Source organism: Ruegeria sp. CDSA077, from assembly GCF_059612265.1.
The window spans coordinates 168,913-226,583 of sequence record NZ_JBXWQG010000003.1; the positions used below are offsets into that span (position 1 = coordinate 168,913).

Here is a 57,671-nt window from a genome sequence, read left to right on the forward strand (position 1 = left end):
ATCCAGGGAAATCCTGTCCCGGGAATTGGCGCGAATATGAAGCTAACGAATGGCCCAGTGATATCAGCAAAAGCCTGATTGATCTTTTCGTCCAACCCGGGCGCCTCTTGCGCGGCGACGGGGCTGGCCATCAGGGTGGCGGCTGCCAATCCCAGTTGAGATAGTGTTTTCATTCCTGTGCCTCCCTCAATTCACGACCGTGACCGGTACATCGGCATGCATCACAAGGTTTTGCGTAGAGCTGCCGAAGATACGCTTTTTGAGGCCATCAGCGGACGAGCGTCCAACGACAATCTGTACGGCCTTGCTGTCTACCGTGATGGCATTCAGCGTTTCAGCCACATCTCCGTGGCGCACCACTCCGGTCGCGGTGAAACCCGCGGCCTTCAGGGCGTCGACGGCGGGTGCCACCACCCGTGTCGTTGCTAGTTCAATCTCCTCCTCACGCCGCATGTGCCGCTTTGCGTTTTCTTCAGGTGTCTGAAAAGTGTAGGGCGACCATTCAATGACATATGCAACCAGAAGCTCGCATGAACCAATTCTTTCAGCCAAATCTTTGGCGAAGGCGATGGCACGTTCTCCGGATTCTGTCCCGTCCAGTCCTATGACAATTTTTGTTGTCATCTCGTTCCTCCATTTATTGTTCATTTGACCGGGGCCCGTGCCCCCGGCAGGGCAGCCGGAACTTGGAGCATTTATTGTAGACTGCCCTCAAGTCAGTATCAGGAAAAATCACTAGGAAATGGTATTATTTTTGGTCTATTCTCAGTAAATTATCCCATTATGCGCCAAAATTACAGGGAATTTTCCTAATGGACAGAGAATTGGACAAGATCGATCAACGCATCCTGCGGGAATTGGAAGCCAATGGCCGCCTGCCGATCGTCGAGCTTGCCATGCGGGTAAACCTGACCAACACTCCGTGCTCAGAGCGTGTAAAACGACTGGAAAGAACCGGCTATATCACCGGATACAGCGCCGTTCTGGACAAGGAGCGGTTGGGTCTCGGGCATATGACGGTTGTGCAGGTTTCCCTGGCTGCAACGTCTGAGAACTCATTGGATAAATTCAACGATGCCGTGCGCGATGTCACCGAAATCGAAAGCTGCCTGATGGTGGCGGGGTCGTTTGACTATCTGTTAACCGTTCGCACACGCGACATCGCCCATTTCCGCCAGACCCTGGGGGAAAAGATCAATAAGCTTCCGGGCATTCACCAGACCAGTTCCTTTACCGTGATGGAGATCGTCAAGGAACCGGTCGGGCAGAATGTCATACCCGCCTGATCAGCCAGGATCCGTGTTATAGATCAGCCTTTCGTCGCAAGGCGCGATCCGCAGGATATTGGTCGTGCCGGGCACGTTGAACGGAACACCGGCGGTGACAACGATCTGATCCGTGTCAGTTGCAAATCCACCAGAACGAGCAGCACGGGCGGCGCTGACGACCGCCCCTTTGAAACGCTCAAGCTCGGGCGTCATTACGCAATGGCAGCCCCAGCTCAGGCATAACCGACGGGCTGTTCCCTTTGCAGGGGTCATTGCAATGATCGGAACTCCGGGGCGTTCGCGCGCGGTCAACAGCGCAGTTGTGCCGCTTTGAGTGAAACAACAGATTGCCTTGATATCCGTTTTCTCGGCAATTTCGCGAGCGGCGGCGACGATACCATCGGCCACGGTTGTTCCCTTTGCCGTGCGCGATGCCGCGATGATCTGATCATAGGTGGGGTCGGCTTCGACCTCGATGGCGACCTTGTTCATGGTCTGCACGGCCTCGATCGGATAGGAACCTGCGGCGGATTCCGCGCTTAGCATGATGGCGTCTGTGCCCTCATAGATAGCGGTTGCCACATCTGAAACCTCGGCCCGCGTGGGCATCGGGCTTTCGATCATGCTTTCCAGCATCTGTGTGGCCACAATCACCGGCTTGGCGGCGCTACGGCACCGGCGGACCAGACGTTTCTGGATCGGGGGCACCGCGGAAACCGGTAGCTCCACGCCCAGATCTCCGCGCGCAACCATAATGCCGTCAGAGGCATCGAGGATGTCGTCAAACGCCTCAACCGCGGCAGGCTTTTCAATCTTGGACAGGATCGAGGCGCGCCCATCGGCCAGTGCCCGAGCCTCAAAAACATCCTTGGCCCGCTGAACGAAACTCAGCGCCAACCAATCCACACCCAGCTGGCAGACGAATTCCAGATCACCACGATCCTTGGCGGACAACGCGGCCAAGGGCAGCACGACATCCGGCACGTTCACGCCTTTTCGGTTCGAAATTGTCCCGCCGACCTCGACGGTACAATTCGCATGATCCTGGCCGCAATCCTGTACGATCAGGCGAATTTTGCCATCATTGACCAAGAGGCGCGCACCGGGTTCCAGCGCAGCAAAAATCTCGGGATGGGGCAGGCATACGCGGCCTGCGTCGCCCGGGGCCGGATCCAGATCCAACCGAAACACGGCACCCTCGATCAGCTCTTCCGCATCATTGGCAAATACGCCGACACGCAGCTTTGGCCCCTGCAGATCTGCAAGAATGGCGATAGGGCTGTCCAGATCCTTTTCGACCTGACGGATGATCCGGTGCCGCTCGCGGATTTCGTCATGGCTGCCATGGCTCATGTTCAGGCGAAATACGTCGGCTCCGGCTTCGTGCAACGCGCGAATGGTGTCATAGTCATTGGACGCCGGCCCCAGCGTCGCCACGATCTTCACATTTCTCAGGCGTCGCATTGACCTTGTTCTCCTCAAACCATGTCCTGAATTTGCGCGAATGTTACCGCAAACATCGACTCTGCCCGCTTATTGCGCAATTCCCTTTCCGAAGCAACTGTCCTAAACCTGCCGGAAACAACATGACAGGCTTATGACGTATTCTCCGTTTTTTATCCATGGCGCGGATCGCCCTTCCCGCTGGCTGATCACATGTGACCACGCGACCAATACTGTTCCACCGGGAATCAATGGTGGGGATCTTGGCTTGCCGCGTGAGGATATGGAGCGCCACATCGCCTATGACGTGGGCGCCTATGAAGTATCGAAACATCTGGGTGAAATTCTGAACGCGCCTGTGATTGCGGCGAATTTCTCGCGCCTTGTGATCGATCCGAACCGAGGCGAGGACGACCCGACTCTTGTGATGAAATTGTATGACGGGTCAATCATTCCCGGCAACCGTCACGCCGATGCGGATGAGCGCGAGCGGCGTTTGAACATGTGTTACCGCCCTTACCATAGGGCATTGGCTGAGCTGGCCGCACTGCCCCATGCGGTGATCGTGTCGATGCATTCTTTCACCCGGCAGTTGCGTGGACGCGAACCGCGTCCCTGGCATGTCGGTGTGCTGCACACTCCGGATGAGCGTTTTTCGCGCCCACTGATCCACCGGTTGCAGGCTGAAAAGGACCTATGTGTTGGCGTCAATGAACCCTATACTGGCGTTCTGCCGGGCGATGCGATCGACAAGCATTGCACTGCCTTTGGCCGCCCTAATGCGTTAATCGAACTGCGCAATGACCTGATCGCCGACCACGCGGGGCAGCGCGCTTGGGCCGAGCGTCTGGGAATTGTCCTGGAAGACGCCCTTTCGCATAGCGAATTTTGACTTTCGGCAGCTGAGAACCTGCGCACCATTGAGCGACCGCGCCCGAAACCCCATATATCAGGCGAAAGGAGGCGATCATGACGCAAGAGCTTTTGACATCTGTTTTCGGCTGGATGGTGGTGATCAACCTTGCTGTGTTACTGTTTTCGACCCTGATGGTCGTGCTGATGCAGGATTGGGCGGCTGGCATCCATAGTCGGATGTTCCAAATGGACCGCGCGGATGTGAAACGTGCGTATTTCAGGTATCTGGCCAATTACAAAATTCTGGTGCTTATCTTTTCCATCGTGCCTTGGCTGGCGTTGAAACTGGCCTAGCGCACTGAGGTGTTGCTGATGATTGAAACGGCCCGCTTGGGTTGTTAGGTCATCTTGAACATATTGGGCAAGCATCCGGAGCGAGAACATGGACCAGAAAACCGAAACCGAACTTCAGGCCGCCGCATTCCGCAGGTTGCAGCAGCACCTGATGGAAGACCGGACCGATGTTCAGAACATCGACATGATGAACCTGGCCGGATTTTGCCGCAACTGCCTGTCGCGCTGGTATCAGGAAGCGGCCAATGAACAGGGCATTGAGATGGACAAGGACGAAGCCCGTCAGATCTTTTACGGGATGACCATGAGCGAATGGAAAGCCAAGTATCAGACCGAAGCCAGTCCTGAAAAGCAGGAGGCTTTTGAAGTCTCATTCGAAGAAAATGTCGGCAAAAAGAGCTGAACGTGAAAAATAGAAAGGCCCACCATTCCGGCGGGCCTTTTCTCAGTGAGGCGGCTGTCAACAAAGGTTTCACTGCCTCCGCTACATTCGCTTCTTACGGTTGTTCCGATCCGAAAGCGACGGGCGCGGCGAATTGCGCAAATGCCCGACTTTACCTCAGCGCTCCTAAGATTTTGCCTTTAAGGCCTGCGCCCGACATTTACGCTTTCTCCGAATTAAGGGATGGTTCTTCTGCTGACTTTCAGTGCAAGAAAGGATGTCTTTGCTCTTACTGACGGGTATGAAACGTGTTGAAACTGATCAAGAATGCGCGGCTCTATACGCCTGAGCCTGTTGGTTTAGGCCATATTCTCACCGCGGGTGAACGCATTATTTACCTCGGTAGCACTCAACCCGAACTGTCGGATCCGCTTCAGGCTGAAGTCGTTGACGTCGAAGGTGCATCGGTTGTTCCGGGTTTAATCGACGGACATGCGCATATCACGGGTGGTGGCGGTGAAACCGGGCCAGCCAGCCGGGTGCCGCCGATGGTCCTGTCCTCGTTCACCCGTGCCGGGGTCACGTCGGTTGTGGGGGTATTGGGGACGGACGATCTGACCCGCAACACGCAGACGTTGGTGCAGCAGGCCTATGGGCTGCGGGAGGAGGGGCTTTCGGCTTGGTGTCACACTGGTGGCTATCACGTCCCTCTGACCACCCTGACCGGTTCCGCCCGGGGTGATATCGTATTCCTTGATCCGGTTATCGGCGTTGGGGAACTGGCGATCAGTGATCACCGGTCAAGCCAACCGACACTGGACGAGTTTCTGCGGATCGCAAGTGAGGCGCATGTCGCGGGCCTGATGACCGGCAAGGCAGGGGTCGTGCATTGCCATATGGGCGACGGCGACAGGGGTCTGTCGATGTTGGAGCAGGCTATTGCGACCTGCGAAATTCCCGCACGCGTCTTCAACCCGACCCATGTCAATCGCAACAAACCCCTGTTTGAACAGGCCGTCGCGTTGGCGCGGCACGGATGTTACATCGACGCCACCGCGTTCCCCTGCGAACACATCGAGCCGGGCATTTCAGCCGCCGAGGCCTATATCCAATTCCGCGATCAAGGTGGCCGCGCGGACCGGTTCACCATCAGCTCTGACGGGGGTGGCTGCCTGCCGGCCTTTGACCGTGAGGGCAATCTGACACGGTTTGGTGTGGGGTTGTCCGACACTCTGCCTGAAACACTGCGCGACCTGACCGATAAAGGAATGCCTCTGTCTGATGCGCTTGCTCCGATGACCTCTAATGTCGCCGATCTGCTCAGGCTACATCGAAAGGGCCGTTTGAAAGTGGGTATGGACGCCGATCTGGTGGTTCTTGACGAAAACACCGCTGTGCGGCATGTGATGGCCCGGGGGGAATGGCATGTCCGCGATGGCCAGATAGCCCGGCGCGGCATGTATGAACAGATTTGAACGTCCGCGCGGTCCCCGGTGGCTGCCCGCTATAGCTCCGGAAGGTAGTTAAGATATGTGCCCTGCACCCATTGATGCAGAGACCCCGCGCGGGTTCATCATCCCGATCGGTGGTGGCGAAGACCGCGTCAAGGAAATGCAGATTCACCGCAAATTCGTGGAGCTGTCCGGCGGCGGCGATGCCGATATTGTCGTGATCCCGACAGCCTCGATGCTGGAAGAAACAGGGCCGGATTATAACCGCATATTCTCTGAGCTTGGAGCGGGTCAGGTTGAGTTCCTGCCCATCTCGCGTCGCGCCGATTGCGACAATCCCGACTATGCCGAGATGTTGGACCGCGCCACCGGGATATTCATGACCGGCGGGAACCAGCTGCGCTTGTCGGCGATTCTGGGTGGCACGCTTGTTGCTCAAAAAATCCGGCGCCGGAATGCGGCGGGGATACCGATTGCGGGAACCTCAGCCGGGGCGTCGGTCATGTCCGAGCATATGGTTGCAGGCGGCAGCAGCAATTCGGCCCCAGCCGAAGGCAATATCACTCTGGCCCCGGGCATGGGTTTGACCAATGCGGTCATCATTGACCAGCATTTCACGCAACGTAACCGCCTGGGGCGCCTGTTAACCGCCTCATCTTTCAACCCTTTCCTGATCGGGTTGGGCGTTGACGAAGACACGGCGGCCTTCATTGGGCCCGATAACGTCCTTGAGGTAGTGGGTAGCGGAACGGTCACTGTGGTGGATGCCAGCCATCTGACGCATTCATCGATGTGGGATGCCCGCCGCGGAGAGGCGTTGAGCCTTCTGGGACTTCGGCTTGACGTTCTGGGCGAAGGGTGCCGTTATGATCTGACGGCTCGCCAGGCGTTTCCGCCGGATGAGCATATGGCGTTCTGTACATTGCCGGACCTGTCCGGGGACGAGGGCGCCGGCGGGGGAAAATAAAAACTAACCAACAGGGTGCCTCATGAAAATAATTTCGACCAACGTCTTTGTCGGCCCGAATGTTTGGGCAAGTTTTCCGGTTATTCGCCACGTTATCGATCTGGGTATTCTGGAAGAATGGCCTTCGGCAAAAATTGGTTCGGAATTTATCGACGCTCTGGTCGCGGCACTTCCCGGTTTAGCAGAACATGGCTGTTCCTATCGCGAACCCGGCGGGTTCATCCGCCGCCTGCGCGAAGATGAAGGCACCTGGCTGGGTCATGTGCTGGAACATTGCGCTATCGAGGTGCAGAACGTAGCTGGTACGGATGTGACTTTTGGCCGAACGCGCGGCACTGGCGAACCCGGCCAGTACAACATGGTCTATGAATACCGCCAGCGCGATGTCGGACTGGATGCGGGCAAGCTGGCGATGCGTCTGCTAATGCATCTGTTGCCACACTCCCTCAAGGACAAGGTGGATTACGACTTTGATCCAGATTTCAACTGGGATGATGAGTTACGCAGCTTTGTGCTGCGGGCGCAGTGCAAAGAATTTGGCCCCTCGACCGGCTCGTTGGTCAAGGCGGCACAAGAGCGGGACATTCCGTGGATCAGGCTGAACTCTGGCTCGCTGGTGCAGTTCGGACACGGGAAGTATCAGAAACGCATCCAGGCTACCATCACTTCTGAGACCAAACATATCTCGGTCGAGATTTCCTGCGACAAGGAAGATACCCACAATCTGCTGAACGATCTGGGCCTGCCGGTACCACAGCAGCGCATGGTCTATTCGGCGCGCGAGGCGGCAAAAGCAGCGGGACGTATTGGGTTTCCTGTCGTCGTCAAGCCGCTCGACGCCAATCATGGGCGCGGTGTTTCGATCAATCTGAATTCAGAGTCCGAGGTCGAGGCCGGTTTTGCCGAAGCCAAGGAACATTCTCGCAGCAGGGCCATTCTGGTGGAAAGCTTCATCACCGGTTTTGACCACCGAATGCTGGTTGTGAACAACAAACTGGTTGCGGTGGCCAAGCGTGTCCCCGGACATGTTGTTGGCGACGGCACACACACGATTGCCGAACTGGTTGACATCGTGAACCAGGATCCGCGCCGTGGCATCGGACACGAGAAAGTGCTGACCATGCTGGAAATCGACAATCAGGCCAAACGCCTGATGGAGAATGCGGGCGTGACCGAAGAAACCGTGCTGTCGGAAGGCGAGATCTTCTATCTCCGTTCAACGGCAAATCTGTCGACGGGGGGGACAGCGATTGATCTGACGGATGTGGTGCATCCTGACAATCGTGACATGGCCGAACGGGCCATAATGGCGGTTGGATTGGATGTGGGAGGTGTGGATTTTCTGATCGACGACATCACCAAATCCTACAAGGATATTGGCGGAGCTATAGTCGAGGTGAACGCCGCCCCGGGCTTTCGGATGCACGTGGCGCCGTCCGAAGGTCAGCCTCGCGACGTGGCGGGCAGAGTGATCGACATGTTGTTCCCAGCCACCGAAGAAACCCGCATCCCGATTGCGGCGATCACAGGCACCAACGGCAAGACGACGACCTCGCGGATGCTGGGGCATATTATGAAAACCAGCAGCAAGACCGTTGGCATGACCTCGACCGATGGCGTTTATGTGGACGGTAAACTAAGCGTTAAGGGCGACATGACGGGACCGAAATCCGCGCAGATCGTCCTGCGTGATCCGGCGGTCGATTTTGCAGTGATGGAAACCGCACGCGGCGGGCTTGTGCGGTCCGGTTTGGGCTATCAGCGGTCGAACGTGGCGGCGTGTCTGAATGTCTCGGCCGATCATCTGGGTCTCGGCGGCATAAACACGGTCGAGGAGCTGGCCGTTGTCAAGCGCGTGGTGGTTGAAAGCGCTGTGGATACTGCAGTGCTGAATGCCGATGACATCAACTGTCTGAAAATGGCCGACTACGCCCAAGCGGATCAGATTTTCTATGTCACGACCAATCCAGCGCACAGTCTGGTCAAGGAACATATCAAGGCAGGCGGCAAGGCCATTGTGCTTGAAAAAGGCATGAATGGTGACATGCTGACCATCTATGACAACGGGCTTCATATCCCGGTTCTGTGGTCGCATCTGATCCCGGCGACGTTGGAAGGCAAGGCAATTTTCAACGTCCAGAATGCGATGTTCGCCGCCGCGATGGCCTATAGTTTCGGCGTGGATCTGGATAATATCCGTCATGGGTTGCGCACCTTCGACACCAGCTATTTCCAGGCACCTGGACGGATGAATGTCTATGACGAACATCCCTTCAAGGTGATCCTCGATTATGGCCATAACCCCGCCGCGCTGAAAGCGATGGCGGCGCTGGCCGATCAGTTAGAGATCAAGGGCCGGAGGCTGTGCGTTGTAGCGATGCCTGGCGACCGGCGCGACGAAGATATTGTCGATGGGGCCGCCGCCCTGGCCGGACATTTTGATCATTTCATCTGCAAGGCAGATGACCGCCGTCGCGGACGCGGGCATGACGAGGTGCCGCAGATGATGCGTCAAGCCCTGATCGACAACGGCGTGGATGCCGCAGCCATCACGATCATCCCCGACGAAGTCGAAGCGGTCAGTGCCGCGTTGGAACAGGCCGGACAGGGCGATCTGTTGGTGATCTTTGGTGATGACACAACGCGCTGCTGGAAACAGATCATCTATTTCAATTCTGATGGTGAAGAAGCCGAGGTCGCACCTGTGGCAGCCCCCGCCGAAACCTCGTTCGAAGATATGTTCGAAGGCGACCAGAACCTGATCCGGGATGAGCGTGGCGTGCGTCTTGCCCGTGAAATCAGCGAAGACGCGGATTGAGCGGAGGCACCGGAATGGACCGGATCGAAGAGCTTGAGACCGCGCTGACAATAGAAAGCGCGACCGTTGACTATATTCAGGTGGATGACGCCCGGCGTCTGACCGGGCCGGGCCTGCTATGGAACCGACCCGGCGCTGTGATGGATGTTTTCTTCACTGATATCGACGCGACGCAGATCACCGACTTGTGGGAGAAGCATGCGCGCCGGGTTCTGGACGCGCTGGGCTGGCAGGGACAGGGTCTGATCCACCGTACCTTTACGGGCGGTGTCAATCTGGCGATCTCAGCACCGATGGATCAACTCTATTCCGGGATATTCGCAGCGCAAACCGCCTGGCATTTCTGTGCTGCGGAACTGCTGGCATCCGAGCCCGGAGATTTCGATCAGATGGTTGCGGATGTCAAAGGCGTCATGGAAATGGAAGCCAATCCCGCACTGATCGCCTTGATCGCCGCGGCTGAGGCGCATGGCGTGGATATCCTTTGCGATGATGACGAGGTGTCGATCGGGCATGGTACAGGCAGTCAGACTTGGCCTGTTGATGGGCTGCCCACCCCGGGTGAGGTGGACTGGTCTGCGCTGCATGATATCTCGATCGCGTTCATCACCGGAACCAACGGCAAGACCACTACGACCCGGCTGCTTGAGGCTATCGCGCGCGCTTCGGGCAAGGTCGCTGGGCTAACCTCGACCGAGTTTGTCCGCGTGGGCGATGATATTCTGGACCGTGGCGATTACTCGGGCCCAGGCGGCGGGCGGATGTTGCTGCGCGATAAAAGGCTGGAGGTTGCCTGTCTTGAAGTCGCCCGTGGGGGAATCCTGCGCCGGGGTCTGCCGACCCGCGCCGCGACGGCGGCGGCTGTCACCAATGTGGCCAACGACCATCTGGGCCAATACGGGGTCAACACGGTTCCGGAACTGGCCCAGGCCAAATTCGCCGTACATCGAACACTGGCCGAAGGGGGCGTGCTGGCCCTGAATGCCGATGACGACTTTGTCCGTGCCGAGGCGGAGAATACCTCGGCGAATATCTGGTGGTTTTCGCTGGACGCGCAGAACGACCTGATCCGCCAGGCGCGCGATTCAGACAGGTGCTGCGCCTATGTACAACAGGGAGATATCGTCTTTTTCGACGGCACAGCGGAACAGGTGGTGATCGCAGTTTCCGATGTTCCCCTGACCATGGGCGGCGCTGCGAAGTACAATATCCTGAACGCGCTGGCGGCCTTGTGCCTGGCTTTGGCGCTGGACTTGCCCGTTCAGGCGGCTCGGGATGGGTTGGCCGGGTTCAAACCAGACGCCAAGGATAATCCAGGCCGTTGCAACGAGTTCCGATACAACGGCGCACGGGTCTTTGTGGATTTTGCACATAACCCGCATTCGATTTCCGCCGTTTGCGATGCGCTGTTGAGCTTGCCAGCAAAACGGCGTTTCATCATGCTCAGCCATGCGGGGGACAGATCGGATCAGGATATCCGGGACGTAACCGCGACAGCGCTGAATTTCCAACCCGACGTGGTCGTCGCAACCGAGTTGGAAGGGTATCTAAGAGGCCGCGAGTCGGGGGAAGTTTCTGATCTGATCGAAAGGACAGCGTTGGAACATGGGTATGGTGCAGAACAAATACTCAGAGCCGCTTCGCCCACACAAGCCGCATCTATGATACTTGAAAAGCTACAACCGGATGATATCGCTTTGCTGCTGGTTCTGTCCGATCGTGACGCTGTTCTCGCTATGCTCGACGGGTGAGAACGGGCGTGTGTCGGGATCACAGAGAGGGCGTGTTAGGAAATGAGTTTTGGGCGGTCGGCAGTCCACATCCGACGCCCTCACCCAATGTCAATACGGCCCTGTCGGACCTTCGTCCCTATCGTATATCCGCCTCATCCTCGGATTTTTTGCTCTGCGCATTGCATCATACAGTCCCGCAATTCGAGGCCGAGTTAGCTGGTGCGACGCCGTTCAAAGGGCATTGAGCCCCTGATCATTGGCCGTTGGGGCAGGTATGATACCTGCCCTCAACTTGCTCGTGGCTGCCGAAACGGGCTCTAGCTGCCGGCTGAGACGTGCGACGAACCCTGCGGGATCACCTCGTATCCAGGCTCTTCTGGTTCGTCATCCGCCATTTCCGCAGGGAAGCCGGGGGCAAGGATGGAAAGACCGGTGGCGTCCTCTAACCGACGGATAATGTTGGGCGATAGCTCGCGATCGCCATAGCGTGCAATGCCGTCGTCAAAAATCTGGCAAATCAAGGGAGAGACTTCCAGCGGCACATTGTTTCGTTCGGCAATACTCTGGAACAGGCCCACATCTTTTTTCACCAGATCCATGGTGAATGAGATATCGCGCGAACCGTTCAGGATTACCTGGCTTTCGGTAACATGGGAAAAGCTGTTACCGGACGAAATTTTGATCGCCTCGTAGGCTGTGTTCAGGTCCATACCTGCAGCCTTCGCCGTCACCAACGCTTCGGCATTGGCGACCAGATGGACGGTGGCCAGATAATTGGTAAGTACCTTGAGCATCGAGGCGCTGCCAAGCTCACCAGTATGCAGGATACGTCGTCCCATGGTCTTCAGCAACGGCAGAACTCGCTCGAACGTTGAGCGGTCACAGCCCGCAAAGATCGAGATATTACCAGTGTCGGCGCGGTGGCAACCGCCAGATACCGGGCAATCGACTGCGGCACCACCGGCGGCGATGACGATACCGCCAAGGCGTTCGGCTTCAGCTTGGTCAGTGGTAGACATCTCCAGCCAGATCTTGCCTTCTTTCACCTCTGGCAGCATCTCCTGCATGACAGCGTCCGAGGCGGCAGGCGAGGGTAGGCAGGTGATGACGACATCGCAATCACGCATCAATGTTGCGGCATTTTCCGCCAACTTGGCACCCTTGGCCGCCGCCGCTTCCATCAGGTCGCGGTTTAGATCAAGAACCGTCAGATCGATTCCGTTCCGCAACAGGCTGCCTGAAAGCTTTCCGCCGACATTACCAAGTCCAATGAAACCTACTTTCATCTTCTATTCCTTCCGAGTGTACGAAAAATCCAAACAAACAGATCCGCTAGATGAGCAGCCGATAAGCGATTCCCGAGAACAAGGTGCCACCGATCCCTTTGTCAGATGAACGACGTTGGAATCTGCAATAACGCCAAGACCGGCCGCGTTTGCCACGAAGTCGAAGCCAAGCGCCGGATTGGCCACGAATGCGGCAATTCTGACTTTCGTCGATGAGACGTCTGGTTTGATCAAGTCCAGATTTCCTGTTCGGATTTGAGACAATTCAAAACTTGTATCGCGACCTGAGCCGCAAGTGAAAATGATAAAACAGGCTATCTACCACAAAAATTATTTGTCGCTAGATTAGATCAAACCCAATACCCATAGTTGGTTACGCAGCTTCGAGGCAGCGGCCCGACATTTGAACGTTTCGCATATCGATGTCGACCTGTTCAAAGCTTGGCTGCGTGGACAATTTGCCCCGGATTAGGGATATGCGAGAGATGGTCAGGACAAAACTTGCGGCAGCCTAGCTGTACATGGTCGGCTACGTAGGTCACCTTCGGCGAAGCCAGTGCGATATTGTCGAAACAAGACATATCTCAACGTCATTTGCCCGCCCGTTTCGGAGCTTCAAAGAAAACCAGAGGTGCAAAGATGAGATGGTGCTGCTGGAGAGAATTGAACTCTCGACCTCTCCCTTACCAAGGGAGTGCTCTACCTCTGAGCTACAGCAGCGCTGTGGGCGGGTGATTAGACTCAAACGAAACGCGGCGCAAGGGTGTCTGGACGGTTTTTTTCGCCTCCTGTAGAGAAAGGTTATGGCAGATAAAAATACACCTAAAAAACACGGCAGATCCGGCGATGTGCGCGAAGAGCGGCTGAAAGCGGCGCTCAAAGCGAATATGGCGCGGCGTAAGGCGCAGGCTAAGGCGCGGGCAACCCAGAACGGCAAAGCCGACAAAGACGAGGGATAAGAGCAGATGGATTCGATTCTGGTGACAGGCAACGGGCCGCTTAAAGGTCAGATACCGATTGCAGGGGCAAAAAACGCGTGTCTGACGCTGATGCCGGCGACCTTGCTCAGCGAAGAACCGCTGACGCTGACCAATGCGCCTCGGCTGAGCGACATCAAGACGATGACGGCTTTGCTGCAGTCCTTAGGGGCCGAGGTGTCGTCATTGCAGGATGGTCAGGTGATCGCAATGTCCAGCCACGACCTAACCAGTCAGACGGCGGACTATGACATCGTGCGAAAGATGCGCGCGTCAAACCTTGTGCTGGGTCCTTTGCTGGCGCGGTTTGGGCAGGCGGTCGTTTCGCTGCCCGGAGGCTGTGCAATCGGCGCGCGTCCGATGGATCTGCACGTCGAAGGGCTCGAGGCGCTGGGCGCTGAGATTGAGCTTAAGGACGGGTATCTGCATGCCAAAGCTGTGGGCGGGTTGAAAGGTGCCGTGCATGAGATGCGATTTGCATCCGTGGGCGCGACCGAGAACATTGTCATGGCGGCCACGCTGGCCAAAGGCACAACGGTTCTGAAGAACGCGGCGCGCGAACCTGAAATCGTCGATTTGGTCGAGTGTCTGCGGAAGATGGGTGCCCAGATTTCCGGTGAAGGCGCGTCGACCATCGAAATTCAAGGCGTAGACCGGTTGCATGGTGCCACTCATCAGGTGGTCACTGACCGGATCGAGCTGGGCACCTATATGCTGGCGCCGGCGATTTGTGGTGGAGAAGTCGAACTGTTGGGCGGGCGGATGTCTCTGGTGGAATCATTTGCCGGGAAACTGGATGCGGCGGGCGTGAATGTCTCGGAAACAGCAAACGGTCTTTTGGTCGCCCGCAAGAACGGGCGCGTCAAAGCCGTGGATGTCGTGACCGAGCCGTTCCCGGGTTTTCCGACCGACCTGCAGGCCCAGATGATGGCGCTGATGTGCACGGCCGAAGGTACCTCGGTGCTCGAAGAACGCATTTTCGAGAACCGTTTCATGCACGCCCCCGAATTGGTGCGGATGGGCGCGAATATCGAAGTGCACGGTGGCACGGCAACCGTGACTGGTGTCGAACGCCTGAAGGGCGCACCGGTTATGGCGACAGATCTGCGCGCTTCGGTCTCGCTGATACTGGCGGGGCTGGCTGCTGAAGGTGAAACAACTGTCAGCAGGGTCTATCATCTGGATCGTGGGTATGAGCATGTTGTGCGCAAGTTGGAAGGCGTGGGCGCCAAAATTGAACGGATCAAAGACCAATGACAGACGCAAGTTTCCACGATGGGCGTGAGGCTCCACTGAATCTGGGTGCAGAGGATGGGGATGACCTTCAGGTGATCTCGACTTTGACACAGGATGCGGTGTTCCCCGTATCCGAAATGACCTGGCATCCGTCGCAGCGCCGCTTTGGCCTGTTGCTGAACCGTTTCCGCTGGGAGGACAAGGATGCGGCCACGCGCCGGGGCCGTCCATTCGAAAGGGTGCAGTCTGTGCTGGTGTTCGCTTCCGTTCTAACCGTGGCCAGCCAGGGTATCGACCGTAGCGAGAAGGATTTGGTAATGTCCTTGCTTTCGGTCGATTATGAACCCGGCGAAGACGGCGCGGGTCAGATTTTGCTGACATTGGCCGGAGATGGCGCGATCCGTCTATCGGTCGAGGCAATAGACGTCACGCTCAAGGATGTAACCCGCCCCTATCAGGCGCCTTCGGGGCAAGCGCCGCATCATGCAGAATAAGCGCGGTATCGCGCAGGCCTTCTCAGAACCACCCGCTGGTCTGATGTTGCGCCGCGCGACCGTGTTTGATGTCTTTGATCTAAGCCGGGTTCTGATCCGTTCGATCACGCAGCTGTGCGAGGCGGATCATGGCGATGATCCGCAGGCCGTTGCGGAATGGACCGCCAATAAAGACCCGGAGACCATTCGGGGTTGGATCAAGGCCGGAGCGCAGATTTGGCTGGCCGAGCGCGCAGGTCAGGTTGCGGCTGTCGGCGGATTGCGTGAGGGCGGCGAGATCACGCTGCTCTATATCGACCCGGCTCATACCGGTCTTGGGGTGGGAAGCGCGTTGTTGGCCCGGCTGGAACAGGAACTGGCCGCTGCCGGTTGCACCGAGGCACAGCTTGAGGGGACACGGACGGCCCAGGCGTTTTATATCCGGCATGGCTGGAAACCGACTGGCGGCTGCGCTGCGCGCAAAAGCATATCCTGTTTTGAGATGCGCAAATCGCTGCACCCGGTGGACTGAGGGTTGAGGACAGCCCATCCCGGCGATATGACCCGGTGAAACGCTACGGAGTGCCAGATCATGCCCGTTTTCCTAAACACCAAGACGCCCGAGTTTGAAGCCGCTTTTCAAACCCTGCTGTCGGCCAAGCGCGAAGACAGCCCGGATGTTGATGCCATCGTAGCGCAGATCATTGACGATGTCCGTGCCCGCGGCGATGCGGCTGTGATCGAACTGACGGCCAAATTTGACCGGTTGGCGCTGACACCGGAAACGCTGACCTTTTCGGCAGAGGAAATCGACGCCGCCATTGCGCAGGTCTCGGACGCGGATCGTCAGGCGCTCGAACTGGCAGCCGAACGCATCCGGGCCTATCACGAGAAACAGATGCCCGCCGATCACCAATGGACGGATGAGGCCGGGGCAACCCTCGGCTGGCGTTGGTCGGCAGTGTCTGCGGCGGGGTTATATGTGCCAGGCGGGCTGGCCTCGTATCCGTCGTCGGTTCTGATGAACGCGATCCCGGCCAATGTCGCAGGGGTCGAGCGTCTGGCCATCGCCGTGCCCACCCCAGACGGTCAGGCGAACCCTCTGGTCCTTTTGGCCGCGCGCCTGTCAGGCGTGACTACGGTCTATCGCATTGGCGGGGCGCAGGCGATTGCGGCACTGGCCTATGGAACAGATACCATCGCAGCGGTGGACAAGATCACCGGCCCCGGGAACGCTTTTGTTGCTGCCGCCAAACGCCGTGTCTTTGGTAAGGTCGGCATAGACATGATTGCGGGACCGTCTGAGATTTTGGTTATTGCTGACAAAGACAACGACCCCGACTGGATTGCACTGGATCTACTCAGCCAGGCAGAACATGACGAAAGTGCTCAGTCGATCCTGATCACGGATAGTGCTGAATTTGGGCGGGCTGTGGCGCAAGCCGTAGACAAACGTCTTGAAACTCTGCAGCGCCGGGCGATTGCAGGTGCCAGCTGGCGCGATTTTGGTGCGGTGATCACTGTGGGCAGTCTGGATGAGGCAGCCTCTCTGTCGAACCGAATTGCCCCGGAACACCTTGAGCTATGCGTCGCAGATCCCGTCGCTCTGAGCGAAAAGACAATTCACGCAGGTGCAATCTTTCTTGGTCAATACACGCCCGAGGCAATCGGGGATTATGTTGGTGGGCCCAATCACGTCCTACCCACCGCCCGGTCGGCGCGTTTTTCTTCCGGTCTGAGTGTGATGGATTTCCTGAAACGCACGACGCTCAGCCAGATGACACCCGAAGCCCTGCGGGCAATCGGGCCAGCGGCAGAGCAACTTGCGCAGTCGGAAAGCCTCGAGGCGCACGGGCTGTCCGTGACCGCACGGTTGAAACGATTGAACGGTTGATCACCTATGGTCAGAGGGTCACACCTGCAATTACCTAATCCGATTTTCCCCGATAGGGCTTGAAATCAAGGGGCAAATTGCGGCGCTCTTTATGTGCGACCGGATCTAAAGGAGGTTGATTTGGAACGTGTGGCGACCCTCTGGATCGGTAAGCGCTTTAGCTTTTTGGAACATCTGTGCCTGAAGTCCTTCGCCGATGTCGACCAGAAGCCAATCGTCTATCACTATGGCGATCTTGAAGACATTCCGGATTATATCGAGCCGCGCGATGCCCGCGAAATTTATGATACTCCCGAGATCTACCGCGATCCGATAACCCGATCCGTGGCCGTTCATGCAGATCTTTTCCGTCTGCAGTTGATGCAAAAAACCGACTATATCTGGGCCGATGCGGATGCTTATGCGGTCCGGCCATTCGAGACAAAGAACGGGTATCTTTTTCCGAATGCGAACCGCAAGAAACAACGGATCATGAACGGTGTACTTGCGTTGCCCAGCGACAGTCCGGGGCTGCAGGCCATGTGCAAATATGCTTTTGACAGCGATCTGGTGCCGCCATGGTGGACACAAGAGCATAAGGAAACCTACCGCCAGATGTTCAACGGGTCGACCTATTGGAGCCTGCCAATTTTCAGCTTTGGTCCGCCCATGCTGTTTCACTTTCTTTATGGCACACCAGAGCATGAGATGGCTGTGCACAGGTCGGTCCTCTATCCTATCCCATTGCGATATCGCGGCCTTTGGAATGATCCCGACCTTTCCAAATTGGATTTTCTGAAGTGGGACCAACAGATGTCTGTCCATTTTTTTGGATCCTGGTTCCGAAAGATCTTTCTTGGCCGCCAAATCAACTCTGGTTCACTGGTCGATACGCTGTTGCGCAAACACGGAATAGATCCGTCCGAACACCCGCTTTGACGATTTTCGTCGGACGGCCCGTCACTGCGTTGCCCATTTATTTCCATTGGGATAAGTCTGTCCCGACCTGAACGGACCAAACGACCATGACCCGAATTTCGCACATCGAACTGGATGATAGAAACTTGCCCCCGCCGACTCCCGAGATCGAGCAGGAGCGCAAGGTGGCAATCTATGATCTGCTTGAGGATAACGCTTTCGCGCTGCCCAAACGCGATGATCGTGTGGTTCCGGAAGGGCCGTATCATGTGCAGCTCTCGATCCGTGACAAGCGATTGGTCTTCGACATTGCCACCGAAGCCGAAGAAAAAGCGGCCGAGTTCCATCTGTCCCTTGGACCATTCAGGCAGGTGGTCAAGGACTACTTCCAGATCTGTGAAAGCTATTTCGACGCCGTAAAGACTTTGCCGCCCAGCCAGATCGAAACCATCGACATGGCCCGGCGCGGTATCCACAACGAAGGCAGTCGGGTGTTGCAGGAACGTCTGGAAGGCAAGGCCGAAGTTGATTCAGACACAGCCCGTCGCCTGTTTACGTTGATCTGCGTATTGCATTTCGGGGGGTGACGGGTGACGTCTCTGCCGCAGTCCATCTTGTTCTGTTGCGACCACAATTCGGTCCGATCTCCGATGGCCGAAGGCATCATGAAGAAGTTTTATGGCACCGGCACCTATGTGCAATCCGCCGGGGTGCACAACGATCTTGAGATCGATGGCTTTTGCATTTCGGTCTGTCATGAAATCGACGTCGAGCTTTCACGTCACCGGTCCCGGTCGTTTGATGAAATGCAGGAATGGGGCGACGACCTCAGCTCGTTCGATCTGATTGTAGCGCTGTCGCCGGCCAGCCAGCGCCGTGCGCTGGATTTGACGCGGGTTTTTCATCTGGATGTCGATTATTGGCCAATAATGGACCCTACCGGGCTGGGCGAAAGCCGCGAGGAAAAGTTACATCACTACCGACAGACCCGCGATCAGATCATTCAGCATCTGAAGGACCGCTGGGGCGAACCAACGGAGTGACCATGAACGAAACCGTCAAAACCTATTTCGAAGCCTTCAACGCCGGGGACGTAACCGGCATGCTGGCCTGTTTGTCCGACGACGTGGCCCATCATGTGAACGAAGGGCAGATACGAGTGGGCAAAGAGAAATTCGCAGCTTTTTGTGACCACATGAACCGCTGCTATCGCGAGAACCTCACCGATATCGTTGTGTTCGCGGCCGATGGCGGTACCCGTGCCGCCGCTGAATTCATCGTGAACGGCACCTATCTTGAGACGGATGAAGGCCTGCCCAAAGCACACGGGCAGACCTACCGCCTACCAGCCGGGTCGTTCTTTGACCTGAAGGATGGCAAGATCACGCGGGTCACCACCTTTTACAACCTGGCCGACTGGACCAAGCAGGTCTCGAATGGCTGAGGTCACAGGCGTTCGCGCCTTGACCGGGGCGGCGCTTGAGGCAGCTCTGGATGATGTCGCTCGCTTGCGGATCGAGGTGTTTCGGGCATGGCCGTATCTTTATGACGGCGATCTGGAATACGAGCGGAAATACCTGCAATCCTACCGTGACAGCGACAGATCCATCGTTGTTGGTGCCTTTGACGGGGATCGTCTGATCGGCGCATCGACCGGCGCCCCGCTAGTCGACCATGCCGCCGATTTCGCGGCGGCCTTCGATGGCTCTGGGCTGGACTTGTCCCAGATCTTCTACTGCGCCGAATCCGTCTTGCTGCCCAACTATCGCGGGCAGAGCGTGGGGCATAGGTTCTTTGACCTGCGCGAAGCCCATGCGCGCAACTTTGGCTTCACCAAATGCGCCTTTTGCGGTGTGCAACGCACGACCGATCACCCGATGCGGCCTGATACCTACCGCCCGCTGGATGCTTTTTGGAGCGCGCGGAAGTATGAGCCGTTGCCTGGCGCTGTTGCGCAGTTTTCGTGGAGGGATATCGGCGAAGAAGGCGAGACGCTGAAGCCGTTGCAGTTTTGGATCAGGGATATCACGGCTTAGATTTTATGGCTGACGTTTGCGCCCAAGAAGGCCGTATTTTACGGCCCAAGCCCTGATTGACCGGCGTTTCCGCCTTTGCTGTCTCGGAGTTGATTTTGATAGCGCTCCACCCGTTCGGTTGAATTCGTACACGTCGATAATCCGTTCGGCGCAACCGCAGGCTTCTCCCATGCCAACCTTTGTGTAATAGAACTTTTCGAAACTTTCCCGGTTTTGCATCGCAACTCTCCTAATCTTATTTAGCCATTTCAGGCTTGAGATGCCAACTCACAATCCCTTGCAGGGCCGGTATATGCGCATATGTGCCTGTACTTTTCAGGGCGCCCTCAACTAGTGTTCGCCAAACCAGCGCAATGAAAGTTACTCCATGAAAGCTGCCACCGCCGCCTATAACCTCGACTGGCTCGAAAACTGGGCGCAGTATGAAGATAAGCTGGCCCGCTGGGTCTCGGATGCCGCAGGGCAGGGGGCAGATTTTCTCGTTTTCCCCGAGTATGGCGCGATGGAATTGTCGACTTTGGACGGGGCCGAAGTAGCGGGTGATCTGGAACGCTCGATCCGTGCTGTTTCAGATCGGATGGGGGACGTGCAGGCCCTGCATTCGCGTCTGGCTCGAGAACATGAGACCTACATCCTGGGCGCATCCGCTCCGGTGATTGACGGTTCAGGCCGTCCGGTAAACCGGGCTGTGCTCTACGCTCCGAACGGGACGTTTGACCATCAGGACAAACAGATTATGACCCGCTTTGAACGCGAAGACTGGGATATCGCGCCGGGCGGACCACTGAAATTGTTTGATACCCCACTTGGAAAAATCGGAATCCTGATCTGCTATGACAGTGAATTCCCCCTGCTGGGCAGAGCCCTAAGTGAGGCGGATTTAATCCTAGTTCCCTCATGCACCGAGGCGTTGGCAGGATACTGGCGTGTCCGCATCGGGGCTATGTCGCGTGCGCTGGAAAACCAATGTGTTACAGTCATGGCGTCTCTGGTGGGCAAAAACGAATGGTCCGATGCGGTGGATATGAATACAGGAACGGGCGGTATTTTTGGTCCACCTGACAAGGGTTTTCCCGCGACCGGAGTGTTAGCAGAGGGTGCGCTGAACCAACCTGGCTGGACCTATGCCGACGTCGACTTGACTACGATCGCCAATGTGCGCCGGGATGGCCATGTGTTGAACCGCGCCCATTGGGACGAGCAGTGCGGTCGAGTCGAAACAGTCACAATATCCTCTCTTTAGGTGAATACGCCCTTGAAATAAGCCCCAAATAGGCTCATTTAGGCGCACATCCCCGTAGATTCTGCGGGTGCAACGTAATTATGGAGACAACATGGCCAAGGAAGATACGCTCGAATTTCCCGGTGTCGTGAAGGAACTCCTGCCTAATGCGACGTTTCGGGTCGAGCTGGAAAACGGCCATGAGATCATCGCACATACGGCAGGCAAGATGCGCAAAAACCGCATCCGTGTTCTGGCTGGCGACAAAGTTCAAGTCGAGATGACCCCCTACGATCTGACCAAAGGTCGGATCAACTATCGCTTTAAGTAACGCCCGACACATGGCGTTTATTCTCGGATCGGGCAGTCCAAGGCGGCTGGACCTGCTGGCGCAGCTTGGTGTGCAGCCCGACGCCATCCGCGCCCCGGACATTGACGAAACGCCTTTGAAAGGTGAGCTGCCGGTGCCCTACTGCCACCGGATCACACGCGCCAAGGTGCAAGCTGTTCCCGCCGAAAGCGATGATGTCACACTTTGTGCGGACACCACGGTCGCGCTGGGTCGGCGCATCTTGGGAAAGCCTGAAGATGCAGGTCAGGCGGCCGAGTTTCTGCACGCTCTGTCTGGACGGCGGCACCGGGTGATTACCTCGGTTGCGGTTCGGCGCGGAGACCGCATATCGCAACGCGATGTGGTGTCTCAGGTCAAGGTCAAGCGCCTGTCGGATGTTGAGATCAATGCCTATCTGGCAACGGGTGACTGGCAAGGCAAAGCCGGTGCATATGCAATCCAGGGGCCTGCAGGGGCGTTCATCCCATGGATTTCCGGTTCATTTACCGGCATCGTGGGACTACCATTATCCGAGACTGCCGCTTTGCTGCAGGGCATCGGCTATCCTTTGTATCGCGAGGCACCATGAAGGGGCGTACCATCGTTTTAGACCACATCAACAACCGCGAGGCAGCGGCGTTGATGGTGGACGGAAAGCTTGACGATTTCCTGATTGCTTCCGAAGCCCCGGCACCCGGTACTATCTACCGGGCGCGGGCGGATCGCCCGATCAAGGGGCAGGGCGGGATGTTTCTGGTCACGCCAGACGGCCAGGCCTTTTTGCGGCAGGTCAAAGGATTAGCCCCCGGAGAGCTCAAGCTGGTCCAGGTGACCGGTTTTGTCGAACCCGGAAAGGCGCTGCCGGTGACGGATCGCGTGTTGTTTAAAAGCCGCTTTGCGATTGTCACACCGGACGCGCCCGGCCTGAATATCTCGCGCAGCATCCGGGATGACGATGAACGCGACCGCTTGCTGGAAATTGCACATGAGGCGATGGCGGGCAGCGAACACGGGTTGATCCTGCGGTCCTGCTGTCAGGGCGAGAACGCCGAAGAGATTGCTGAAGATATCGGCGTCATGCTGGCTCATGCCGATGCTGTGATGAACGATCCCGGTACCGAGCCTGAGGTTCTGCTCGCAGGTGATGGGCCGCATGTTTTGGCCTGGCGCGACTGGACCGACCCGGCCGAGGTCGTCACCGAGCCCGGCGCCTTTGAGGCGCATGGTGTCCTGGATGCATTGGATCAGGCGGGCGGAATATCAGAACCATTGGCCGGGGGCGGACACATCTATATCCAGCCCACCCGCGCCCTGGTGGCCGTAGATGTAAACACGGGTTCAGACATCTCGATGGCCGCCGGAACCAAGGCCAATTTCGCCTGCGCAAAAGCACTGCCACGTGCATTGCGTGTCCGTGGGTTGGGGGGGCAGATCACGCTCGACCTCGCTCCAATGCCCAAGAAAGACCGGCGCGGTTTCGAAGCCACTTTGCGATCTGCATTCAAGTCTGATCCGATCGAGACGATTCTGGCAGGATGGACCCCGTTGGGTCACTATGAGTTGCAACGCAAACGCGGCCGGATTTCCCTTGCGGAGGTGCTGAAATGAGCTGTCCGATCTGTCACGAACCAACGGTGTCTCAATTCCGTCCTTTTTGTTCGAAACGCTGTGCAGACATTGATTTGGCCAAGTGGCTGAACGGGTCTTACGCGGTTCCTTCGCAGCGTGAAGAAGACGTTGAACAGGATGTTTCTTCAACTGAAACTGAGATGCCGCGCCCACATTGAAAAAATGTAAAAAAGCCTCTGGACACTGCCAGTAGCAAGTCATAGAACGCCTCCACCCAACGGCAAAAGCCGTATCCGTGCCCGGGTAGCTCAGGGGTAGAGCAGTGGATTGAAAATCCTCGTGTCGGTGGTTCGATTCCGCCCCCGGGCACCATTTAGCTAAGATAAATGATTTAATATCAAGGCTTTGATCTGATATCTGCTTTGTGTATCTACCATTACATCCATCAGTGTGTTTTGCATTGCCCGAAGCTGTGTGCCGAGACAACCGCTTGGTGAAAAGTACGAATACAAAGAACTGATTTAGCAGCGCGGCGGCTTTCGGACAATTTGGCACGATTTCCCGGAAAAAATCAAAGTGACTTCTGAGCCCAATACATGGCGCGACGCGGCTATTTGTAGAAATATTCCCAGCCGCGATCTTCATGCAAACCGAAGCGGGCATTGAGCAGGTGGCCACTGAGCCGACATTCGCCGCGATTGCAGCAACTGTCATTGCTAAGGGCGGCTTTGCGCAGAAAGCTGACTTTGCAAAGTTGCCGTTCAATGTTTCGCTTGCCTAATTTGACCGGCCCAGATGGTCGGAGGCTCTTCGTGGAAGTGCGGCGCTTTAGATTGTTGGCCTATTTGAAGTAAATTTGGGTACGGAGCATTGTTGGGCTACATCAGCCAACGTAAGCGCCAGGGATTAAAGGCAATACGAAATCCAATTATCCAGATGACAATTGACGAACTATTGGTCGATTAATCTCATTACCCGAGCAAACCCTACCCAGCGAGCTTCAGCGCTGCTTTCGTTTGACCGAGATAATGCATCCGGAATGCTTCGGGTGCCGTGCTGGTACATCACGAGCCATCGCATCCACGTTCCCGAGATGCCGCAGTGCTCCGCTGTTCAGCAACACGCCTCGCCCAGCATCATACCGGCGCTGTCCAAATCCGCTGGCAACGCATTCCCAGTTTTCCTTGGCCGCCGCGCTGCGGAACCTCGGCAGGTCGTGCGGGTCATGCCGTCCAGGTGTTGCTGCGACGTGATCGTGTTTCTTTGAATTACTTTGGTGGGTTAAATGGTGGGTCACTTGTGTTGTGCCAGGTTGCTGAACAGTACCGGTTGTCGGCCTCGGCTTTGGGCGCATGATTGTCACGACGCCTTGTGGCTTCGGATGTCCTGGGACGGCCACGTGAGTTGCCGTAGGTTTTGGTGTCAACTGTGGAACCTGGCCAGGAACCGCCGTGGGAACTTGATTGGGGGTTGCGGTTGGGACAAGCGGTGGCGTCGCTGTAGTGCCGCTGGGTTGCGGAACACGGCCTGGCACTGCGACTGGTATTTGGTTGGGTGTCGCTGTTGGCACAAGGGGCGGCACAGCCGTCGGGCCAGTAACTTGAGGCGGAACCTGGCCAGGGATAGCTATCGGAACTTGATTGGGAGTTGCAGTCGGAACTTGCGGCGGCACCGCGGTAGGACCGGTAGCCAATGAGGGAACCTGATTTGGAACAGCTGTCGGAACCCGGTTTGGTGTCGCGTTTGGTGTCAAAGGCGGAACTAGGGTCGGCGCTAGGACCGGCGTGGGAACCTGACCTGGAACCGCTATTGGTGTCGCAATAGGAACCTGACCGGGAATTGCGTTCGGGACCGCGCCCGGCGCAAGGACTGGAACAGTAACTGATGTGGGCGTTTGCTGCGTTCCTTTAGGCGGCAACTGATTTGCCACCGGCTGCGTTGGGCCGGTAATTTGATTGCCTACCCCTTGCCCACCGGCCTGCCCACATCCTTGGCTCGACTGGTGCGGATTCCCTACGCCACGGCACCACCCAAAATGATTTCCCTGCGCGACGACCTGCGTAGCGGCCAGCTCTGCGACCAAACAAGCTGCGGTAAGTAAAACAATGCAGTTCCGTTTCATAACATCCTCACCAACTTGTTGTCAGAGCAAGATACGCGCCAGGATCTCCTGAGTCGGTCAAAGGGCCGTCTCTCAAAGGGACACCGACATATCCGGACAGGAATAGGTTTTGCTTAAACTCAATGTCCAAACCCAGACCTGTCGATGCCAGTGTAGCATTATCAACTTCAAAACTCGCTGGGTCATTGTTCGAGATGTAACCCACGTCGAAAAAGACAAAAGGCGTTAAGCGATGAATGCTTTGGGAACTTGGAAAGTAGGAGTGAGACACTTCGAAAATCGCGGAAATCCCGGAATCACCGTCTACTTCGTCGAACCGATACCCGCGCAATGCATAGCGATCACCAAGGAAGTACTCCTCGACCGAGGGCAACCGGTCGGTTGTGAACTGGCCCCAGATCTCGGTGCGCCAAGCTGTGTTGGGTGACAAGCTCGTAAGTGGGCTTTCGTATCCGATGCCGCCCCGCAGATGCCAGAACGAAGAGTCTCCGTCGTCAAAATTCGCGTCTGTCGTGTCGTTGTTATTGTCACCAAAAGATAAGGTTAGCCCCGCTTCCAGAGCTTGTCCTTTTGGATAGTTTTGCCCGTAAAGATACGTAAGACCAACAACGCTCGCGTCACTGGACAATGGAACGCCGCCACTGACTGAGTCCGCTTTTGAAAGGCGATAATCCAGCAGAAAATATCCATAACGGGCCACATCGCGGATCACGGGATAACCCATCGCGACGGTGAAGTTCTCGCCGTCAATATCCGTTCTTGCAAAATCCCCCGAGAGGTCACGTTTTGCGTTAATGTTTCCGTAGAAAATCTCACCGTAGAGACCATTGCTGTTCAGCGGCGTGCGATAGGTAACAGCGCCCCACAAAGAGTGTTCGTCGTCTTTGTCCCAATTGTAATTGCCTGATCCCTCAAAGCGCAGTAAATCCCCGACGGTCAGCGTCGAATAAAACTCTTGTACGACATAGAAGCTGAGCGCTTCTCCAAGCTCACGCGGAGGGTTGTCGAGTGTCGCACTCCCGGCTTGTTTGCGCAGAGGCTCTCCCAATACTCTCAGCCTAGCACCTGCCTGATCCGGATAATCAAGTTCGGTCGACAATTCCAAATCAGGTATGTCCTCGGCCAACATAACCGCCCGCTCAAATTGTTTGAGAGTTATTGGATATGCGGTGGTGAGGGGGCGAAAGATTTTTTCCAAGGTTTGGAACGTGCGCGTATCTACACCTTCAATTTCGATGGTTTGAATACGCCCTTCATCAACAACAATGCTCTGCCCATCGGGGCCAGGCCAGGCCTCAGCCAAAAAATAGCCGTCTTCTCGGTAGATCTGCGTGATCGTTGATGCGACCTCCACCGCTGTGATGCGCCCTGACCGATCAAAGGCCAACTGACCGGCAAAAGTTAACAGCTCATCTGAATCATACACCGTTACGCCGCTGACAGAGTGCTGTGATGCTATGTCCCAAGTTTGTGCAATGCTGTATTTTGGAACTGAAACAATGGCCACAAAAGTGCAAATGATCGCAATTACAACCGAGTTGGTTACGGGCATTTTCTACAACCTTAGCATGATTGAGCATGTTAAAACCCAATCCTATTACGAGGTTTGAATGTCTAAGCTTGCCGTTATTCAAATTTGATCACGACTGGTGCTTTCGAGATACACAGCGAACAGACTACAATGCGCCTTCGTCGCCAAGGAACTCGATACCAGCTGTCGCGCCATCACTGTAGGCAATGCAATTCCACGGAGCGCGATCCTCACCAACGCCTACAGTGACTTGTGTCCCCGCCTCGCTAAACGCGGATGAGAGCACCACGACTTGCGAATTGTTTGTCGTGTTGGCTACATCCCGTAAACATGCCTGCTGAGCGGGCGTGAGCTCGGCGGACGCGCTTGACGTACTCGTGTCGTCGCAGGCTGTAAGCAATGCGAAACATGTCGCGCCTGCAATCATCACCTTCTTGTTAGTCATTTTCTTCTCCCTCTGGTTCCTTTGAAATTTGTGAAATTGGATGCGCATGTTTGAAGCTTTTGCGTCTGTGCAGCCAACAGAACACACCTCGATCCTTTGACTACCTTTCCCAAAAACTTGCCGCGGGGGGCTTGTGGGACAGAACGACATTACGTTGACTACCGAGACCGCCAACAACGCGTGATGGCCGTATGACGTCACTGGCAAAAGCTAGAGCGAACTTGGGAGAGAGGGCGAGTACGTTAAGTCTGAGCATCGTGTTCTCCCAAGCCAGATTATTGTGAAGTGCCTTCCGACCGCCGGCACTCACTCCAGCAGTCGGAAGGGCCCGGTAGATCGGGCGACTGCGACAACAACGGAGGTAAAAAAGTTGTGCCGAATTCGTATGTTTGAATATATTTTTTTCATAAATCAACATTTTTTCCGCGCGTAAACTTCTTTACGCTCTCGAACGATAGGCTTCTGCTTTCAAACAAAAAGGTAAGTGGGAGTACCCAGAGGGGAGAGTGTATTCTCCTGAGCGGCGAAATGTTTTGAAGCCGCGCAGAAACTGAGAAAGGAATGAAAGATGGGGTTCGGTGAAGCAGTTAAAACGTGTTTCTCGAAATACTTCCAGTTCTCCGGGCGGGCTATACGCTCAGAATACTGGTGGTTCTTCTTGTTTGTGGTTCTCGTGAGTGCGGTTTTAGCCGGGTTGGATTCGATCCTGTTTGGGACAAACCCCGAAACAGGCCAAGGATCTCGGGTTCTGTCCTCTGTTTTTCAACTGGCCGTTCTCATACCTATGCTGGCCGCCGGTTGGCGGAGGCTGCATGATACAGGACGACCTGGTTGGTTCTTGCTGCTGCCGATGGCGCTCAGCATTACAACGCTTTTTGTTATGCTGGGTGGGGTGGCGTTCTTTTCGGTATTGGAGCAAGGGACCGAAAACCCCGATGCATTGCGAGGACCCGCCGCAGTCCTGGGTTTGACCGGTATTGTTGTTGTCTCAATTCTGCAATTCGTTCTGTCCATTCTGATGATCTGGTGGCTGACACGACCTTCCCAAGAAGGCGCAAACGGATACGGCGCACCTGTTTCCTGACCTTGTTGTCCGGGCAACAGGTCGGAATCTTTGCTGAATGAAAGTGCAAACCGCAACACCATGGAGAGAGAAAATGAGTTTCAGACCGATTTCCATTGGAACGCTAATGATGGCAATGGCGACCACAGCATCGGCGGAGTGGTCGTTCAGTTCCGGGCCTAATCCCAATGCATTTATTCAGACCGGAAACATGACGCTGGAGCTTCAGTGTACCCGTATCCGCTTTGCTCCAGCTGGATATGAGGACAGCCAGGACATTGCGGAGAAGCAAGGGCTTTCCATTCGTTTTTTGAAGAACGGCACCACCGAGGTTGGGGCATTTCAGGTTGGAGCTGAAAACGCTGCTTTGCAGATCGTTGACAATTATCCCGTCGAGATCAGTTTCAATAGTCAGCAGGACTATGGTTTTGTACTGGACCAGCTTGCGGCCAATGCATCGGTTAATTTGTCGAAGATTGATCAAGATGTCAGCTATGGAATCTTCGCCTTAAAAGGTTCCAGCGCGGCAATTCGGTCCCTTCGTTCTGAATGCGCTTCGGATGCCAGCCAGGGAGCCTCCTACGAAGCTCCCGAAGGCATCGTCTATTGTGGAGGCGGAGCGATAAAACGCGTGATCGAACCCATGATTTTGGAAAACCCGGAGGGGGAGTGGGACGCGCGAGTGGCAGTTAACGGCGAGTCGATCAGAGCCATGACGTCCTACAGTTACTTCGGAAACTCTGAGCCACCGGCCGGATTTGTCGTCGCCATGCTTGGGGAAGACAGGTCCGAATTTCTGATTTTTAGCGAAGGCTCGGCAAACTGGCTGGAGTACGGGGACTACAGGTATGATCAGTGCAATTGATGCCAGCCTCCAACCAGCTTCCCAAATAGTGCACCAGTTGAAAGGTTTGGTTTCCGCGATTGTGCTTGCTTCGGGCCTTGTTTGGACCTCACCAGCTGTCGCGGCTGATGTTTCGCAACTTCCGCCCGGTTTTGCGGGCCCGTGAGGCAGTATTGTCGAAGTCGATTATTATAAATGGGTAACCGTTGATGACCCGCGAAGGTATGGGGAGTCAGTGGCACTTCGACGATCTTGACGTCTACTACCAGAACTGTGTGACAGGCGGACCTGGTTCATTCGTAATCCCGGTGCTTGACTAGCAGGGCTTTGCGGAGGCCGTACGACGAAAACTGGTACTGGAAATTGGGTCAGCGCCAACAATAGGAGAGGTTATGAAGGCACAACTGACCTCACCCTCAGACTGCCTGATTGGCGAGAAGATCTGGGAACGGAACCAACATATCTGGAGCGAACCCTAGAATCGGCCTTTGCATCCATCACCCGCGGCTCGATACAAAAAAGCCAGCAGCAATATTCTAAGGGAAACTAGTATTCCGCGCTTCCAATGGAACCGCACAAATGATGGTGAATCTTCGACACGGTGTGAGCAGACAAACTTATTGACATCGATTTGCACGAACCGAGCGAAATTTGCACGCTTATGGTTAATTCGCAATAAGAGAATATCATGGCTGGGGTGGTAGGATTCGAACCTACGATACACAGTACCAAAAACTGCTGCCTTACCACTTGGCTACACCCCAACGGTGAGGCGCTATCTACGATTGTTGTTGGTAGGGTTCAAGAGCTTTCAGGCAAAAAATTAGGCCAGTTATAAAAAAAATTCAGAGCATCTTTCACGGGTCATGTTAGCAGCACCTCTTCCTGCCCGAAGGTGTTGAACATGGTTTGACGGCAACGGCTGTGAATTGGCTCTTCCGCCACTGAAGCATGACTCTGCGGATAGATGTTGAACGGCTGGGCCGGGCGAGGATTCGTCTGGCAGGCGGACAGGAAGCAGGTTTTCGATTGGTTTAACGAGGGCGAGTGGCAGTCGCGAATGTGGTCTTTCTGGCGCTGCACCCCTTTGTTGCACCTCCTGCTTACGTAGGGCGGCCCAATGCCGAAGCAGATAACAAGAATAAGCAAGTTCGAGAGTGGCGGATCGGGAACTTCATTGCCGGTTGCTCTGAGATCAGCGCTACTCGCGAATCTCTGAGGGGTCGACGCCCCAAAGGTTGGATTTTAGGGCCCAGCCACGATAGCCACCTGCAGAGATGCGACACCACTCGATCGTGCAGGTTCCAAGCCGCGCGACAACGCCGGTTTCAAACCGCGCACTGACCTGCGAGTTTGGGTCCGGGTTGGAATAGACCGGCAGCAAGTCGGATTCGATCAGTACTGTCCGCACGCCAGACAACAAGGCGTAATGGACCCAACCGCCTGCGCCATCGCGGTCCTGAACCTTTCTCCAGTTGCCATATTCCGCCGTCACCTGCAAAGGCATCCCACGCCGTTTGAACACCCAGTCGATTCGATGCGACAGGGATGGTCCTCTGCGCACGTTTCCCTCGGCCGCTTTCATGGAAACATACCGTGGCAAAGGCAGATTCGTGACCTGGCCGCGCTTATCCTGTGCGCTGGCCACCAAGGGACCAAGCACAAGCATAATTACTGAAAAAAGCGCCAGAATCCGGCGATTTACTGGTAGGAGAACACTCACTGACAGTCTGCTCTTATGCCTGTTAATTTTGCTTCGAAAAAAGGTTGGATCAATGCCCAGGGGTTCTTGTGCCCCGCCTTATCCTGCGCCACGATGCCATGACGCGCGAAAGTTTGCAAAGCAGTGGGAGTACACAGGTGCCTAGAGAACGTCTGAGTGTTGTCGTTACGCGACGGTTGCCCGAGGCTGTTGAAACCCGATTGAGCGAGCTGTTCGATGTCCGGTTGCGTGCGGACGACGCACCCATGACCCGAGAAGAGCTTGTAGCGGCCGTACAAGAAGCGGATGTTCTTGTACCAACGGTTACAGACTCGATTGATGGCGGGTTGCTGGGGCAGGCGGGTGAAAGGCTGCGACTGATCGCCAACTATGGGGCCGGGGTTGACAATATCGATGTCGCAACCGCCCGTCAGCGCGGCATCCTTGTGTCGAATACGCCCGGTGTGCTGACCGACGATACTGCGGATATGACCATGGCGCTGATATTGGCCGTGACCCGCCGCATCCCCGAGGGGCTGTCCGTCATGCAAAAGGGGGACTGGCAAGGATGGTCACCCAACGCGTTGCTGGGTGGGCGGATCGGTGGGCGGCGTCTTGGCATTTTGGGGATGGGCCGGATTGGTCAGGCGGTTGCCCGTCGTGCCAGTGCCTTCGGAATGCAGATACATTACCACAACCGTCGTAGGTTGAGGCCGGAGACAGAGCAAGAGCTTGAGGCGACCTATTGGGAAAGCCTTGATCAGATGGTCGCGCGGATGGATGTGATCTCGGTAAACTGCCCGTCTACGCCTTCGACTTTCCACCTGATGAATGCCCGGCGGCTAAAGCTGATGAAGCCCAGTGCAGTGCTCGTCAATACGTCACGTGGCGAAGTGGTCGATGAAAACGCGCTAACCCGCCAAATCCGGTCAGGCGATATCGCAGGTGCAGGTCTTGACGTTTACGAACACGGAACGAAGGTGAACCCTCGCCTACGGCAGTTGCCGAACGTGGTTCTGTTGCCGCATATGGGATCTGCCACGCTTGAGGGGCGGATCGAAATGGGCGAGAAAGTTATCATAAATATCAAGACATTCGAAGACGGCCACCGACCACCGGACCAGGTTGTTCCGTCCATGTTATAGTACGCGGCTTGGTGACCGGACGATACAAAGTCAATTTTTCAGGAGGATACTATGAAACGAAGTCTGATTTCGGGATTGCTTTTGGCAACCATGACCTTTGCCGGGCCGTTGGCCTCTCAGGAAGCTGCGGATGCGGTTGCACCTGAGGGTGGTACTGACGGGCAGGTTCAAGGCCTGACCGCAGAAGTCATAGCCTCACTCGAAGCGAAATTGGCCGGTGAACCCGTGACGTCGCAGAACTGGATGGTGGCCGCGGCCAACCCTCTAGCGGTTGAGGCTGGGGCCAAGGTGCTGCGGGCAGGCGGTTCGGCGGCTGATGCGATGGTTGCCGTGCAGGTTGTACTTGGTTTGGTCGAGCCGCAATCCTCAGGCCTTGGTGGTGGTGCATTTCTGGTCTGGTATGATGCGGCCTCTGGCAAGCTGACAACACTGGACGGGCGTGAATCCGCCCCGCTTGAGGCCACCCATCGTCTGTTTCAGGACGAGAATGGCGAACCGCTGAAATTCTTTGATGCGGTTGTCGGGGGACTTTCTGTCGGCACACCCGGCACCCCGGCTTTGTTGGAAGAGGCGCATCGCCGCTGGGGCCGCAGTCCGTGGCCCGGCCTGTTTTCTGACGGCATTACGTTGGCTGATGAGGGTTTTTTGGTTTCCCCTCGATTGGCCAGCCTTGTTGAGAGTGACGCGGAACGCCTGTCGCGATTTCCCGAGACAGCCGCGTATTTCCTGCCGGATGGACAGCCGCTTGCACAGGGGCAGCGGTTGACGAACCCGGCCTATGCGGAAACGCTGCGCATCATGGCTGCGGAAGGATCAGCTGGATTCTACGGAGGAGAGATTGCCGCCGGGATCGTCAGCGCGGTTCGCAACGCGCCTGGGAATCCGGGCGTGCTGTCTGGTACAGATCTGGCGCTTTATCAGGTCATCGAACGTGACCCCGTCTGCGCCACCTACCGCGTTTATGAAGTCTGCGGAATGGGCCCGCCATCCTCAGGGGCGCTGACGGTCGGGCAGATTCTGGGCATGTTGAACGGCTATGATCTGGCAGCGTCAGGCCCCGAAGATATCAGATCCTGGCGGCTGATCGGGGATGCTTCGCGTTTGGCTTTTGCCGACCGTGGGCGCTATATGGCTGACCATGATTTTGTCCCGATGCCGACACAGGGGCTGGTCGATCCTGCCTATTTGTCCGAACGGGGCGCGTTGCTGAGCGGTGAGGCCGCATTGATCGACGCCGGTCCGGGGAATCCCGAATTTGACCACGCCTCGAACTGGGCGGATGATATCTCGCTGGAACTTCCGTCGACCTCGCATATTTCGATCGTGGACCAGTATGGCAATGTGCTGTCCATGACCACGACGATCGAAAACGGCTTTGGATCGCGGCTGATGACCAACGGGTTCTTGCTGAACAATGAGCTGACCGATTTCTCGTTCAAAACCCACAGCGATGGCGTTCCGATTGCCAACCGTCTGGAACCGGGCAAACGCCCGCGCTCATCCATGAGCCCGACCATTGTGATGCAGGACGGTGCACCGGTTCTGGCCATCGGGTCGCCGGGCGGAAGCCGGATTATCGGCTATGTTGCCAAGTCGATCATCGCTTGGGCAGATTGGGATATGGATGTGCAACAGGCCTTGGCATTGCCGCATCTGGTCAATCGTTTCGGCACGTTCGACGTGGAACAGGGCACCGGGGCCGAAGGGCTTTCGGATGCGCTGACCGAACTTGGCTATGAGGTCAACGCGCGTGATCTGACATCAGGTCTTCATGCCATCGAGATCGGGGACATGCTGACAGGCGGTGCCGATCCGCGACGTGAGGGCATTGCGCTGGGCGAATAGTCTAGCGGCCAGTCAGAAAGGGAAAGCATGGTGCAGGCAAAGTCGCTTCGGCGAAACGAGGCGGGGATTGAAACGGTCGTCGGCATTCTGAAACAGCAATTCGGCGACCGTTTGCAAACGGGTCAGGCGATCCGCGAGCAGCACGGGCATACGACCACATGGATCGAAAACCAGCCCCCTGATGCGGTGGTGTTTCCGCATTCGACCCAGGAAGTCTCGGAAATCGTCAAGGCCTGCGCCACGCATAAGGTCCCTGTGATTGCCTTTGGCACCGGAACCTCACTGGAAGGGCATGTGAACGCGCCAGCCGGTGGCATTTCGGTCGATCTGTCTCAGATGAACAAGGTACTGGCCGTTCATTCCGATGATTTGGATTGTGTCGTGCAACCAGGTGTAACGCGAGAGGAGCTGAATACTCATCTGCGTGATCAGGGTCTGTTCTTTCCGATTGATCCCGGTGCGAACGCCTCGCTGGGCGGTATGGCGGCGACCCGTGCTTCGGGAACCAATGCGGTGCGCTATGGCACGATGAAGGACAATATCCTTAGCCTTGAGGCCGTGATGCCGGACGGTCAAATCATCCGAACCGGGCAGCGGGCCAGAAAGTCGTCGGCCGGGTATGACTTGACCCGCCTGATGGTGGGCGCAGAGGGCACGCTGGGCATCATCACAGAACTCACTCTGCGTCTGCAAGGCATCCCCGAAGCGATCACCTCGGCGCGTTGTGTTTTTCCTTCTGTCGACGCGGCATGTCAGGCTGTAATGATGACGATCCAGTACGGCGTTCCCGTGGCCCGGATCGAGTTGTTGGACGAGGTGTCGGTGAAGGCCGCAAACGCCTATTCGGGACTGGCCTTACCGGAAACCCCGCTTTTGCTGTTGGAGTTTCATGGATCAACTGGTGGTGCGGTCGAGCAGGCTGAGACATTTGGTCAGATCGCCGAAGAGTTCGGCGGCACAGATTTCGCGGCCACTTCGACAACCGAAGAACGCAACAAACTCTGGCAGGCACGCCATGATATGTATTGGGCCAGCTTGCAGTTGTGCCCCGGTGCGCGGGGCATATCAACCGATGTTTGCGTACCGATCTCGCGACTGGCAGAATGCGTGACTGCGACCCGGAACAAGGCCAAGGAACTTGGGCTTTTGGCGCCGATTGTCGGGCATGTAGGGGACGGTAATTTTCACACCTTGCTGTTGATCGACATGGAAAACGCCGACGAAGTGGCCAAAGCGGACGGGTTTGTTGGGTGGTTGAATGACCTTGCGATCGAGATGGAGGGAACCTGTACCGGGGAACATGGGATCGGGCAAGGAAAGCGGTCATATCTGGCCAAGGAGCTAGGGGCAGCGCTGACCTTTATGGAGGCGGTGAAAAAGGCGCTTGATCCCGACAATATCATGAACCCTGGAAAAATATTTCCGGCTCGGGACGGGTAAAAACCGCGCGGATTATTCCGTATCTAGGCCACAAGGATGCCTCAATTTTCAAAGATTCTGCGCGAAATAAGCAGTGAATGAATATTGAGGTAATTTGATGGACGCGTTGCGGCTGATCGGGTTTGCGCTGATTGTTGGATTGGTTGTCGCCGGGCTGGATTACTACCAGCAGGATAAGAAACACGAAGGTACGCTGTCGGCAAACGGCTATGTGGAAACGCTCAAAACGCGGTTCGCCCTTTATCATGAAGAACTGGATGCCGAAGCGGCAGAACGCGACCGCCAGAAGCGTTGGCGCGCAGGGGGCAAGCCCTATATGCCGGTCCCGGATTCAGAGCTTTCGCGTCGGGCAATAATGGACAGTGACTTCACGCTCGATGCGCGTGAAGGGGGGGGCTTGAAATCAGTCAGCGAGGCAGCGCGCCCGCTTGCCAGTAAGGTGGCCGTTCAAAAAGCTGAAATACAGGCCAAAAAACTGGATAAGGCAAGCTGGGTTTATGAAAAGGCTGGTCACACTTACTGGATTGAGATCAAACTGCGGCAGGAAGCTTCCGCGGATTCACTTGCAGGCAATATCGCAAGATCGATCGACTCGATGGATTTCGGTGCCAGCAACTATGCTCCGTTCGGTGTGATCGGGGGCGTTGCCTATTTTCAGTTCGTCGAAGCTGAGTACAGCCCGATCCATCTCGATGTCCGAAAAGTCTGGTCGATGATCACTGCCAAAGTGACGGACCTGACAGAGCCGGTTGGGTTCCAGATCTATACGGGCACCCTGGGTCTGGGTGAGGAAATACGTGTTGAGATGTACACGGATGCCCCGGAGCAGGATGTGCGCATATTCCTCAGCCAGCTTGACTATGATGGGATGAACGCGTTGCTTAGCCGGCCGGTGCCTGGTGTAGGAAACGAGGCGGTTACCGACCCGGATGGCGGCATTGAGCGCGCCTTGCAAATGGCCGAAGTCCGGGCCGAGTTCACCCGGCTGCGCAGCGAGATTGCTCAGTTGCGGATCGAAAACATCAACGGGTTGGCCTTGCTTGCCAATACAATGGCGGCACAACACGGGTTGCCATCTGATGCTTTCGATCTGACGGCAAACAATATCCAATCCCCGGATGATTTGATCCAGATCGGGTATCGCAAAGGGTTGGCTGGCCTGGAAATTGAAAACGCAGATGCGGATGGATCTGGCGGCATTGTTTTTGGGCGACTTTTCGGGAAGCTAACGGGTGGGTCGGAAGAAAAAGAGGTCGAACCGAAAAGCTCGAGCGGTTTGTTCGGCGGCCTGAAGTCGTTTTTTAAAGGTTCAGAAACTGCCGATGCTTCTGGGAAACGTGTGAACGAAGCATCCGAGATTCGTGTGAACAAGGGTGGCGCAGGGTCTTCGGGCAAATGCGCCTTCAAAGATGCGCGCAAGACCTGCTCGCTGTCTGGCGGCTGAGAAAGTTCAAAACTTTTAGGAAAAACGACCCCCAGATGTCTGAGGGTCGTTTTTTTTATATCACTGGTCGGATGAATGTCGCGCAGTGGGCGCTGATTGCGCCATATGGTGGCAACAGATTCCAAGGGGAGACACCCGGCTATGAAAACCCAAGTCAAAGCACTGGTCGTTGGCGGCGGCGCCGTCGGCACTTCGATTGCCTATCATCTGGCCAAGGCAGGCTGGGACGATGTCATGCTAATTGAGCGGGACGAACTGACATCAGGTTCGACCTGGCATGCGGCGGGTTTGCTGCCGCTGTTCAACATGTCCTATGCGACCACGCATATCCACAAATACTCGGTCGATTTCTACAAGCAGCTTGAAGATGAGACCGGCCTGAACGCGGGTTTCGCCGTGGTTGGCAACCTGCGCATGGCGCAGACCCAGGAGCGCATGGACGAATACATGCTGTACGCGTCCACCGCCGAAACCTGTGACGTTGCCTATGAATGGCTGACTCCGGACCAGATTAAGGAACGCTGGCCGCTGATCGAGACCTCGGACCTGAAGGGCGCGATCTATCACACCGAGGACGGCTATATTAACCCAGCAGACGTGACACAGGCGATGGCCAAGGGTGCGCGTCAACGCGGTGTTGAGATCGTTCGCAAGCTGCAGGCCGATGCCTTCCATTGGAATGGCACTCATTGGGAAGTCACCTGCACCAAAATGGTCGAGAAGGGCGGTAACCTCATTCCGTCGGATGAGCAGGTGGTTATCACCGCCGAGCATGTCGTGACCGCATCGGGCAACCACGCACAGCGGACCGCGAAAATGCTGGGCATCAAGATGCCCGCGATCCCGGTCGAACACACCTTCATCGTCATGGACAAAGACCCTGAGCTGGTCAAATGGCGTGAAGCGGGCAACCCCGAACACCCTGTTGTCCGCGATGCCGACAACGAATCCTACGCACGCGAGGAACGCGGCGGCTGGATTTTGGGGATCTATGAACATGGTGCGCCGGCGCAGTTCGAACACGGCGTGCCGGACAGCTTCCGTGCTGATCTGTTCCCGCTCGATCTCGACCGGATTGCAGATCAGTATATGGCAATGGCCGAGCGCGTGCCGTCCTGTGCCGAATCCGGCCTGAAAGACGATTTCAACGGCCCGATCTGCTACACACCCGACGGTAACCCGCTGGTTGGACCCGCGCCGGGTCTGCGCAATATGTGGCTGGCCGAGGGCTTCAGCTTTGGTATCACCGCTGCGGGTGGCACCGGTTATTATCTGGCCCAGATGATGGTCGATGGAGAAGCCGAGATCGACATGGCCTCGCTGGACCCCAAACGCTATAGCAGCAACTGGATGACCACCGAGTTCGCGGCGCGCAAGAACGAAGAGTGCTATGAGCACGTCTATATCCTGCACCACCCCGATGAAGAACGTGCTGCCTGCCGCCCGCTGCGGACTGTTCCGGCCTATGACCGTCAGAAAGCGCGTGGCGCACAGTTTGGCTGGGTTAACGGCTGGGAGCGCCCGAACTATTTCGGTCCGCTGGATGCACCCGAAAACTTCGACCATGATGCCCGCTCGTTCCGCCGCGGTGGCTGGTGGCAGCATGCCGTTGACGAAGCCAAGGCGATCCGCGAAGGCGTTGGCCTGATCGACGCATCGGCCTTCACAAAGCATGTCGTCAAAGGCCCCGGTGCGACCCAGTTCCTGGATTGGTTCACCTGCAACAAGCTGCCCAAGGTCGGTCGTATCAACCTGACCTACGCGCTGACCTCGCACGGTACCACCCGCACCGAATACACCATCGTCCGCAACGGCGAGAACAACTACTATATCGTCTCTGCCGGGGCATGGACCGAGTATGACGCCGACTTCCTGCGCAAGGCGGCCGAGGACAAGATGGAGGAGTTCGGCTATATCGAGATCCAGGACGTGACCACTCAGTGGGGTGTCTTCGCCATCGCCGGACCCAAGTCGCGGGACGTTCTGAAAGAGGTCATCAAAGACGCCGATCCGGAAACCGCGCTGTCCAACAAGCGTTTCCCATGGCTGTCGGCCCGTCAGATCGAACTGGGCATGTGCCCGGTCAACGCGATCCGCGTGGCCTATACCGGTGAGCTGGGTTGGGAACTTCACCACCCGATTGAGATGCAGAACTACCTGTTCGACCTGCTGGAAAAAGCGGGTGAGAAGCATGGCATGAAGCTGGTCGGTGCCCGCGCCCAGAACTGGCTGCGTCAGGAGAAATCCTATCGCGCCTTCGGCACTGAGCTGGGCCGCGACGCGACCCCGCTGGAAGCCGACCTGCCGCGCTTTGTCGACCTGTCCAAAGACTTCTATGGCAAGGCCAAGCTGGAAGAGACTGGCGTGCGCGTGAAATGCTGCACCCTGCTGATCGACGGACCGGAGGATGCCGATCCGTGGGGCCGTGAAGTGCTGTATACGCCGGACGGTGAACGCGTCGGTCGTCTGACTTCGGGTGGCTATTCAGTAGCCTTCGAAAAATCCATCGGCATGGGCTATGTGAAACCCGATCTGGCGGTCGAAGGCACCAAGCTGAAGGTCAAGCTTCAGGACAAATTGTGGGATGCGGTCGTCACTTGCGACAGCCCCTATGATCCGAAAAACGAGGTCATCCGCAAGGACGGCTGATCTGGATAAGAACGGCGGCACCTTTTTGGTGCCGCCTTCTAATGCCCGCAGCACGCGGGCTTTTTTCATGCACTCAGCTCGTCGAAACAGTCCAGCGCCTTAGAGGCGTACATCATCGACGGTCCGCCCCCCATCTGAACCGCCATGGACAGAACGTCCGAAACCTCGTCACGTGACGCGCCGGCTTTGATCAAAGCTTCGGTGTGCAGCATGATACAGGGTTCGCATCGGTCCGCTATGGATATGCCAAGAGCGATGAATTCTTTGGTCTTGTAGTCTAGCGTTCCGCCTTGCTTGACCGCCGCGCCAAGCGCACCGAAGGCGCGGGCGGTATCAGGGATTGCGCCGTTCAAATTGCGAAGACCTTTTCGCGTGTCGTTGATCTTTTCCTGCCAGGGCATGCTACATTCCATTTAACATCGTGTGTTTGGAATATGTTTAGTTGGCCTCGGTCGGGCTTTGATCTGGATCAGGTGTCAGATTTTTCCACGATGAAGGCCAGGTTATTTGCAGGCATCTCCGCGACTTCCAGGATTTTCAGGTCGTGATTGGCCAAAAGCTCAGAAACGTTTCCGTCGTTTTTATATCCGATTTCAGCATCCTGCTGGACCAGAGCTGTATGAAATCGTTGATCCCCCGCGCTGGTCAGGCGATTGTTGCGCATGAAGGGACCATAGAGGATCAACCGGCCATTCGCGTTCAGTGCTTGAGCTGCCTCGCCGACAAGCGTTTCCACTTCGGCCCAGCTGATCAGGTGCAAGAGATTGATCAGAACGATCAGATCCCTGCCGCCAAACGGATGATGCCAACCCTCGATGGTTGCATCCAGAGCGACTGCTTTAGACACATTCGGCAGGCCCGCGGTGTAGGCATTGATGCTGGCCTGCCGTTCGGATTCAACCTCACTAGGTTGCCAATGCATGCCGGGGCGGCATTCGGCAAAGGCTACGATGTGCTGACCGGTGCCACTTGCCAGTTCCAGCGCTTGTCCGCTCAAAGGGGCGAACCGGTCCAGAAGATCGCACAAAGCGCCGACGTTACGGCTGGCTGCCGGAGCGACCAACTGACCGTTCTCTCCTACAGTCGCGACGCTGGCGTTGGAGGGTAACGGGCGCTTGTTCATCTGTGCAACCTGTCTGGTCTCAGAGAGGCGATGGTAGCCGTGTCCAGACTTGATTGGTTGCCGACTGTCAGATCCGCTACCAGTTGGGATGCAGCAGGGGCCGTCTGAAACCCGTAACCACCCTGACCGGCAGACCAGATAAACGTAGGATCGGTCGGATCGGGCCCCAAAACCAGGCTGCCATCCGGTGCGAAACTGCGCAAGCCCGCCCAGTTGGTTTCGACCCGCGTCACAGGCTCGGAGACCATTGCCTCGTACCGGGCCAAGCCCTCGGCCAGAACCATGTCATCGGCAAATGCATCATGGGCGGCGGTCGGATCGGCATCGGCAGGTGAGACCAGCAATTTGCCCGCGTCGGGTTTAGCATACCAGCTTTCGCCCGCACCCAACATCATGGGCCAGGCGCGCAAGTCATGCCCGCCGGGGGCCGGGATACGGGCCATTGAGCGGCGGCGCGGCTGGATACCAATCGGCGCGATACCGGCCATCGCCGCGATTTCGTCAACCCAGGCGCCGGCTGCATTGACGATGTGTCGTGCCTCAAAGCTCTCGGTGGCCTCGACGATCCAGTGCCTATGTTTGCGAATTGCCGTGACGCTTTGCCGGGTCAGAACGGATCCACCATTCCCACGGATCGTCCGGGCGAAATCCTGCATCATGCGGTCGGTATCTATATCTTGTTCACTGTCGCTGTGCGCCGCGAACCCGACGGTTTCGGGGTTCAGGATCGGGATAAGGGATTGTGCCGCGTCAAAGGAAATCTGTCGGCCGCCAAGTTGATCGGCATCCCGGTGAAACACATCGTGTTGGTCTTTCCCGCCGATCAGAACCCAGCCGCGTGGCGACAGATAGTCATTCGTCTCAAAATGCGCTGCGCTGGCAAGGTTGAGGGCAATAACAGCAGGCGGACCATAGGCGGGTGCAAACATAGCCGCGGACCGGCCTGATGCGTGATAGCCCACCGCCTCTTCGCCTTCGAGCACGGTGACCTGGCCGCGCTCTGACAACCGCGCGCCCGCGCTAAGCCCGGCAATACCGCCGCCGATAATCAGGAAATCTATCATGTCGCCCCTTTGCTGGCCGCAGTCGTGATTTTCTGACGTCGAATGCGCCCTGCACGACCGTAGAATTCTAATTGAGACTTTAAGCAGGGTTGAATTTGCGCATCAACCCATCCAAAGAAGTGGAAAGCATTTAGAGGAGGGCAGGGTGAGCACAGCAGATTTACACCCATTGGCCACGGGGCACATTCCGTCTTACGTGACCCAGGCGGATGGCAGCGATTTTCTTTTGACGGTCATGTTCATTTTCACGGTTGTGGTGATCATCCTGATCGGCGTTGGCTATTTCACCCTGCATTCGATCCCCGAAAAGCTCGCGCATGAATCCAACCACCCGCAGTTTCAGCTTGTGGGAATTCTTGCGCTGCTGGCTTTGTTCACTCATAACGGATTGTTCTGGATTGCAGCCATTCTGGTCGCCGGATTCCAGTTTCCCGACATAGGTGCGCCCTTGCGTGCCATTGCCGATGCGATCCGATCTTTGGCGCCGCAACCGCCTGCTGATCCCGATCCCGTTCCATCCCCCGAACCCGTCGCGCAGCAGGAGCAATAGGACATGCTTGAAACACTGATGTGCGCGCTGGTCACAGTGCTGCCCGATTATCTGTTCCGCCGCTTTGTGCAGGGAAAACGCATCGGGCATGAGATAACCCTGTTCACCATGTGGTACGAGCTGCGCTGGGGTCTGACAACCTGTGCCATTATGGCGCTGACCGTGATCACCACTCTGTTCTATTTTCACCCGGCCAGCAAAACTGCGGCCTCGTATTTCCGCACGGTGACGATCCTGCCGCAACTGGGTGGGCGAGTGTCCGAGGTCTATGTCTCCAACAATCAACAGGTTGTTGCTGGGCAGCCAATCTTCCGGATCGAGGACTTCACTCAGACTGCAATGGTTGAGGCAGCGCATGCGCAGATCGCGCAAGTTCAGGCATCACTGAAAGTCGCGGAGACCGATCTGGCCGAGGCCGCCGCCGGGATCGCTGGCGCAAAAGCGGCGCTGGATCAGGCGCTAGAGGACTTGCAACGCAATACGACCCTGCGGGACGAAGGGTCAAGCGCCGTCCGCCTGGCCGAGATTGACCGGCTGGAAAACCTTGTCGCTGAACGAGAGGCCAAGCTGGTTGCGGCTGAATCGCAACGCGCTGCCGTCGTACAGCAAATCGAAGAGCTGATCCCGGCCCAACTGGCCAGCGCCAATGCGAACCTGGATGCTGCTTTGACCGAGCTGGACAAGACTGTGATCAACGCGGGTGTGACGGGGAGGATCGAACAGTTCGGCTTGCAGGTTGGCGATTACGTCAGTCCTCTGCTACGTCCAGCAGGTATTCTTGTGCCGTCAAATTCCGGGCATGACCGCTTTCAGGCTGCGTTCAATCAGATGTCGGCGCAGGTTATCAAACCCGGCATGGTCGGAGAGCTGGGCTGCATGACCAAGCCGTTCACGGTTATTCCGGTTGTGGTGGTCGAAGTTCAGGATGTGATCCCATCGGGACAAATTCGCCCGTCAGACGAGCTTAGAGACGTGCAGTCCAACAAGGTGCCGGGCTCGATCCTGGTCTATTTTGAACCGCTTTATAAGGGCATGGCGGATGATATCCCGCCCGGCAGCAACTGTCTGGCGAATGTCTACACCGATAACCACGAGCGGCTGGAGCATGAAGATTTGGGTTTTTGGCACTCTGCTTTCCTGCATGTGGTTGACACGATCGGAGTGGTTCATGCGGCGGGTCTGCGCCTGCGTTTGATCCTGATGCCGGTAAACACGCTGGTTCTGACTGGGCATTAACGGCTCTTACGTAGATCAGAATTTGCCGTTGTCATTCTTCCACTCGCTACGGGGCGCTATGGTTTCCATAGTGCCCCAATGCTCGACGATCACTCCGTCTGCGACCCGAAACAGATCATAAAAGCTGGTATGTTTTCCGTGACTGGCACCTTCGCTCATGCACAGGACGAAATTCCCTTCTGCCAGCACACGATGGACGCGGTGATACTGAACGATCAACTCCGCGTCTGATCTAGCTTCAAGCACCATGCGATAGGCGTCGATGCCGTCAACACCATCGGGATCGTGTTGTATCAGGTTCGCATCAACAAACGCCTTCATCCGCTCGGTTTGCCGGTCTATCAGGACTGTTTGCGAGAAGTTGCCGACCAATTCCCGGTTCTGTTCGGTTCTGTCAATATCCGTGATTTCAGTTGGCCCATCAAGCATGCCGCGTCCCGAAGCGTTTGGGCCGCGCAGGGGCTGAATGTTATCCCAGTGCTCAACAGCTTTGCTGTCTTCAAACCGAAAGACCTCGAACGCGGCCTTAACTTCGGCAAAATCATATTCGTTATGGGCAAAAGCGAATTCGCCATCTTCAAAAACGCGAACAAATTTAACCTTGGGATTTGTTTTCGACAGGCGGGCAAACAACGTGGCCAGCCCCTCGCTGCCTTCATGGGTCTGGGGATTGTGCTGGATGTATTTTTCTTCGTTGACGACGGCTGCGGCCTCGGCATCCCCGGTTTCGATACCTTTCAACAGTTTCTGCAGCAATTCGCGTTTTGAATTCATCTGGTCCTCGTTGATCGGTAGAGCCGCGGATCAATGTGCTTGGCGCTGGTTTCGGGCTATCGAAGATCAAGAGTGGCATAAAACAGGTGGCAAAATCAAAAAAGGCCCGCACATGGCGGGCCTTTCTGCGTTATCCTGTGCCGCCTTACTGCGGAATCTCACCTTCCAAGCCTTCTACATAGAAGTTCATGCCGGCCAGTGTACCGTCGTCTGCGGTCTCGCCTTCGGCCAGCCAGTCACTACCGTCCTGCTTTTTCAGCGGTCCGGTGAAGGGGTGGTATTCACCCGCGGCCATGGCCGCTTTCAGCGCCAGTGCCTCTTCTTTGACGTCAGCGGGAACCGCGTCCGAGATTTCGCCGATTGCTACCATGCCTTCGCGGATGCCATCCCATGTATTGGCGCTTTCCCATGTGCCATCCATGACGGCCTGGGTCCGTGCAATATAGTAGGGCGCCCAGTCATCGATGATCGACGAGACGCGCGGGTACGGAGCGTATTCGCTCATGTCCGAGGCCTGGCCGAAAGTGATGACGTTGCCCGCCTCTTGCGCAGCTGCTTGCGGTGCGGTCGAGTCGGTGTGCTGCAGGATCACGTCCGCGCCCTGTTCGATCAGAACAGTGGCGGCATCTGCTTCTTTCGCCGGATCGAACCAAGTGTAGGCCCAGATGATCTTGAACTCGACATCCGGGTTGACCTTCTTGGCGTGGATATAGGCCGAGTTGATTCCGCGGACCACTTCGGGGATCGGATAGGACCCGATATAGCCAACAATGTTCGACTTGGTCATCTTGCCCGCGATATGGCCCTGTACCGCACGACCTTCATAGAAACGTGCCGAATAAACCGAAACGTTGTCGGCTGTTTTATAGCCGGTCGCGTGTTCGAACTTCACGTTCGGGAATTTCTTGGCCACGTTGATGGTCGGATCCATGTATCCGAACGAGGTGGTAAAGATCAGGTCTGCACCTTCCAGCGCCATCTGGGTCATCACCCGCTCTGCATCCGGGCCTTCGGGCACGGATTCAACAAACACGGTTTCGACTTTGTCGCCGAACTCTTCCTCAACCGCCAGACGGCCCTTGTTATGTTCATAGGTCCAGCCGCCGTCGCCCACCGGGCCGACAAATACAAAGCCGACCTTGGTTTTGTCTTCGGCTATGGCAGTAGTTGCCAAACCCAGCGCCATGGCGGCGCTTGCCAGAAATGTAGTAATTTTCATGTGTTACTCCCCAAGTTGGTTCAGTTGTCCCCGTCTAATGCGAGGCATGGAATATCCGGCCGAGTGAGGCAGGTGCGCTGCTTTTGTCGGCGGAAAGGATCACAAGCACAAGGATCGTGATGATGTAGGGCGACATTGCCAGATACTCGACCGGGATGGCAACGCCCGCTGCCTGCAAATTCAGCTGCAACACGGTGATACCGCCGAACAAATAGGCACCCAGCAGGGCGCGCCATGGCTTCCAACTGGCGAAGACGACCAAGGCCAAGGCGATCCAGCCGACACCGGCTGTCATGCCCTCGGTCCACTGTGGCACCCGGATCAAGCTGATATAGGCCCCACCCAGCCCGGCACAGGCACCACCGAACAGGATCGCCATGATGCGGATCTTGATCACCTTATAGCCAAGCGCATGCGCCGCATCGTGGTTTTCACCTACTGCGCGCAGGATCAGTCCGACGCGAGTGTATTTAAGCGTAGCCCAGACGGCCGCTGTCAAAGCGATGCCGACATAAAGGATCGGGTCATGCTGAAACAGGATCGGGCCGATCACCGGAATATCGCTGATCACCGGGATATGGATATCGCCCATGCTGGGGGGTTTGACCCCCACATAGCTTTGACCGAGCAGGGCGCTGAACCCTAAACCAAACAGAGTCAGCGCCAGGCCGCTGGCAACCTGATTGGCCAGCGCCACCTGCGTCAGCAGCACAAACAGCAGGGACAGTACTGCACCGCCTATGGCCGCGGCGACAAAGCCCAGCCAGGGCGACCCAGTCTCGACCGAGATCGCAAAACCGCTGATCGCGCCAACGATCATCATGCCCTCTACGCCAAGGTTCAGAACTCCTGCTTTTTCGACGACCAATTCACCGATCGCGGCCAGAAGCAGGGGAGTTGCAGCCACCATCAGTGACGCGACCAGAAGTACGGGATTAATCTCACCAAGGTCCATGATTACGCCACCTCGCTACGGGCCGCACGGATGCGGTAGTTGGTCAAAAGGTCGAAGGCCAGCAGGAAGAACAGCAGCATCCCCTGGAATACTTGAATGGCCGCGGCAGGAAGACCCATTTGGGACTGCGCAATTTCACCACCGATATAGGTCAACGCCATTAGGCCACCGGCTAGCAGGATGCCCACCGGATGCAGTCGACCCAGAAAGGCCACGATGATCGCGGTAAAGCCATAGCCGACGTTAAAGTCGATGCTGACAACACCCGAGGGGCCCGAGACTTCGAACATCCCCGCCAGCCCGGCCAGTGCGCCTGACAGGCCAAGGCAGAACAGGATCAGCCGTGCTGGGTTTACCCCGGCGAATTTGGCTGCGCGCGGGGCCTCACCCGTCAGGCGGATGTGAAAGCCCAGCATGTGCCGGTTCAGCAGGATATAGGAAAAGATCACGGCTATCAGTGCGGTCACAACGCCCCAATGCATCCCCGATCCTGCGATCAGCTCGGCATTATGCGCACTCTCATAGGATTGCAGATTGCGGGAACCCGGAAAACCGAACCCTTCGGGGTTTTTCAGCAGTCCCAGCGAGACCGAGGCCATCATCTGTTCAGCCACATAGACCAGCATCAGCGAGACCAGAATTTCATTGGTGCCAAAGCGCACCTTCAGAAAGGCCGGAATAGAGGCCCAGAGCCAACCGCCAAGCGCACCTGCCATCACCATGATCGGAAAGACATACCAGGCATCCAGCGGGTAAAAGGCCAGCCCGGCCCCCGCGCCAAAGATGGCGCCCATGATATACTGACCCTCGGCGCCGATGTTCCAGATACCGGCTCGGAAGCCTAACGACAGGCCAATCGCAATCAGCACCAACGGCGCGCCCTTCACCAGCAGCTGCGGGCGGTAATAAAAGGCGAATTCACCGAACAGAGGCTCCCAGAAAATGGTGCCGATGGCCTGAACCGGGTTTTTACCCAGGACGGCAAACAATATGCCGCCAAACAGCATCGTCGCCAATACCGCCACAAGCGGGGTCGCATAAGACCACGCCTTGGACGGCTGTGGCCGTTTCTCCAATACAATCATCTGCTCACACCCCCGTCGTCATATTTTGTTTTGCATCAGACATGGGCTACCTCCATGCCATGTGCACCGCCCATCATCAGGCCGATCTCATCCACGGTCAGACCCGTGGTTGTGCGTGGCGCGCTGAGCCTGCCTTCGTTCAGGGCGGCAAAGCTGTCCGAGATTTCCATCAATTCGTCCAGATCCTGGCTGATGCAGACCACCGCCGTGCCCTTGGCGGCAAGGTCCAGAATGGCCTGTCGGATCGACGCAGCGGCAGCGGCGTCCACCCCCCATGTGGGTTGGTTCACGACCAGCACATCGGGGTTCTGCAACACTTCGCGTCCGATCACGAATTTCTGTAGGTTGCCGCCTGACAATGACCGGGCCGCATTCTCGGGCCCCGGCGTGCGCACATCAAAGGCGCTGATGATCTTTTCAGCAAAGCTTTTGGTATCTGCCCATTTCAAGAACCCGTTGCTTTCCAACCCTTCGCGGACCGATCCGGTCAGCAGGGCGTTTTCGGTCAGGCTCATGTCTGGGGCGGCTGCATGTCCCAACCGCTCTTCGGGGGCGGTCAGTACGCCCAGCTTGCGCCGTGCGGTTGGGCCCAGTTTGCCAATCGGCTGGCCATCGAATTTGATCGCATCGGCAGCTGTCTGGATTTCGCCAGACAGGACACCCAGCAGTTCGTCCTGTCCGTTGCCGGCAACACCGCCAATTCCCAGCACTTCGCCCTTGCGAACTGTCATGTGGACATTCTTCAGCGCGGTGCCGAATTCAGACGGTGAGGGCACGGAAAGCCCGCTGACATCCAGCGCGACCTCGCCGAACTCGCGGCCTCCGCGCTCAGGTGTTTGCAGGGTTGAACCGACCATCAACTCGGCCATCTCCCGGGCCGAGGTTTCAGACGGAACGCATTCGCCCACATTCTTGCCCAGACGCAGGATCGTAGCGTGGTCGCATAGGGTGCGGATTTCTTCAAGCTTGTGCGAGATATACAGGATCGATGTGCCTTCAGACCGCAACTTATTCAGCGTTTCGAAAAGGATATCGACTTCTTGCGGCGTCAGAACACTGGTCGGTTCATCCATGATCAAAAGTTTTGGATCCTGCAGAAGGCAGCGAATGATCTCAACCCGTTGGCGTTCCCCCGCAGACAGGTCACCGACTGTACGAAAGGGGTCCAGCGGTAGGCCGTAGGTTTCCGAAACTTCCCGAATGCGCGAGGCCAGGTCGCCCATTGGTGGCGGGTTCTCCATCCCCAATGCGATGTTCTCGGCCACGTTCAGCGCGTCGAACAGCGAAAAATGCTGAAATACCATCGCGATTCCGTCAGCACGCGCGGCACGCGGCTCGGGCGGAGCAAAGGGTTGGCCACGCAACAGCATGGTGCCACTGTCGGGCTTCACCAAGCCATAGATCATTTTGACCAGCGTGGATTTTCCCGCGCCGTTTTCGCCCAACAGGGCATGAACTTCGCCCTCACCGATGTCAAAGGACACCTGATCATTGGCCACGACGCCGGGATAGGCTTTGGTCAGTCCTTGCAAACTTAGCAGTGGAGTGGTCACGCGCTCAGATCCTTCTTCAAATTGTTTTGCCTGATCGGGCGCAGCAGTTGTGCTGCGACGCCCACGGCAATCATCTGCGGGTGCTTGCCCAGGCCCGGGTCGCCAATCGGGCAGGTGATCCGGCTGATCCGCTCGGGCGAGTGCCCCAGCGCCGCCAGCCGAGACCGGAACCGCGCCCATTTCGTAGCCGAGCCGATCAGCCCCGCAAAGCGGAAATCGTGCGAAAGCAGACGGTTGCACAATTCCAAGTCCAGATTGTGTGAATAAGTCAGCACCAGATGTTCAGCATCACGCGGCGCATGCCGAACCAGTTCCGCTGGTTTCGCGGCAGGGACGGTGGTGACTCCGTTCGGTACGGTTTCCGGAAACCGCTTGGATCCTGTATCGACCCAAGTGATTGCGAGATCGGGCAGCGGTGACAGGACATCCACCAAGGCGCGACCGACGTGACCCGCGCCCCAGACCCACAGTGCACGCGCTGGTTTGTGGACCGACTCGACCATCCAGCCTTCGATCAGCTGTGCCTCTGGTGCAATCCCCTGTCCGCGGGCGTCGGACAACAGGCGTTTGACCGACAGTGGCATGTCCTGGCCCGATGTTGGGCGCGCGATGATGCTGTCGTCCAGATCGTTGATGTTGTTGCGATCATAGACCTCGCTTAGCAAGGAAACAGCACCACCGCAGCACTGGCCCATGTCGGGGCCAAGCGCGTGATGGGTCAGGCGCGATTGGGCGGTTTGTATCCGCGCCGCTTCGGCTGCCTGAAACTCAAGTGTGCCGCCGCCGATCGTGCCGGATTGCCCGTCCTCCCAGACCAGCATTGCGGCACCAACCTCACGTGGGGACGAGCCCTTGATCCCGGCGATGACTACCCGGATCACGCGCCCATGGGTTTTGACCGCCTCCCTCAAAGTCTCAAGGTCAAATCCCATCAGTCGTCCCCCTTCATCCCTTGGACACCATGCCAGACTTCTTCTGCCGTGGCGGGGGCATCCAATGCGGGGTAGCTGTTTCCGCAGGCCGCCACCGCATTCGACAGTGCCAGCCAGGCGGATATCCCAAGCATGAATGGAGGTTCGCCTACCGCTTTCGAGCGATAGATCGTGTCCTCACGGTTTTCAGCCTCCCAAAGCGCAACGTTGAAGATGTCGGGGCGGTCGGAACAAGCCGGGATCTTGTAGGTCGATGGCGCATGGGTGCGCAGATTGCCTGTGCCATCCCAGACGAGTTCTTCGGTCGTCAACCAACCCGCGCCCTGCACATAGCCACCTTCGACCTGACCGATATCCAGCGCAGGGTTCAGCGACGCGCCCGCGTCATGCAGGATATCCGTGCGCAAGATGCGGTTCTCACCGGTTAGTGTGTCCACGGCAACTTCGGTGATCGAGGCGCCATAGGCGAAGTAGAAAAACGGACGACCTTGGCCTTTGATCCGGTCCCATTCGATCTTGGGTGTCTTATAGAAGCCGGTGGCCGAAAGGCTGATGCGGCCCTGATAGGTCAGCGCAGCCGCTTCGGCAAAGGTATAGCGTTCCTCACCAACCGATACATGACCATCCCCGAAGGTGACAGCCGACGGGTCGGCCTGATGTCGCTCGGCCAGATACTCTGCCATCCGGTCGCGGATCGTGTCACAGGCGGCTTTCACCGCCATGCCGTTGAGATCGCTTCCCGAGGATGCCGCCGTTGCCGAGGTGTTCGGCACTTTGGCCGTGTCTGTGGCGGTGATCTTCACCATCTCTAGCGGAATACCAAAGCGTGAGGCGGCAACCTGGGCCACTTTTTGAAACAGGCCCTGGCCCATCTCGGTACCGCCATGGTTCAGGTGCACGGACCCGTCCTGGTACACATGCACCAGCGCGCCGGCCTGATTCAGATGGGTCAGAGTGAAGGAAATGCCGAACTTGACCGGAGAGAAGGCGATGCCCTTTTTGATCACGCTGTTCTCGGCGTTCCATTTCTGAATTGCTGCCTTGCGCGCGGCATAGTCGCTGGAATTCAACAAGGCTTCGGTCATGCCGTGAAGTTCGAAATCTTCGACTTCCATGCCATAAGGGGTGGTGTTTGGCGTATCGCCGCCATTGCGATCAGGGGCATGGTCATCGGTACCCGCCGGGGCAGCGTAATAGTTCCTGCGGCGCAGTTCGACCGGGTCCAGACCCAGCTCATGCGCGGCGTGGTCCATGACGCGTTCGATTCCAACCATACCCTGAGGGCCTCCAAACCCCCGATAGGCGGTGGCAGATTGGGTGTTGGTTTTCAGCCGGTGACTTTCGATCCGCGCATTGGGCAGCAGATACGCATTGTCGGAATGCAGCATCGCCCGGTCCGCGACGGGCAGCGACAGGTCTTGTGCCCATCCGCATATGGCATGGTGCAGAAAGGATACCCCCTGAATATGCCCATCCTGATCGAACCCGGCCCTATAGCCAATGCGAAAGGCATGCCGCTTACCGGTGATGATCATGTCGTCATCGCGGTCATAGCGCATCTTGCAGGCTGTGCCGGTTGCCCGCGCAGCCACTGCGCAGGAAACAGCCAGAGCGTTGCCCTGGCTTTCCTTGCCCCCGAACCCGCCGCCCATGCGCCGGGTTTCAACGCGCACAGCATGCATGGGAACGCCCAGAGCTTCTGCCACTTTGTGCTGAATCTCAGTTGGGTGCTGGGTCGAGCTGTGGACCAGCATATCAGCACCCTCATTCGGCACCGCCAGTGCAGCCTGACCTTCCAGATAGAAATGCTCTTGCCCGCCAAGCTCAAAACTGCCTTCGATCACATGCGCAGCGCCTGCGATGGCGGCGTCTGCATCACCTTTGGTGTAGATGCGCGGGCCGTCCTCGAACCGACTGTCGGCGGCCAGCGCCCCTTCAATCGTCAGAATTGGTGTTTCTTCAGTATAGTCGATCTTGCCCAGTCGTGCAGCTTTGCGCGCGGCCAGATGGCTGGTGGCGACAACCAGAAACACGGGCTGCCCGATATAGTGGACAGAGCCGTCCGACAACAAAGGTTCATCGTGAATGGACGGTGAGACATCATTCGCAAAGGGCAGGTCTTCGGCGGTCATCACCATGACGACACCGTCAGCGGCCTTGACTGCAGACAGGTCAATCGCGGCGATTGTGCCCTTGGCGATGGGGCTGAGACCAAAGGCCAGATGTAACGTGCCTTTTGGTGTTGGGATATCGTCCACATAGCGGGCCGAACCGGAGACATGCAGCGGCGCGGCGTCATGAGGCAGTGGTTTTGTCACGCTCATGCCGACACCTCCAGCACATTGGTTACATGGCCCTGATCTTCAAGGAAATAACGCTCCAGCATCGCTTTCGCCGTCTCAAGGCGGTAATGAGCCGAGGCGCGCATATCTGACATTGGCGCGTAATCCTCGGCAAACATCGTCAGAGCGGATTGAACGGTAGCAGCTGTCCATGGCTTGCCGGTCAACGAAGCTTCGACTTGAGTGGCGCGTTTCGGAACGCCCGCCATGCCGCCAAATACGATGCGCGCCTGAGTGACGGTACCTTCTGCAACGGTAATGTTGAAACACCCACAAACGGCCGAGATATCCTGATCAAACCGCTTGCTGAGCTTGTAGCATTTCAACCGATCCGCCTGGCGCGGGAAGCTTACGGCTTCGACGAATTCTCCGGGTACGCGATCCTGTTTTCCATAGTCGATGAAGAACTCTTCCAAGGGCAGCGTTCGCCTTGTGTCGCCTTTGCGCAGGTGCAGGCTGGCGCCCAGGGCAATCAGTGCAGGCGGGTTGTCACCGATTGGTGACCCATTGGCGATATTACCGCCTACGGTTGCGGCGTGCCGCACCTGTACGCTGGCATAGCGGCGGATCATTTCAGCATAAGAGGGGTGCAGATCCCCCAGCGCTTCGCCCATGCGGTTCATATCGACCATGGCACCAAGGCGAATTTCATTGTCAGTAACCGTGATCTGTTTCAGATCATCGCAACCGTTCATGAAGATTACTGTTTTCAGGTCGCGCAACTGTTTGGTGACCCAAAGACCTACATCGGTCGCGCCAGCGACCAGGGTGGCCTCTGGGTGTTCGGCATAAATGGCGGCAAGCTCGTCCGAGGACCGCGGCAGCATAGGAGAAGCGGCGGGTGCTGCGTCAGGCTTGTCCTTGACCCAGACGGGAACAGGGTGCTTTTCGGCGGCTTTGGCGGCACGGATAATCGGCGCATAGCCCGTGCAGCGGCACAGGTTCCCGGCCAGCTGTGTGTCGTGATCGGTTGCACCATTCGCATGCCCGGCCACCATCGACATTACAAAGCCGGGGGTGCAAAAGCCACATTGCGACCCGTGCAGATCAACCATTGCCTGCTGAACCGGGTGGGCCTTCCCGTCCGGGCTGCTGGCGCCTTCGACGGTGCGCACCGCTTTGCCGTGGAGCTGAGGCAAGAATAGAATGCAGGAGTTTAGAGCTTTGGCTCCTCCCTGATCCGTCACCATGACAGTGCAGGCACCGCAATCACCTTCGTTGCAGCCCTCTTTGGTGCCGGTCAGAGAGCGATCCTCGCGCAGCCAATCCAACAAGGTGACTGTCGGATCGACATTCGCCAACTCCACTGTCTCTCCGTTCAGAAGAAACGTGATATCCATTCGTGAAACCCGTCGCGTTACCGAATTGCGCCTCTGAATGCTCTCCTTCGATGCGACGTAGAAAGAGTGCGGGCGGATAGCTTGCCACTAGATGTTAGAAACAGCGCAGCCAATCTGGCAAGAAAAACCGCGCTTCTGATGTATCATTTCATTGGTCCGAGCCTTGTGTTTCATGTGGTTTCGATGTTCATCACCTTGAAACTAAAAGGTTTTGTAGCATGTTTCACCCTCAGAGTCCGAAGCACCTTATGGATTTCCCGAACAATCAACGCATGTTTTTTTGGCAATCCGAACCTACGGTTCAGGCTTTTGTACCACCACTGGCTGCGATAGCGTGGGCGGCATGAGCAGCACTCCACGATTCATCCACCTCCGCGTTCACACCGAATATTCCCTGCTGGAAGGCGCCGTGCGGCTGAAAAAGCTGCCTGGTCTGTGTGAAAAGCTTGAGATGCCCGCCGTCGCCGTCACGGACACCAACAGCATGTTCTCTGCGCTGGAGTTTTCGGTCACCGCCAGCGGGGCGGGTGTTCAGCCGATCATGGGGTGCCAGGTCGATCTGACCTATCTGCAGGCGCAACCGGGCGAGAAAGCGAAAGCCCCCGCGCCGCTGGTGCTGCTGGCGCAGTCAGAGGTCGGGTATGAAAACCTAATGAAGCTCAGCTCTTGCCTATATGTGGACAAGGGCGGGCAGTTGCCGCAGGTGACATTGGATGAACTGGCAGAGCGCTCGGATGGTCTGATCTGCCTGTCTGGCGGCCCTGACGGACCGGTGGGTCGCTTGTTGCAGCAAGGGCAGCGCCCAGCGGCCGAGGTCTTGGTGGATCGCCTTGCAACCATGTTCCCGGATCGTCTGTATGTCGAACTACAGCGCCATCCAGGCGAAGGTGGTCAGCCCGAGGCCGAACGTCTGACCGAGCGAGGCCATGTTGAAATGGCCTATGCCAAGAACCTTCCGCTGGTGGCTACCAACGATGTCTACTTCCCGACCACGGACATGTACGAAGCGCATGATGCGCTGATCTGTATTGCGGAGGGCGCTTATGTCGATCAGCAGGATGGCCGCCGCCGTCTGACCGCACAGCATTATTTCAAGTCGCAGCAGGAAATGGCGACCCTGTTCGCCGATCTGCCCGAAGCAATCGAAAACACGGTCGAGATCGCCAGGCGCTGTGCGTTCATGGCCTATCGCCGCGATCCGATCCTGCCGAAATTCGCCGATGACGAGGTGGCCGAGCTGCGCCGCATCGCCAATGAAGGTCTGCAGAAACGTCTGGCCGTGATCCCGCATGCGGTAACCCCTGAAGAGTATCAGAAGCGGCTGGATTTCGAACTGGACATCATCGAGGGCATGGGGTTTCCGGGTTATTTCCTGATCGTTGCCGATTTCATCCAATGGTCAAAGGATCAGGACATCCCGGTTGGGCCAGGGCGGGGCTCGGGCGCGGGGTCGCTGGTGGCCTATGCGCTGACGATCACCGACCTTGATCCGTTGCGTTATTCGCTGCTGTTCGAACGCTTCCTGAACCCCGAACGGGTATCGATGCCTGACTTCGATATCGACTTCTGCATGGACCGCCGCGAAGAGGTGATCCGCTACGTGCAGCAGAAATATGGGCGCGACAAGGTTGGGCAGATCATAACTTTTGGCGCGCTGCTGTCGAAGGCCGCCGTGCGTGACATCGGGCGGGTTTTGCAGATGCCATACGGGCAGGTGGATCGCCTGTCCAAGATGATCCCGGTCGAAGGGGTGAAACCCGTCTCGATTGAAAAGGCGCTTAAAGACGAACCGCGTCTGCGTGAAGAGGCGCGTAATGAAGAGGTTGTCGATCGCCTGCTGACTTATGGCCAGCAGGTCGAGGGGCTGTTGCGAAACGCGTCGACCCACGCGGCTGGTGTGGTGATTGGCGACCGTCCGCTGGATGCGCTGGTGCCGCTGTATCAGGATCCGCGTTCCGACATGCCTGCGACCCAATTCAACATGAAATGGGTAGAACAGGCCGGTCTGGTTAAATTCGACTTTCTGGGTCTGAAAACCCTGACCGTGATCCAGAATGCGATGGATCTGATCTTCAAATCCGGGCGCGACCTGCACATCGCTGCTGATGGCACCGAGCTGTACGAAGCCGCCGAGGGGGCCGCGAACCAGATCAACGCCATCCCGCTGGATGATGAAGCGACTTACAAACTCTACTCAGCGGCCAAGACCGTAGCGGTGTTCCAGGTGGAATCCTCGGGCATGATGGATGCGCTCAAGCGGATGAAACCGGATTGTATCGAGGATATCATCGCCCTCGTCGCGCTATACCGTCCGGGCCCGATGGAGAACATCCCCAAGTTCTGCGAGGTCAAGAACAAGCTGAGCGAACGGGACACGCTGCACCCTTCCATCGACCATATCCTGGACGAAACCCAAGGCATTATCGTCTACCAGGAACAGGTTATGCAGATCGCTCAGGAAATGGCGGGCTATAGCCTTGGCGGAGCGGATTTGCTGCGCCGCGCGATGGGTAAGAAAATTCAGGAGGCGATGGATGCCGAGCGGCCTAAGTTCCTCAAAGGCGCTGCTGAGAATGACGTGGACGAGGCTAAGGCGACCGAGGTCTGGAACCTGTTGGATAAATTCGCCAACTATGGCTTCAACAAATCACACGCTGCCGCCTATGCCGTGGTCAGCTATCAGACCGGCTGGTTGAAGGCGAACCACCCGGTCGAGTTCATGGCCGGGGTCATGAACTGCGATATCCATCTGACTGACAAGCTGGCGGTTTACTTCGAGGAAGTCCGCAAAGGGTTGGAACTGCCTTACATACCGCCCTGCGTGAACCGCTCGCAATCCACGTTTGACGTGGTGGATCAGCATCTGGTTTACGCGCTGGGCGCGTTGAAAAACGTCGGCGTTGAGGCGATGAGTTTGGTAGTAGAAGGACGCGCAGGCAAACCGTTCGTCAACCTCTTCGACTTTGCCCGCCGCGTTGATCTGAAGAAGGTCGGCAAGCGGCCCTTGGAAATGCTGGCGCGTGCTGGCGCGTTTGATGAACTCGACAAGAACCGCCGCCGCGTCTTCGAAAGCCTTGATCCGCTGGTGCAATATTCAGCTGCGATCCACGATCAGAAGAACTCGAACCAGGTATCGCTGTTCGGCGAGGCGGGCGACGACCTGCCCGAGCCACGCCTTTCGCCGACGCCGGACTGGTTGCCTGCCGAGCGTTTGAGCGAAGAGTTCAAGGCCATCGGATTTTACCTGTCCGGCCACCCGCTGGATGATTATATGCCTGCCCTAAAACGCAAGCAGGTACTGACACTGGATGAGGTGATGGAAAAGGCACGCTCGGGTCCGCTGATCGCCAAGATGGCCGGTGTAGTGGCTGGGCGGCAGGAACGGAAATCTGCGCGCGGAAACCGGTTTGCCTTTGCCCAACTTTCTGACCCTACAGGTGCCTATGAGGTCACACTGTTTTCCGAAACGCTGGAGAAATCCCGTGAGTTTCTGGAAACCGGTGCACAGGTGGTGCTGACCGCCGAAGCAACGATGGAGGCCGATCAACTCAAACTGCTAGGCCGGTCCGTCGGGCCGGTAGATGCGGTCGTGGCCGAGGCAGGGGCGACCGGGCTGCGCATTTTTGTTGATCAGCCGCAGGTTCTGCCCACAGTTGCCAAAGTTCTGGAAGATGCCGCTGGCGCAGCCAAGGGGGCTGCGAAAGGGCCTATCCATCTGTGCCTGCTTGATCCTGGCCTGCCGGGAGATGTCGAGATGGACCTCGGGCAGGAATTCCCGATCAACCCGCAGATCAAAGGGGCGATCAAGTCGCTGGACGGTGTGATGTCGGTCGAGGAAATCTGACCGCCCCGGAAAAGTTGCCTGATATTCGCCCGCCGGGTAGGCTGAGGACTGAAAGAGATTTTCTGGTGATGCCACAGGAGGGCAACCATATGACGATCCCACATTTCGGTTTTCGAACATTGATATTGGCCGCGTCGATGGCCTTGGTCACAGCCTCAGCAGGTGTGGCGGACAACAAGAAGAAAAAACAAACGATTGAAGGCGCCCTGATTGGGGCGGGCGTCGGGGCTTT

The 57,671-nt window shown here is 57.0% G+C and carries 54 protein-coding genes and 3 tRNA genes (2 of these 57 only partly in view); 36 read left to right on the forward strand and 21 right to left on the reverse strand.

Annotated features, from left to right (window positions below):
- Together AC2FLE_RS10075 and AC2FLE_RS10080 are read right to left on the reverse strand one after the other, a co-directional pair.
- Window positions 1-173, reverse strand: the 5' end (the start) of a protein-coding gene (locus AC2FLE_RS10075; protein ID WP_271950089.1) for an alanine/glycine:cation symporter family protein. The gene continues 1,375 nt to the left of window position 1, outside the view; the window shows 173 of its 1,548 coding nt (coding positions 1-173); the start codon lies at window positions 171-173; its stop codon lies beyond the left edge, outside the window.
- Between the two features lie 13 nt (window positions 174-186).
- Window positions 187-624, reverse strand: coding sequence for a universal stress protein (locus AC2FLE_RS10080; protein WP_496696780.1), 438 nt, complete (start codon window positions 622-624; stop codon window positions 187-189).
- 188 nt (window positions 625-812) lie between these two features.
- Between AC2FLE_RS10080 and AC2FLE_RS10085 the strand changes: the two genes are divergently transcribed.
- A complete protein-coding gene (locus AC2FLE_RS10085; protein WP_142637909.1) occupies window positions 813-1,286 on the forward strand; it encodes an Lrp/AsnC family transcriptional regulator in 474 nt (157 codons plus the stop codon).
- Here AC2FLE_RS10085 and pyk read toward each other — a convergent pair whose 3' ends face one another.
- Window positions 1,287-2,732: a pyruvate kinase gene (gene pyk / locus AC2FLE_RS10090; RefSeq protein WP_142637911.1), complete on the reverse strand. Its 1,446-nt coding sequence runs from the start codon at window positions 2,730-2,732 to the stop codon at window positions 1,287-1,289.
- A gap of 133 nt (window positions 2,733-2,865) precedes the next feature.
- Between pyk and AC2FLE_RS10095 the strand changes: the two genes are divergently transcribed.
- From AC2FLE_RS10095 to AC2FLE_RS10125, 7 genes are all read left to right on the forward strand, one after another.
- Window positions 2,866-3,603 (forward strand): N-formylglutamate amidohydrolase, encoded by a 738-nt coding sequence (locus tag AC2FLE_RS10095; RefSeq protein WP_496696783.1) that lies wholly within the window; start codon window positions 2,866-2,868, stop codon window positions 3,601-3,603.
- A gap of 77 nt (window positions 3,604-3,680) precedes the next feature.
- Window positions 3,681-3,920, forward strand: a complete 240-nt coding sequence (locus AC2FLE_RS10100) for a DUF6868 family protein (protein ID WP_496696785.1) — start codon at window positions 3,681-3,683, stop codon at window positions 3,918-3,920.
- 88 nt (window positions 3,921-4,008) lie between these two features.
- On the forward strand, window positions 4,009-4,323 hold the full coding sequence (locus AC2FLE_RS10105; protein WP_496696787.1) for a DUF1244 domain-containing protein: 315 nt from the start codon (window positions 4,009-4,011) through the stop codon (window positions 4,321-4,323).
- A gap of 287 nt (window positions 4,324-4,610) precedes the next feature.
- Window positions 4,611-5,777 (forward strand): beta-aspartyl-peptidase, encoded by a 1,167-nt coding sequence (gene iadA, locus AC2FLE_RS10110; RefSeq protein WP_496696789.1) that lies wholly within the window; start codon window positions 4,611-4,613, stop codon window positions 5,775-5,777.
- Between the two features lie 55 nt (window positions 5,778-5,832).
- Entirely contained in the window at window positions 5,833-6,720 is an 888-nt protein-coding gene (locus AC2FLE_RS10115) for a cyanophycinase (protein WP_142637921.1), read from the forward strand.
- A 22-nt stretch (window positions 6,721-6,742) separates the two neighbouring features.
- Window positions 6,743-9,538, forward strand: a complete 2,796-nt coding sequence (cphA, locus tag AC2FLE_RS10120; RefSeq protein WP_496696791.1) for a cyanophycin synthetase — start codon at window positions 6,743-6,745, stop codon at window positions 9,536-9,538.
- Window positions 9,539-9,552: 14 nt separating this feature from the next.
- Window positions 9,553-11,289, forward strand: a complete 1,737-nt coding sequence (locus AC2FLE_RS10125; RefSeq protein ID WP_496696793.1) for a Mur ligase family protein — start codon at window positions 9,553-9,555, stop codon at window positions 11,287-11,289.
- A gap of 299 nt (window positions 11,290-11,588) precedes the next feature.
- Here the strand turns inward: AC2FLE_RS10125 and AC2FLE_RS10130 are convergent, their stop codons facing one another.
- A complete protein-coding gene (locus AC2FLE_RS10130; RefSeq protein WP_496696795.1) occupies window positions 11,589-12,557 on the reverse strand; it encodes an NAD(P)-dependent oxidoreductase in 969 nt (322 codons plus the stop codon).
- Between the two features lie 645 nt (window positions 12,558-13,202).
- Window positions 13,203-13,277, reverse strand: a tRNA-Thr gene (locus AC2FLE_RS10135).
- Window positions 13,278-13,360: 83 nt separating this feature from the next.
- Here AC2FLE_RS10135 and AC2FLE_RS10140 point away from each other — a divergent pair.
- The 17 genes from AC2FLE_RS10140 (at window position 13,361) to AC2FLE_RS10220 (ending at window position 23,973) form a co-directional block, all read left to right on the forward strand.
- A complete protein-coding gene (locus AC2FLE_RS10140; protein ID WP_496696796.1) occupies window positions 13,361-13,516 on the forward strand; it encodes a hypothetical protein in 156 nt (51 codons plus the stop codon).
- A gap of 6 nt (window positions 13,517-13,522) precedes the next feature.
- Window positions 13,523-14,791, forward strand: a complete 1,269-nt coding sequence (gene murA / locus AC2FLE_RS10145) for a UDP-N-acetylglucosamine 1-carboxyvinyltransferase (protein WP_496696798.1) — start codon at window positions 13,523-13,525, stop codon at window positions 14,789-14,791.
- Window positions 14,788-15,264 (forward strand): DUF2948 family protein, encoded by a 477-nt coding sequence (locus AC2FLE_RS10150; protein WP_496696800.1) that lies wholly within the window; start codon window positions 14,788-14,790, stop codon window positions 15,262-15,264. The genes murA and AC2FLE_RS10150 overlap by 4 nt, the downstream gene beginning before the upstream one ends.
- Window positions 15,254-15,775 (forward strand): GNAT family N-acetyltransferase, encoded by a 522-nt coding sequence (locus tag AC2FLE_RS10155; protein WP_496692235.1) that lies wholly within the window; start codon window positions 15,254-15,256, stop codon window positions 15,773-15,775. The genes AC2FLE_RS10150 and AC2FLE_RS10155 overlap by 11 nt, the downstream gene beginning before the upstream one ends.
- 60 nt (window positions 15,776-15,835) lie before the next feature.
- Window positions 15,836-17,137: a histidinol dehydrogenase gene (hisD, locus tag AC2FLE_RS10160; protein WP_496696802.1), complete on the forward strand. Its 1,302-nt coding sequence runs from the start codon at window positions 15,836-15,838 to the stop codon at window positions 17,135-17,137.
- A gap of 120 nt (window positions 17,138-17,257) precedes the next feature.
- On the forward strand, window positions 17,258-18,055 hold the full coding sequence (locus tag AC2FLE_RS10165) for a hypothetical protein (RefSeq protein WP_496696804.1): 798 nt from the start codon (window positions 17,258-17,260) through the stop codon (window positions 18,053-18,055).
- Between the two features lie 86 nt (window positions 18,056-18,141).
- Window positions 18,142-18,621 carry a UPF0262 family protein gene (locus AC2FLE_RS10170; protein WP_142639020.1) on the forward strand — a complete coding sequence of 160 codons (480 nt, stop codon included), beginning with the start codon at window positions 18,142-18,144 and terminating at the stop codon, window positions 18,619-18,621.
- Between the two features lie 3 nt (window positions 18,622-18,624).
- Complete coding sequence (locus AC2FLE_RS10175; protein ID WP_142639018.1) at window positions 18,625-19,077, forward strand: arsenate-mycothiol transferase ArsC; 453 nt, start codon at window positions 18,625-18,627, stop codon at window positions 19,075-19,077.
- A 2-nt stretch (window positions 19,078-19,079) separates the two neighbouring features.
- On the forward strand, window positions 19,080-19,478 hold the full coding sequence (locus AC2FLE_RS10180) for a ketosteroid isomerase-related protein (RefSeq protein ID WP_496696806.1): 399 nt from the start codon (window positions 19,080-19,082) through the stop codon (window positions 19,476-19,478).
- A complete protein-coding gene (locus AC2FLE_RS10185) occupies window positions 19,471-20,070 on the forward strand; it encodes a GNAT family N-acetyltransferase (RefSeq protein ID WP_496696808.1) in 600 nt (199 codons plus the stop codon). The genes AC2FLE_RS10180 and AC2FLE_RS10185 overlap by 8 nt, the downstream gene beginning before the upstream one ends.
- 367 nt (window positions 20,071-20,437) lie before the next feature.
- On the forward strand, window positions 20,438-21,313 hold the full coding sequence (locus AC2FLE_RS10190) for a carbon-nitrogen hydrolase family protein (protein ID WP_496696809.1): 876 nt from the start codon (window positions 20,438-20,440) through the stop codon (window positions 21,311-21,313).
- Between the two features lie 91 nt (window positions 21,314-21,404).
- Window positions 21,405-21,623, forward strand: a complete 219-nt coding sequence (infA, locus tag AC2FLE_RS10195) for a translation initiation factor IF-1 (protein ID WP_005978431.1) — start codon at window positions 21,405-21,407, stop codon at window positions 21,621-21,623.
- A gap of 10 nt (window positions 21,624-21,633) precedes the next feature.
- Window positions 21,634-22,212 (forward strand): Maf family protein, encoded by a 579-nt coding sequence (locus AC2FLE_RS10200; RefSeq protein WP_496696811.1) that lies wholly within the window; start codon window positions 21,634-21,636, stop codon window positions 22,210-22,212.
- A complete protein-coding gene (locus tag AC2FLE_RS10205; RefSeq protein WP_496696813.1) occupies window positions 22,209-23,231 on the forward strand; it encodes a ribonuclease E/G in 1,023 nt (340 codons plus the stop codon). Before AC2FLE_RS10200 ends, AC2FLE_RS10205 begins: the two co-directional genes overlap by 4 nt.
- A complete protein-coding gene (locus AC2FLE_RS10210) occupies window positions 23,228-23,410 on the forward strand; it encodes a DNA gyrase inhibitor YacG (RefSeq protein ID WP_281995647.1) in 183 nt (60 codons plus the stop codon). Before AC2FLE_RS10205 ends, AC2FLE_RS10210 begins: the two co-directional genes overlap by 4 nt.
- A gap of 79 nt (window positions 23,411-23,489) precedes the next feature.
- Window positions 23,490-23,564: transfer RNA gene (locus AC2FLE_RS10215), tRNA-Phe, on the forward strand.
- A gap of 271 nt (window positions 23,565-23,835) precedes the next feature.
- Window positions 23,836-23,973: a hypothetical protein gene (locus tag AC2FLE_RS10220; protein ID WP_496696814.1), complete on the forward strand. Its 138-nt coding sequence runs from the start codon at window positions 23,836-23,838 to the stop codon at window positions 23,971-23,973.
- Window positions 23,974-24,192: 219 nt separating this feature from the next.
- Here AC2FLE_RS10220 and AC2FLE_RS10225 read toward each other — a convergent pair whose 3' ends face one another.
- The 3 genes from AC2FLE_RS10225 to AC2FLE_RS10235 form a co-directional block, all read right to left on the reverse strand.
- Window positions 24,193-24,489, reverse strand: coding sequence for a hypothetical protein (locus AC2FLE_RS10225; RefSeq protein ID WP_496696816.1), 297 nt, complete (start codon window positions 24,487-24,489; stop codon window positions 24,193-24,195).
- Between the two features lie 832 nt (window positions 24,490-25,321).
- Window positions 25,322-26,821 (reverse strand): ShlB/FhaC/HecB family hemolysin secretion/activation protein, encoded by a 1,500-nt coding sequence (locus AC2FLE_RS10230; protein ID WP_496696818.1) that lies wholly within the window; start codon window positions 26,819-26,821, stop codon window positions 25,322-25,324.
- 169 nt (window positions 26,822-26,990) lie between these two features.
- A complete protein-coding gene (locus AC2FLE_RS10235) occupies window positions 26,991-27,290 on the reverse strand; it encodes a hypothetical protein (protein WP_496696819.1) in 300 nt (99 codons plus the stop codon).
- Between the two features lie 568 nt (window positions 27,291-27,858).
- Here AC2FLE_RS10235 and AC2FLE_RS10240 point away from each other — a divergent pair.
- Both AC2FLE_RS10240 and AC2FLE_RS10245 read left to right on the forward strand, forming a co-directional pair.
- On the forward strand, window positions 27,859-28,374 hold the full coding sequence (locus AC2FLE_RS10240) for a DUF805 domain-containing protein (RefSeq protein WP_496696820.1): 516 nt from the start codon (window positions 27,859-27,861) through the stop codon (window positions 28,372-28,374).
- Between the two features lie 73 nt (window positions 28,375-28,447).
- On the forward strand, window positions 28,448-29,218 hold the full coding sequence (locus AC2FLE_RS10245) for a hypothetical protein (protein WP_496696821.1): 771 nt from the start codon (window positions 28,448-28,450) through the stop codon (window positions 29,216-29,218).
- A 668-nt stretch (window positions 29,219-29,886) separates the two neighbouring features.
- On the opposite strand, the gene AC2FLE_RS10250 is transcribed toward AC2FLE_RS10245, so the two are convergent.
- Together AC2FLE_RS10250 and AC2FLE_RS10255 are read right to left on the reverse strand one after the other, a co-directional pair.
- A tRNA-Gln gene (locus AC2FLE_RS10250) sits at window positions 29,887-29,961 on the reverse strand.
- Window positions 29,962-30,398: 437 nt separating this feature from the next.
- Window positions 30,399-30,866, reverse strand: a complete 468-nt coding sequence (locus AC2FLE_RS10255; protein WP_282022367.1) for an SH3 domain-containing protein — start codon at window positions 30,864-30,866, stop codon at window positions 30,399-30,401.
- Between the two features lie 191 nt (window positions 30,867-31,057).
- Between AC2FLE_RS10255 and AC2FLE_RS10260 the strand changes: the two genes are divergently transcribed.
- The 5 genes from AC2FLE_RS10260 to AC2FLE_RS10280 all read left to right on the forward strand — a co-directional run bounded on the left by AC2FLE_RS10260 (window position 31,058) and on the right by AC2FLE_RS10280 (window position 39,422).
- Window positions 31,058-32,044: a 2-hydroxyacid dehydrogenase gene (locus AC2FLE_RS10260; RefSeq protein WP_496679414.1), complete on the forward strand. Its 987-nt coding sequence runs from the start codon at window positions 31,058-31,060 to the stop codon at window positions 32,042-32,044.
- A gap of 51 nt (window positions 32,045-32,095) precedes the next feature.
- On the forward strand, window positions 32,096-33,889 hold the full coding sequence (gene ggt / locus AC2FLE_RS10265; RefSeq protein WP_496696822.1) for a gamma-glutamyltransferase: 1,794 nt from the start codon (window positions 32,096-32,098) through the stop codon (window positions 33,887-33,889).
- A gap of 27 nt (window positions 33,890-33,916) precedes the next feature.
- The gene (locus tag AC2FLE_RS10270) at window positions 33,917-35,329 is read left to right on the forward strand and encodes an FAD-binding oxidoreductase (protein ID WP_496696824.1); all 1,413 of its coding nucleotides are present in this window, start codon (window positions 33,917-33,919) and stop codon (window positions 35,327-35,329) included.
- 97 nt (window positions 35,330-35,426) lie between these two features.
- Window positions 35,427-36,773, forward strand: coding sequence for a hypothetical protein (locus AC2FLE_RS10275; RefSeq protein WP_496696826.1), 1,347 nt, complete (start codon window positions 35,427-35,429; stop codon window positions 36,771-36,773).
- Window positions 36,774-36,914: 141 nt separating this feature from the next.
- Window positions 36,915-39,422: a GcvT family protein gene (locus tag AC2FLE_RS10280; RefSeq protein WP_496696828.1), complete on the forward strand. Its 2,508-nt coding sequence runs from the start codon at window positions 36,915-36,917 to the stop codon at window positions 39,420-39,422.
- Window positions 39,423-39,487: 65 nt separating this feature from the next.
- Here AC2FLE_RS10280 and AC2FLE_RS10285 read toward each other — a convergent pair whose 3' ends face one another.
- From AC2FLE_RS10285 to AC2FLE_RS10295, 3 genes are all read right to left on the reverse strand, one after another.
- Window positions 39,488-39,823, reverse strand: a complete 336-nt coding sequence (locus AC2FLE_RS10285; RefSeq protein WP_142638962.1) for a carboxymuconolactone decarboxylase family protein — start codon at window positions 39,821-39,823, stop codon at window positions 39,488-39,490.
- Between the two features lie 68 nt (window positions 39,824-39,891).
- Window positions 39,892-40,545, reverse strand: coding sequence for a DUF938 domain-containing protein (locus AC2FLE_RS10290; protein WP_496696829.1), 654 nt, complete (start codon window positions 40,543-40,545; stop codon window positions 39,892-39,894).
- A complete protein-coding gene (locus AC2FLE_RS10295) occupies window positions 40,542-41,609 on the reverse strand; it encodes an NAD(P)/FAD-dependent oxidoreductase (RefSeq protein ID WP_496696831.1) in 1,068 nt (355 codons plus the stop codon). Before AC2FLE_RS10295 ends, AC2FLE_RS10290 begins: the two co-directional genes overlap by 4 nt.
- A gap of 145 nt (window positions 41,610-41,754) precedes the next feature.
- On the opposite strand from AC2FLE_RS10295, the gene AC2FLE_RS10300 reads away from it, so the two are divergent.
- The gene (locus AC2FLE_RS10300) at window positions 41,755-42,159 is read left to right on the forward strand and encodes a hypothetical protein (protein WP_142638956.1); all 405 of its coding nucleotides are present in this window, start codon (window positions 41,755-41,757) and stop codon (window positions 42,157-42,159) included.
- Window positions 42,160-42,162: 3 nt separating this feature from the next.
- The gene (locus AC2FLE_RS10305) at window positions 42,163-43,395 is read left to right on the forward strand and encodes an HlyD family secretion protein (protein ID WP_142638954.1); all 1,233 of its coding nucleotides are present in this window, start codon (window positions 42,163-42,165) and stop codon (window positions 43,393-43,395) included.
- Window positions 43,396-43,410: 15 nt separating this feature from the next.
- Here AC2FLE_RS10305 and AC2FLE_RS10310 read toward each other — a convergent pair whose 3' ends face one another.
- The 8 genes from AC2FLE_RS10310 to xdhA form a co-directional block, all read right to left on the reverse strand.
- Window positions 43,411-44,169, reverse strand: coding sequence for a nuclear transport factor 2 family protein (locus AC2FLE_RS10310; protein WP_496694450.1), 759 nt, complete (start codon window positions 44,167-44,169; stop codon window positions 43,411-43,413).
- A gap of 145 nt (window positions 44,170-44,314) precedes the next feature.
- Entirely contained in the window at window positions 44,315-45,388 is a 1,074-nt protein-coding gene (locus AC2FLE_RS10315) for a BMP family ABC transporter substrate-binding protein (protein WP_281973637.1), read from the reverse strand.
- Between the two features lie 34 nt (window positions 45,389-45,422).
- Window positions 45,423-46,343, reverse strand: coding sequence for an ABC transporter permease (locus AC2FLE_RS10320; RefSeq protein WP_142638949.1), 921 nt, complete (start codon window positions 46,341-46,343; stop codon window positions 45,423-45,425).
- Window positions 46,344-46,345: 2 nt separating this feature from the next.
- Window positions 46,346-47,428 (reverse strand): ABC transporter permease, encoded by a 1,083-nt coding sequence (locus AC2FLE_RS10325; protein ID WP_142638948.1) that lies wholly within the window; start codon window positions 47,426-47,428, stop codon window positions 46,346-46,348.
- Window positions 47,429-47,463: 35 nt separating this feature from the next.
- Window positions 47,464-48,981, reverse strand: a complete 1,518-nt coding sequence (locus AC2FLE_RS10330; RefSeq protein WP_142638946.1) for an ABC transporter ATP-binding protein — start codon at window positions 48,979-48,981, stop codon at window positions 47,464-47,466.
- Window positions 48,978-49,913, reverse strand: a complete 936-nt coding sequence (gene xdhC / locus AC2FLE_RS10335) for a xanthine dehydrogenase accessory protein XdhC (protein WP_496696835.1) — start codon at window positions 49,911-49,913, stop codon at window positions 48,978-48,980. The genes AC2FLE_RS10330 and xdhC overlap by 4 nt, the downstream gene beginning before the upstream one ends.
- On the reverse strand, window positions 49,913-52,237 hold the full coding sequence (gene xdhB / locus AC2FLE_RS10340) for a xanthine dehydrogenase molybdopterin binding subunit (RefSeq protein ID WP_496696836.1): 2,325 nt from the start codon (window positions 52,235-52,237) through the stop codon (window positions 49,913-49,915). The genes xdhC and xdhB overlap by 1 nt, the downstream gene beginning before the upstream one ends.
- Window positions 52,234-53,595, reverse strand: a complete 1,362-nt coding sequence (gene xdhA / locus AC2FLE_RS10345) for a xanthine dehydrogenase small subunit (protein WP_496696838.1) — start codon at window positions 53,593-53,595, stop codon at window positions 52,234-52,236. The genes xdhB and xdhA overlap by 4 nt, the downstream gene beginning before the upstream one ends.
- A gap of 343 nt (window positions 53,596-53,938) precedes the next feature.
- Here xdhA and dnaE point away from each other — a divergent pair, with 343 nt between their 5' ends.
- Window positions 53,939-57,439 carry a DNA polymerase III subunit alpha gene (dnaE, locus tag AC2FLE_RS10350; RefSeq protein ID WP_496696839.1) on the forward strand — a complete coding sequence of 1,167 codons (3,501 nt, stop codon included), beginning with the start codon at window positions 53,939-53,941 and terminating at the stop codon, window positions 57,437-57,439.
- 89 nt (window positions 57,440-57,528) lie between these two features.
- On the forward strand, window positions 57,529-57,671 hold the 5' portion of the coding sequence (locus AC2FLE_RS10355) for a YMGG-like glycine zipper-containing protein (protein ID WP_496696841.1). 70 nt of this gene lie beyond the right edge of the window; only the first 143 of its 213 coding nucleotides appear in the window; its start codon is at window positions 57,529-57,531; the stop codon falls past the right edge of the window.

Coding starts and splice junctions, on each gene's coding strand:
- AC2FLE_RS10080 (WP_496696780.1), bottom strand. CDS start 624: ATGACAACAAAAATTGTCATAGGACTGGACGGGACAGAATCCGGAGAA.
- AC2FLE_RS10085 (WP_142637909.1), top strand. CDS start 813: ATGGACAGAGAATTGGACAAGATCGATCAACGCATCCTGCGGGAATTG.
- pyk (WP_142637911.1), bottom strand. CDS start 2,732: ATGCGACGCCTGAGAAATGTGAAGATCGTGGCGACGCTGGGGCCGGCG.
- AC2FLE_RS10095 (WP_496696783.1), top strand. CDS start 2,866: ATGACGTATTCTCCGTTTTTTATCCATGGCGCGGATCGCCCTTCCCGC.
- AC2FLE_RS10100 (WP_496696785.1), top strand. CDS start 3,681: ATGACGCAAGAGCTTTTGACATCTGTTTTCGGCTGGATGGTGGTGATC.
- AC2FLE_RS10105 (WP_496696787.1), top strand. CDS start 4,009: ATGGACCAGAAAACCGAAACCGAACTTCAGGCCGCCGCATTCCGCAGG.
- AC2FLE_RS10115 (WP_142637921.1), top strand. CDS start 5,833: ATGTGCCCTGCACCCATTGATGCAGAGACCCCGCGCGGGTTCATCATC.
- cphA (WP_496696791.1), top strand. CDS start 6,743: ATGAAAATAATTTCGACCAACGTCTTTGTCGGCCCGAATGTTTGGGCA.
- AC2FLE_RS10125 (WP_496696793.1), top strand. CDS start 9,553: ATGGACCGGATCGAAGAGCTTGAGACCGCGCTGACAATAGAAAGCGCG.
- AC2FLE_RS10130 (WP_496696795.1), bottom strand. CDS start 12,557: ATGAAAGTAGGTTTCATTGGACTTGGTAATGTCGGCGGAAAGCTTTCA.
- AC2FLE_RS10140 (WP_496696796.1), top strand. CDS start 13,361: ATGGCAGATAAAAATACACCTAAAAAACACGGCAGATCCGGCGATGTG.
- murA (WP_496696798.1), top strand. CDS start 13,523: ATGGATTCGATTCTGGTGACAGGCAACGGGCCGCTTAAAGGTCAGATA.
- AC2FLE_RS10150 (WP_496696800.1), top strand. CDS start 14,788: ATGACAGACGCAAGTTTCCACGATGGGCGTGAGGCTCCACTGAATCTG.
- AC2FLE_RS10155 (WP_496692235.1), top strand. CDS start 15,254: ATGCAGAATAAGCGCGGTATCGCGCAGGCCTTCTCAGAACCACCCGCT.
- hisD (WP_496696802.1), top strand. CDS start 15,836: ATGCCCGTTTTCCTAAACACCAAGACGCCCGAGTTTGAAGCCGCTTTT.
- AC2FLE_RS10170 (WP_142639020.1), top strand. CDS start 18,142: ATGACCCGAATTTCGCACATCGAACTGGATGATAGAAACTTGCCCCCG.
- AC2FLE_RS10180 (WP_496696806.1), top strand. CDS start 19,080: ATGAACGAAACCGTCAAAACCTATTTCGAAGCCTTCAACGCCGGGGAC.
- AC2FLE_RS10185 (WP_496696808.1), top strand. CDS start 19,471: ATGGCTGAGGTCACAGGCGTTCGCGCCTTGACCGGGGCGGCGCTTGAG.
- AC2FLE_RS10190 (WP_496696809.1), top strand. CDS start 20,438: ATGAAAGCTGCCACCGCCGCCTATAACCTCGACTGGCTCGAAAACTGG.
- infA (WP_005978431.1), top strand. CDS start 21,405: ATGGCCAAGGAAGATACGCTCGAATTTCCCGGTGTCGTGAAGGAACTC.
- AC2FLE_RS10200 (WP_496696811.1), top strand. CDS start 21,634: ATGGCGTTTATTCTCGGATCGGGCAGTCCAAGGCGGCTGGACCTGCTG.
- AC2FLE_RS10205 (WP_496696813.1), top strand. CDS start 22,209: ATGAAGGGGCGTACCATCGTTTTAGACCACATCAACAACCGCGAGGCA.
- AC2FLE_RS10210 (WP_281995647.1), top strand. CDS start 23,228: ATGAGCTGTCCGATCTGTCACGAACCAACGGTGTCTCAATTCCGTCCT.
- AC2FLE_RS10220 (WP_496696814.1), top strand. CDS start 23,836: ATGCAAACCGAAGCGGGCATTGAGCAGGTGGCCACTGAGCCGACATTC.
- AC2FLE_RS10235 (WP_496696819.1), bottom strand. CDS start 27,290: ATGACTAACAAGAAGGTGATGATTGCAGGCGCGACATGTTTCGCATTG.
- AC2FLE_RS10240 (WP_496696820.1), top strand. CDS start 27,859: ATGGGGTTCGGTGAAGCAGTTAAAACGTGTTTCTCGAAATACTTCCAG.
- AC2FLE_RS10245 (WP_496696821.1), top strand. CDS start 28,448: ATGAGTTTCAGACCGATTTCCATTGGAACGCTAATGATGGCAATGGCG.
- AC2FLE_RS10255 (WP_282022367.1), bottom strand. CDS start 30,866: ATGCTTGTGCTTGGTCCCTTGGTGGCCAGCGCACAGGATAAGCGCGGC.
- ggt (WP_496696822.1), top strand. CDS start 32,096: ATGAAACGAAGTCTGATTTCGGGATTGCTTTTGGCAACCATGACCTTT.
- AC2FLE_RS10270 (WP_496696824.1), top strand. CDS start 33,917: ATGGTGCAGGCAAAGTCGCTTCGGCGAAACGAGGCGGGGATTGAAACG.
- AC2FLE_RS10275 (WP_496696826.1), top strand. CDS start 35,427: ATGGACGCGTTGCGGCTGATCGGGTTTGCGCTGATTGTTGGATTGGTT.
- AC2FLE_RS10280 (WP_496696828.1), top strand. CDS start 36,915: ATGAAAACCCAAGTCAAAGCACTGGTCGTTGGCGGCGGCGCCGTCGGC.
- AC2FLE_RS10285 (WP_142638962.1), bottom strand. CDS start 39,823: ATGCCCTGGCAGGAAAAGATCAACGACACGCGAAAAGGTCTTCGCAAT.
- AC2FLE_RS10290 (WP_496696829.1), bottom strand. CDS start 40,545: ATGAACAAGCGCCCGTTACCCTCCAACGCCAGCGTCGCGACTGTAGGA.
- AC2FLE_RS10295 (WP_496696831.1), bottom strand. CDS start 41,609: ATGATAGATTTCCTGATTATCGGCGGCGGTATTGCCGGGCTTAGCGCG.
- AC2FLE_RS10305 (WP_142638954.1), top strand. CDS start 42,163: ATGCTTGAAACACTGATGTGCGCGCTGGTCACAGTGCTGCCCGATTAT.
- AC2FLE_RS10310 (WP_496694450.1), bottom strand. CDS start 44,169: ATGAATTCAAAACGCGAATTGCTGCAGAAACTGTTGAAAGGTATCGAA.
- AC2FLE_RS10315 (WP_281973637.1), bottom strand. CDS start 45,388: ATGAAAATTACTACATTTCTGGCAAGCGCCGCCATGGCGCTGGGTTTG.
- AC2FLE_RS10320 (WP_142638949.1), bottom strand. CDS start 46,343: ATGGACCTTGGTGAGATTAATCCCGTACTTCTGGTCGCGTCACTGATG.
- AC2FLE_RS10325 (WP_142638948.1), bottom strand. CDS start 47,428: ATGATTGTATTGGAGAAACGGCCACAGCCGTCCAAGGCGTGGTCTTAT.
- xdhC (WP_496696835.1), bottom strand. CDS start 49,913: ATGGGATTTGACCTTGAGACTTTGAGGGAGGCGGTCAAAACCCATGGG.
- xdhB (WP_496696836.1), bottom strand. CDS start 52,237: ATGAGCGTGACAAAACCACTGCCTCATGACGCCGCGCCGCTGCATGTC.
- xdhA (WP_496696838.1), bottom strand. CDS start 53,595: ATGGATATCACGTTTCTTCTGAACGGAGAGACAGTGGAGTTGGCGAAT.
- dnaE (WP_496696839.1), top strand. CDS start 53,939: ATGAGCAGCACTCCACGATTCATCCACCTCCGCGTTCACACCGAATAT.